The organism is Legionella parisiensis (assembly GCF_001467945.1).
Lineage (GTDB): Bacteria > Pseudomonadota > Gammaproteobacteria > Legionellales > Legionellaceae > Legionella > Legionella parisiensis.
Genome location: NZ_LNYQ01000013.1, coordinates 381,855 through 439,525 on the forward strand (window position 1 = coordinate 381,855; position 57,671 = coordinate 439,525).

Genomic DNA, 57,671 nt, shown 5'->3' on the forward strand with positions numbered 1-57,671 from the left:
TTCCTTATTGCCAGCTAAAGTGTAGCCTTGGATAATCGATTTAATGGATGCTCCATGCTTGATTCGATACTCTTCAACTTTTTCATGATTACCAGCTAAAGCATAACTCTCAACAATCGCATTAACGTCTGCATTGAGGTCTCTTCGGCATTCTTCAACTTTGTCATGATTTCCCGCTGAAGCATAGCCTTGGGCTATCACATGAACAGTTTCTGGATATTTGGTTAAATATTTTTTAACCTGTTCATGATTTTCAACCATAGCATAGCTTTGAGCAATTACATATACGTTGGCTTTATGGTCTTTCCGATACTCTTCAACCTTTTCATAATTCTCAGCTAAAGCATAACCTTGAACAATTGCGGTAATCATTGCATTACGGAATTTTTGATCAAAGCTTGTATCAGCGAGATTTTGATAGTATTCAATTTGGTTATAATTTCCCGCTAAAGCATAATACTTAGCAATTGCAAACAAGCTTATATTATGGTTTGTACGATATTCTTGAACTTTGGCATGATTTCCAGCTAGAGCATAGCCTTTGACAATCATTAGCGGCTTTGCACCATGCCGGGTCAGATATTCTTCGACTTTTGTATGATTTCCCGCCCTTGCATAACCTTCAGCAATCGCATGAACACTTGCTTTATATCGTGTCCGATATTCTTCGACTTTTGCGTGATTTCCAGTGATTGCATAGCCCTGGGCAATTGCATCGATACATTCTTTATGCTTCTTAACATATTGTTCAACCTGATGGTGATACCCTGATATTGCGTAGCCTTGGGCAATTGCACGAACACTTGCTGGGGTCTGATAGTTTTTTGTTTTTGAATGTTGTCCAGTTAAAGCATAACCTTTAGCAATGGTATTAATGTTTGCTTTATGGTGTTCCAAGTAATACAGCACTTGCTCATGATTCTCCGCACAAGCATAGCCTTCAGCAATTGCATGAACACTGGCTTTAAATTTTTTTCTATAGTGTTCAACCTGGTCATCATTTTTTGCAAAAGCATATCCTTGGGCGATTGCATGGACGCTTGCTTTATATTTCGCCTGATATTCTCCAACCATTAAGGTGTTTCCGGCTACAGCATAGCCTTGAGCAATAATGTCAATGCTTGCTTTATATAGTCTGCGGTACTCATCAACTTGATCATGTTTTCCGGCCATGGCATAAGCATAGGCAATGCAATCAACGTTTGCACCGAGCTCACGTAACCATTCTACTTGCTTAAATTGTCCTTTTATTGCTAACTCAGCCGCTGGGGTAAGTAGCGGATGATCGCTTCTTTTAGGGTCAACATGTGCTCCATTTAACCTTTTGCGTAGATCTTCTCTATCCGTTGCTTTTAATGCTGATAGGTATATATGGGAATACATAAAGTTAATCTTATAAAACATACTGAATCTAAATTGTACACTAAATGACTTTATGAGTCGATTTGTGAATGAATGAAATTAATTAATTAGGATTGAAAAGTTAGAAATCCCATGTAAAATTTTCGGGTGAAAATTTTGGACTCAAATTTATTAGGGATGATTAAATGCTTAAAAAAACTCTTATCTGTGCTTTATTTTTCTTATTTTCGCTTACAGCACACAGTATGCCTGATGAAGAGAAAGCCTATCTTGCAAATCAATGCCATGACCTGTCGCAAAAAATTGAAAAATTAAATGTTAATCAAACAAATCCTTGCTCATCTATAATACAGGAATCTGCAAAATTAGTAGAGCATAGCGGAAAATTTATCTTAAAAGAATACTGGTTTAACGCTAGAGCCAACTTGCATCGTTCCTACAGATTATTGAATGACGCGAATCAAATGACTTGTAAAACTGCCTCTGGAATTTCTGATGCCCAAAAAGGTATTGAGGATATCTTGGAACAAATATATGGGTTGGAATAGAACTAATGAGAAAAAATGGTATCAATATAAGACGATGAGATGATAAGGTACTCAATGGCATGATATAAAATCAAAATACTACATCCCACGCTATGCGCGAAATCCAGCGCTGCATGCACGATTCAATGGATGCCGTGCATAAAGCACATAAGTAGATACAAAAAGGCTATTTTATGTTCAAAAATTGGATGTGTTTACCCTGGATAGGATGACTAAGTCTCTAAAAAAGGAAAAACAAATGAAAATTATTGTAGTTGGCGGAACTGGGTTAATAGGTGAAGCGGTATGTAAAGAGCTGAAACAACGGCACACAGTGATTACAGTAGGGCATACTAATGGTGATTTTCAAGTTGACATTAGAGATGCTCGTTCAATCGAATTGTTATACAAATCAATAGGTTCGTTCGATGCGGTTGTAGCAGTAACGGGTGAAGTGTATTTTGAAACGTTAACTGCTTTTACTGAAGAACAGTATACTATTGGTCTGAATAGCAAATTGATGGGGCAAGTCAGGCTCGTGTTAACGGGACTTAAATACATCAATAAGGGAGGCTCCTTTACTTTAACAAGCGGTGTTTTAAGCCATGATCCAATCCTTATGGGAACGTCTGCATCTATGGTCAATGGGGCAATCGATTCTTTTGTAAAAAGCGCAGCGATTGAACTACCTCATCATCTTCGTATCAATGCAGTAAGTCCTACAGTTATCTCGGAAGCAATGAATCGCTATGCACCTTTTTTTCGTGGTTTTGAACCGGTACCTGTCAATCGAGTTGCCTTGGCATATAGTAAAAGTGTTGAAGGAGCTCAAACGGGTATCGTTTATTCTGTTGAGTAAAACTCCAGAGTTCACGATATGATTGATTCCAGGGCATGCTGGAGTGACGACTTAGGTTATTGAGGAATGATGTTAAAATGCAGATGAGAATGTCCCGTTTTTTTTTGTTTTCCTGTTTATTTGCAGCAAAAATTAATGCAGCTGTTCCAGTGGATTTAATGTTTCATAATAAACCCATAGATCCTTTATGTTTTTTTAACATCGACGGAAAGACCATTGATCTGAAACAATGCGGGCAGGAAAAAGAAAAATATGTTATCAAAGGGCATAATTCCCAGCTCATAGCACAAGGATATATTGGTTATAATTGGCAAGATCCTCAGTTTCCAGACTCAGCTGAAGGGTATAGCTATTATAGATTTTTTAACGCTGGGGAAAACCTATATTGGCTTTATACAATTAATAGCGGTGGGGGTACTGGTAATTTTACCTCCATCCATCGAGTTAAAAGGAAAAATACGGATACATTAGAGGTTGAAACTCTGGTAGATGGTGATCGGTGTAATGGCGGCCTGCAAGATGTAGCTGAAATCAATAATCACTTAAATTTTAGCCAGAATCTTACTGCCTATGATCTTATTGCATTATCCAAAAATTTAGACCCCAAAGTTAAAGCGTATGATGATTTAGCGGCATGCGCCATTTGTTGTGTTGCTAAAGCATATTATAAAGTGAACTCAAATATGCAACTGAAATTGAGTTATGTGGATTTAGGAGCTACTGAAGAAACCCAAGAAATGCCCGATCAGGGGGCGCTGCAGTCATGTTTTAATCACTTAATCGCTTCTTATGTTACCGCTGGTAAAACTCAGTTAAAGCAAGATATGCTTGATGGGCTGGCAGCAAAATTTAAGCAAACATGTAAGAAAAAATAAATGAATTGTGACGTTGCTACAATCCATCTATAAAAGGAGAACTGCGTGCTACGTACCCTTGTTGCTCATATCTATCCGCCATTCATTTTCTTATTTTGGATAACTTTTTTTTTGATTCTCACTAAGGTGCTTTTTTCTTATAAACGCAATACGATGCATATTAATGCCGAGATGCATGGTACACGATTGGTTGTCAGCATCATAGGAGGTCTTTTTAGTATTTTCCTGGGATTTGTAACCTTTATCTCATGGACCAATTACAAAGAAGCAACAGATCTTGTCGCACAAGAGACGACCCAGATATATACCACTTGGGAGAATAGCAGAGGGTTTCCCTCTCCTATTTTTCAAAATATTGATAAAATGCTTCATGCTTATGTTTTATCGATACTCAACGATGAATTATCTTCAATGAAAAAGGGGAACGCATCATCAATAACTCAAGATGCAAGTAATACTCTATACTCGGAATTCTTGAAATATCATCCAGAAGATTCATTTATCCAATCCTTTTATAATCGAGCAATTTCCTCGTTGAATGCAGCAACTGAGACAAGAAACCAGCGTATCAATATGCTTAATGTCATTATCCCAACAGCATGGTACTTTATGATCTTAATTGGCACATTTACGATTATTTGTGTTTCAATTTTTTTGCTGGAAGGGATTTTTGTGGAAATTTGTATTCACGTGATGCTCTGTATTTTTCTGTCCTTTTATCTCACTGCAATTATCATTTTAAGCCATCCTTTGTCGGGCTTGATTACGATTTCTAATGAACCCTATAAGGCTCTTATTTCTAAGATGAATGCTTGACTTTAGTGTGTTGCCACAATAATGCTCTGGTTGATAAGAGAATTTATTGGCTAGATATTCTATTTTTATCATTTTTTTCAGTCTCTCCTTAATTTCTAATTTGAGCTATGCTTATTTCAAATAAGCCAGCGCAATATTGTGTTCTAGAGCAGGGAGAATGCCAAAAATGAGTTATTTTAATGCAAAAGATCCAGTATGCGAGACTCAAGGATGCCCCAAGCAAGTGAGCATAGCACTTATTCCACGATCAGTTGATCTTGGCGGGTTTCAAGTAGAGCGCATTTTACCATCCAGAGAAAGAAGAACTGTAGGACCTTTTGTTTTTTGGGATCAAGCGGGGCCTAGTGAACTGCCTATGGGAGAAGGGATTGACGTGTTCCCGCACCCCCATATTGGTTTATCAACCATGACTTATTTATTTTCTGGAAAACTGGAACATCGTGATACGCTCGGCAGTCATCAAATTATTACCCCGGGTGAGGTGAATTTGATGACTGCTGGCCGAGGGATTGCTCATTCCGAACGTACGCCACATCAGGATCGCCTCTATCCTCAGCTTTTTTTTGGTATCCAATGTTGGCTAGCATTGCCCCTTAATAAAGAGGAAACCAATCCTTCATTTACCCATTATGATAAAAGTGCTATTCCTATACACAATGATGATAAAAATATGAGTTTGCGAATCATTGCTGGAGAATGGATGGGGTCCAAATCATCGGTTAATACTCAAAATGAGGCGCTTTTTGTTGAATGTAAACTGACGGCTCATGCCAAGTTGCTCATTCCAGCAACAGTAGAAGAACGGGCAATCCATATTGTGAATGGTAAGATTACAATTGATGCGGTTCAATATGATGCTACAACAATGCTCATTCTTAAAACAGGGGCTGAAATCATAGTAAGGGCTACTTCGGATGTACATATGATTATTTTGGGCGGACCGGCTCTTGAACAACGGCGGTATCTTTGGTGGAATTTTGTAGCCAGTTCGAAAGAAAGAATTGAGCAGGCCAAATTGGATTGGAAGGAAGGGAAGTTTGGAAAAATACCTGGTGATGAACACGAATTCATTCCTTTGCCAGAGTAAACCGTTTACGTTAGGCTTTAATAGGTATTCATTAAAAAGGATCTTGAAAATGAAAAAATCTGATCAGGAAACTCAATATCTCAAAGATGGCAGCATCAAAACCATATTGACAGGTTATAATCTGCTGAATAACTCTAGATTGAACAAGGGTACTGCGTTCACTAATAGTGAAAGGGATGCTTTCTCTCTTCACGGTTTGTTACCACCACAAGTGAGTGCTTTGCATGAGCAGCAAAAACGCCGCTACGATATCTTGGCCTCATTGCCAACCTCTTTAGAAAAGTATAGTTTCTTACGCGATCTCCAAGATAACAATGAAACCCTTTTTTACTCGTTGATCATTAATAATATCGAGGGAATGTTACCCATTGTTTACACTCCCATTGTTGGTGAGGGATGCCAAAAATTTAGTGAAGTATTCCGCAAGCCTCGAGGTCTATTTCTTAGCTATCCCAATAAGAACTTGATTGATCAAATCTTTGCTCACCCACGTTATGACTTAATTAAGTGCATCGTCGTGAGTGACGGTGAGCGTATCCTTGGTCTCGGTGATCAAGGAGCAGGTGGAATGGGAATTCCAATAGGTAAAATGGCACTCTATACCGCTTTGGCCGGTATTCCCCCCCAATATTGTTTGCCCATTCTTCTGGATGTGGGAACAGACAATGAAGAGCGATTAGCTGATCCTCTCTATATTGGTTGGCGGCACAATCGTATTCGTGGTGCCGAGTATGACGAATTTGTTGATACATTTGTATCTGCGGTTAAGCGACGTTGGCCAAACGTTCTTCTGCAATGGGAAGATTTTGCCGGGGTGAATGCTGCGCGGTTGTTGGCGCGCTATCGAGACCAACTATGCACTTTTAATGATGACATCCAGGGAACTGCAGCTATGGCGACAGGAACTCTACTTTCTGCCATTAATGTGACTGGAGTTCCACTAAAGGATCAGAAAATTGTGTTTCTAGGTTTCGGTGGTACGGGTTATGGAATTGCTCAATTGATGCGTAGTGCACTTAGAGATGCAGGATTAAGTGATCAGGAAGCTGGCGATCGTATTTATGCTGTGGACAGATATGGACTTCTTGTAGAGGGGAGTAAAGGATTGACCGCTGATCAGGCCGTCTTTGCCCGCAAACGTTCTGAAGTCGCGGGATGGCAGGTTACTCATTCCGAGGAAATAGGATTGCTTGATGTGGTTCGTAATGTCAAACCTACAGCACTAATTGGTGTTTCTACACAACAAGGGGCATTTACCGAAGAAGTAGTACGTACTATGGCGAAATATACGGAGCGCCCGGTTATTTTCCCCCTTTCCAATCCTACTTCTCACAGTGAAGCAATACCGAAAGATCTTCTCAATTGGACGGAAGGCAGGGCTTTAATCGGAACAGGAAGCCCGTTTGATCCCGTACAATTCAATGGAAAAGAGTATCATATTGATCAAACAAATAATTCATACATTTTTCCAGGTTTAGCTTTAGGCATTATCTCTTCTAAAGCAAAACGAGTTTCTGATGACATGATTAAGGCTGCTGCACTTGCTCTTGCAGCATGTTCTCCTGCTCGGGAAAATAAATCGGCTAACCTACTACCCCCGCTTGCACACCTTCGCTTAATTAGTCTTGCAGTTGCAAAAGCTGTAGCGAAACAGGCAATATCGGAAGGTCTTGCCGGGGTAAATGAATCAGAGTTTGAGGACGAGATTGCTAATAATGTATGGGAGCCAGTTTACAAGCCTTATTATTTGCTGATTAAGTGAGCCGTTATTCCTACGCCCAGCCCCAGGGCTTGTGCACGAACTGTCTGCAGGACGTAGGATAAGTAAGTGTGCAGTATTTATTGAATAATGACTCAATACATCAAAGTTTTTAATCAAAAAATAAAACCATGCTTTAGATTGTTTAGCAACGAGGATTTTAATTGTTTTTTTAAAGGCGTCAAAATAAAATTTATATAAAAATCATTGTGTTAACTTATAATTTAATAAAGTTAGCAAGTATAAAATACTGTGGTATGATGCTCAAAAGTGAAAGAACCTGTTTTTGTTTGACAGAAACTGTAGCGAATAGAGGACATGATGATAAACTCCAAGATATCATTGGATTTAAAAAAGAAATGCCCCAAAGATCTGTTTTCGAATAACCTCACCTATGAAATCTCTCATGATTACTTAATGGAATTGCTTGATGTTGGTAAATTAAATGTTTGGCAGTGGGATCTGGGTACAAATGAAATCATCGATTTTGGATATTCAGAATCGTTGTCTGTTTTAAACGAAAACAGTGAAGTAGGACATATCGATCATTTTATAACGCGACTTCATCCAGATGATCGAGAGGAAATTGCCAATACGTTGGTAAACTCTTTAACTCATTTTGAGGATCATTATGCCGATTTTCGTGTTTTATCTACCAAAGGACATTATGAATGGGTATCGGCTCGGGGTCGTTACATCCGTGATGCAAAGAATAATCCAATTAAAATGATTGGTACCTGGCATTTTATTACGGAACAGAAACATAATCAGGAATTAATTAAGTTACAACAAACGACGCTTGAGCGTATATCAAGATGTTATTTTTCAGGGGAGGCCGCATCTTCATTATCTCATGAAATCTCTCAACCATTATTGGCATTAAATTCTTACTTGCTAGGAAGTATTTTGCGCTTACAGCAAGAGGATGAAGGAGCCAATGAATTTATAAACGTGCTCCAGAAAGCATTAGAGCAAGTTGAATTGATAAGTACCATTATTAAGCGTATGAAGCGATTTGTTACTCATGGAGAATTACATTTTGAGCGCGTTAATTTAACTTCTCTAGCAAAGCAGTCGGTCATTCTGTCAAAATTTTATTCCAACTTTTCAGGAACAGTTCAGTATGAGTTTGATGAGGATTTAAATGAAGTTTATTTGGATCGGAATCAAATGCGACAAGTTTTTTTAAACCTTATTAATAATGCCTTTGAGGCGATGTTCGATGCAAAAACGATGGATCCTATCTTGGTTATCAGGATAAAGAACTATGAAACGGATGTATTGGTTACTATTGTTGATAATGGCTCTGGAGTGCCACAAAATGTACTCGATAATCTATTTACTTCATGTTATAGCACCAAAGAATACGGCTTGGGTATTGGCTTAAGTATTTGTAAAAAAATTATTGAGGCACATGGAGGAAACATCAAAATAGACAGAAACCCTTCTGGAGAAGGAACTGTAAGTTCTTTTAGATTACCTAATCAATTTATGGAGTCTCACGATGGATAAGACAATTTATATTGTGGACGATGATGAGAACGTATTGCGTGCATTGAAATGGCTTTTTGATTCAATGAGTTTTGAGGTTAAAACCTACTTGAATTCAACAGATTTTCTGGAGCAATATGATCCCAAGCATGTCGGATGTTTGATTGCTGATGTCCGAATGCCTGATATAGATGGTCTTGAGTTACTCGAAAAATTAAAAGGGCAAAATAGCCTGCTTAAGGTAATTATTATTACAGCCTATGGTGATATACCTATGGCTGTTCGAGCGATAAAAGCTGGAGCAATTGATTTTATTACCAAACCGATAAATGAGAAGGATTTATTAAAACTGATTAAAAAATGTCTTGAACATTATCCAAATCATACGACCCAGACGGTTAATAAATATGAACTTTTAACCGAAATTGAGCTGAAGGCCCTCGAAGCCATTTGGAATAAAAATTAAGTGGATTATATTATCAATATCCTACTAAACCTCTGATGCGACTAGTATAATTCCGCAGCGGGGTTTGCACGATAAAATCCTTCAATGGGGTATCAATCCCAAAATAGAGAATATTGGCTAAAAAACCATAACAACAGGCATCTAGAGAATGTACTTTATCTCCAAATAGATAGTCTTTATCTCCTAAAATAAAAAGAATTGCTTTTAAATCATCAATACCTGATTGATATATGTCTTTAGAAGGATATCTGCCAATGCCATGGTAATGATATTTCTCAATATTATATTTTCTTACCTGCTCAAGACTGGCTTCAGATAGCTCGGAAAATTGCTTTAAGAACTCAGCTTTGAACAAAGGCCAGAATTGTTCGTCTTGCCAACGCGAATAGGACATAACCCAATACATGTGGTTATCTAACATTCGTGTTGTTAAAAAATGAGTGTTTTTTTGTTCTTTTGTTAAATCATGATCTAAATCAACATATTTTTGCGAAAGATATTGAATGATAATATTACTATCAGTAATGATTTGTCCTTCATCACTTAGGTAAGGCAATTGTCCTCGCGGTGCATTCTGGGTATTAATGATATGTTCATGCTGGTACTCTATTTTGGTTAATCTAAGAAAAGTATCTACTTTCAGACCAAAAGGGTTATTATCTGGAAGACCAAAAAGTTCTGGATAAGAATATAAAACTACCATACAAAATCCCCTGATTTTTATATAAATTTTAATTAATAACATAACCTAACTTATCAAGATTGGCCAAATTTATTTACTCATTGGGGGCTGCGATACAAATGACCTCAACTCATAGTTCAGGCAGTGCAAACGCAGAACTAGAAAGGATGCGTAGTAAGAAATGGGCATGCGCTCTCAAATCAATTAAGAAAGAAAATTATCATTTATTTAGCGTTCAATGCGCCAAATAGGGGCACCTTTGCTCTTATTTAACAAAACAATGACATTTATTTACACTTTATCTCTTTAATTTAATATTTGTTTAATAAATAATCAGTATCATATAGGTATTCCCTTGTTTTGCTTATTAACAGCAAATAAGTCCAGTAATTTAGGGGGGCGGAGATTATGCCAATTGATCTGTGTGTAACAAGCCAAGAATTAATTAAACAATTAATTGCAATAGATCCAAGCCTCCAGCAGGCATTCACCAACCCAACGAAAATTGATAAAAAAGCTCTATTAGCCTGGCTGGAATCTACTTCAAAAATTGAAAGCAACAGCAAAGCATTTTTTTTAATTACCTCATTGCGGGCTTCTTTATTGAAAGATCTCCATAAATCATTAAATTCTGGACAGGTAGAAGAGGAAACTCAAAAAGGAGGGATGTCTGCAAAAACTAAATATGCGCTATTAGCTCTTGCTGGAACTGTTTATTTTGGATGTGAAGGGTTTGATGGTATTACCGCAATGCTAGGCGCTTTTTCCTCTATTCCAACCATTGCTTTATTTGTGGCAGGAACATTATTTTCAGTTCTTTCCATGGTCGTATTTTATAGTTTTGATTTGGTTGAAATTTCCAAAAACCTGGGGATCAAATCCACAGATACAAAAAAATTACTGGATGTTTTACTTGATGAAGTGAAACAAATAGAAGCCATCCGCATGCGTCTTGCTAAAACTACCAAGAAAACTAAAGAGGAATTTGAAGAGGACCGTCAGCTTGCAACAATGTTACTGCAAAGATATAAGGACTTAGACCAAATTCGCCAGGATCTAACATCAGCTTCGAATAATCCTTATTTAAAAGCGGCTAAATACATCACAGCCGGTGTTGCTGGTATTTTATTTTTTAGTGGTGGTTTTTTTGCTGGACAAACGGTAGCTTTGGCTATCGCCGGTTTATTTGTTACTGGCATGGCTGCAACGGCGTGGCCAATTGTTGTTGCGGGTGTTGCTGTTGGCTTAGCAGCACTAAGTGTTTATTGGTTTGTTGAACGCCCGGGGATCGAAAATCTGATTAGCCGATGGAAAGGATTGGATAAAAAGAAAATGGATAAACTATGTAAAGCGGATGTGGTAAAAAAAGAAACAGAAGAGCTGGAGGAATTAATTAAAAGCATTGATTTTAAGATTGACTCGCTAGTTCAACACGAATCTGATCAAAGACAACACGAGGCAGATCAATTAAGAATCAAGCAATTGGAAGAGGAAGCGTCGGAATTGAAAGCACAGAAAGAAATGGCTCTTGTGCGAGCAGAAACAGCAGAGCTTGAAGTATCTCACTTAAATACCGAGTTAGAAAGGATAAAAGAACAACAACAAATCAAGCCGACTATTGAGGCTGCAACACATGAAGAACACGTCGTTCCAGACACTATAAAAGTTGCCCGGGGCATCCATATTTCTAAAGATGATAATGCGCCGTCACCGCGTCAGCGATACTCTCTTTTTAAATCGGCATCTACAGGGCATCTCTTTGATTTAGGGAACAGTGCTATTCTTGATACAACCAACTCTATGTAGATTGCGATGTCACTGTCATCCCTGCCTACGCAGGGATGACAAATTTTAGAGATAAGTTAACGTTCATTATATGTTGTATTTTAGAGTGTATGCGTACTCAATGTATCTTCTGCTTGTAAAACGTTATCTTCCAATGAACGGATTTTCCCAGAACTCAGCATGCCATTCTTTACCAGAGCCTGCATCACAGTGTGATTTTTTGCAGGCTGTTGCCAAACAGGTATGGCAAGTGGTTTTTGCCCAAGAACAATAGGGGGCTGGGGTATTGGTCTTCTTCCTGGGTTAAGCTCAAGTTCTTCTGCTTCCAGTAATTGAAGCTGTTCGGCGGTAAGTGTTTTGAGTTGACTGGCATAAATAAAGGGAAGAGCCCGAAGTTTGAACACCAAGGAAAATGCTTCGAATTTATTACTTAATTCAGTATAACCATGGTGTAATGGATCATTATATGTTGCTTGTAATTGGGATGGAGATAAGGTCTCAATGTTATTGAGATCAGTACGATAATAAATTTTCTTGTCTAGACCTAATAGCAGCAAGGGCTGCGGTTGGCGGTATTGATAGTCAATATCAGGCATTTGTTCCAAGCCGCCATATTGTGACTGCTCAGGCAATTTGCTTCCATTAAATACATGATGTAAATCGTGCAACGAAGAGGTCATTCCTGCTAGACAGGCTTGCTTGTTAAAATAATTATTTGCAACATCAAAGTCACCATCACCGCTCGCTGTAACTGGAGGCTCGCTTTTATCTGGTGTTGGATCGTAAATGCGTTTGGTATAGACGGTTATCCTGTTTAATTCATCATGCAAATTATTGACTAAAATGCTGCCCCAAACTCCAAAGCGCTCTGGAAGTAATGCTCGTAAATCACCCATAAATGAAACATGGCCCGCAGCAAAATGATCGGTATAATAGTGAAAACAAAAAAACTCCATTCCCAAAGACAAAGCCTGATAGCGATAGGCTAAATCCTCTAGGGTTTCGCGATCCAAACCTTTAGGGGTTTGCTCGAGGATTTGAAGTAACGCATTGAAATCACTATTTTTTGATTGATAGTCTGCATGAGCCAGAAATTGTTTTAACTCATAATAAATACGTGCATATTTCAATGCGATACAATGGCCTATAGCATAAACACGGACTGACCATGGAGTGAAATGTGCTATATTTCTATTTAAAATATCACTGTAGTTTTTTACTCTAAGTGCAAACATGAGTTGTTGTGCGTAGAAATTTAATGTGCTTGAGAATGGAATATAATTGGAATTGTTGATGGTATAAATCGTATCAATATCACTTTGTTTTACATTATTATTTGCTAATCGTTGATAAGAGCTGATGAGTTTTTCTTGCTCGTTCTCGGTAATGGGCTTTTTAATCAAATATTTTCCCAAAGTAGTGCAGGTTCCTGTGCTATCATAAGCTTTTGGATTATCTTTAAATTCACAAATGCTCGGCAACTTAAATGATATTTCTTTGCCTCCAAAATAATCACCAGACATGGCGATAATGACACCAGCAGATACTTTTAAGCCGATGGGTTCGGGAAGACCATTCTCATTAATTCCTTGTAAGTGCAAATGCAAGGCGCCTTTTTCAATATCGATGTATGGGTTGCCTTTTAAGGCATCCCATTCTTGAAATCGCAATGCATCACCCAGCTCTGTGTGTTCATTTGTATCCATAAGCAAGCTCCATTTTTATTTTTATTTATTGCGCCTTAAAAACAATGAACTTCTAAATGCGATTCTTACATCAAAGAAAAAAAAGGGTAAAAAATAACTATAGATGTGAGATGTCAAGTTTTCAAATAAGCCATTAAAGCTCATTAAGAGTAGAGTGTATTTTTGCATCTATAATTATAATAAATAAGCAAGATGAGGCTATTATGACCGATAAAAAAATTGAGCAACCAATAGGAGTTCACCGTAATACTTTATTTTCAAATACAGCAGATTTGAATACAGCTTCCTCTAAAGACCGTCTAAAAGATTTTGATGCAAAAAAACAGGATGCATGGCTTGAATTCAGCAAAGGAGTGATTCAAGAACTAGGTGAACGAGCATCCTCTTTTCCAGAAGTACCACCGGAGGTTCGTAAGGACATTAATTGTCCTCCAGATATGTTGCGCACACAAGTCGGTTGTACCTATGCTTGGTTAGCTGATAAGCGGCGGGAGGTAGCCAAAGCGCTGAAACATGGGCCATTGAGGCACCAATTCGGATTAATTAATAAAGCAGGTTTTGTATCTACAGATGATTTTAATTTATCCAAGGATTTACCATCGCAAAAAAATCTGATCTATTTGCATTTATCCGATTTAATTCATCAAAGCTGGGGGCACGTTGAGGTGCAACAACGTCCGGATAAATCAGGCGAAGGAGCAATATACACAATTAAGATTAAAATGACTGACGAGGAACGCGAATTAGCGCACAAAAAAAACGCAGCTTCGGAGTTTCCATTTATTGAAGATGATGTGGTCCTTACGATTACTTTTAATGATTATGGCAAGGATGACAGTAGAACATCGATTGTGATTGATCACCGCTTTACCCCTTTTGCTGAGGATTATCGCGATAAGTCCAGTTATTTTCAGGTACAATTTGAATTAATCGACCCTTATTTTCAAGCATGCTTTAATTGGGAACCTACCCAGGATATCAACGATTTTTTAATCAATGCAGGAAAACTTGCGTACAATCTTGCTCGATTACAGCCAGTAGGCCGAGGAAATTCAGCAATTGTTGAATGGATGATAAGAGGTCTCGCCCAAGCAAAAAACATTGAATTAGGGCCTTTTAATCATAATGAGCTGGGTTGGGATTTTAAAGCGTTTTTAACTCCAGAAATTAATGTGTATGCACAATGGTTTGCTGAAAAAGCGTTTAGCAGTTGTGCATTAAAAGATAATGAAAATTTAGTGTTTAAAAACGGATAAGTTGGTTCGGAGGCATGGTTGGTAATAATAATGAATTTGCTTTATTAGGACCATTCGTTAGAGCATGTTACCCTATCCATTCTTTCCCTTACCTGCTGCGACGTATGGAGGCGAGAAGGAGTGCCCACATTCTATGTGCCACTTCTTATTTTTTATCTATTTATTGCTAGGGGAAAAGTAAGTATAGCAAAGATGCTCATGGAAGAATTAAAACAAATCCGTATATTACGTCACTACGATAAAATTGGAAGAGGTGAACCTTGGATTGTTGACTCAATGTTGGATGAAAGAGCGTCATTCAACCTTTCTCCGGAGAGAAAGGAAGCAATAATCACTGATTATTTAAAATCATAAGTATAATATTGAGGGTACGCTTCAGGAGGATCGCTAGGAAAAATTTGTCCTGATAGATATTGTTCTTCAAATGTAGGTAATGGTAATTTTGCAGCTGCTTGTTGAAAAAAATAATTTCTTAATAGAACCGCTTTTTGATTATGAATGTTCTTAAATTTATTAACGTCTGTTTGGTAACTTTCTTCAACATCAGCAAGAAATTTTTTTAGCATCTGACTTTGGTCTTCATTAAGCTTGAGCTGGAAAGGTGCAAATGTATTTGTTACTGTTGCATAAAATCCACGATAATGAATAGTTAACTCATCGATGATTTCTTGTGTTGCCCTCTTTGTTAAGATTCTCTGATTAAGTAAACGTTGTTTTAAATCGCGATAGACAGGAACGATTTCCGCATCCCATTTTTTTTCAAACGCATCGATTAAATCTTCAAATTTTTTTGGCATTTTAACTCTTCAATCAAAAAGGAAAAAAATTATACATAACATTTAAATAAATATCAAATGATTTGGTTTTGTACAAATCGTTATGCAAGAGAATAAGTTGGTCTGCTATTTTTCTTGAGTAATTTTTACTCTAACTACTTATTAAGTAATAAATGATTTATATTTCAATGAAGATATCAAATAAATAGAATAATGTCGGGATAAAAGCACAAGAAGTTGTTTCTAAGTAAAAAATGGAGGTTTTTATTATGCATGAATTAATTAAACCAGCACTTTTTAATGCGCAATTAATAAGAAGCTTAGGATGTGCTACATATCAAGGGGCTGAAGTTGGGGAATGCCTTGCTATAGCGAAGCAAATAGAACCTGGCAATAAAGAAAGTTGGTATGCACGGTGGACGGCTTTTGCTGATAGCAATTTCAGGATGGCAGAAACTTATCGAAGGCAAGGTTTTCATTATGATGCCAAATTGGCCTTTCTGCGTGCTTGTACTTATTACCGAACAGCCTTTTTCTTCCTGGAGGATGAACCTGCTGATCCAAGAATCGAACACGCATTACAATACAGTATTCGTGCTTTTCACCAAGCACTCGAATTTTTTGAAACTCCTGTGGAACAAGTAGAAATTCCCTTTGAGGAAACAACATTGCCTGGCTATCTTTATCTGAATAACTCTTTTTCAAATCATCCTAAACCTATTTTAATTGATACTGGCGGGGGCGATAGCACTAAGGAAGAATTATATTTTAGTTCGGCAGCGGAAGCGTTAAAGCGAGGCTTTCATTGTTTAAATTTTGAAGGTCCTGGTCAAGGCAGTATGCTGCGTTTAAATAAAATACCCTTCATTCCTGATTGGGAGCGGGTTATCAAAAAGGTTGTCGATTTTATCAGCAATCGTCCCGAAATTGATCAGAATAAGATCTTCTTGATGGGGCGCAGTTTTGGTGGTTATCTTGCTGCTCGAGCGGTAACGAAAGAAAGACGTATCGCTGCCTGCATTGTTGATCCTGGGATATTTGATGCTAGTGGTAATCTCGAAGCTAAATTTAATTCGTTTATGACGAAGTTCCCTGATTTACACGATGCTCCCATAGAACAAGCCTTAGTACACCTCATGAAAACAGATGAAAATTTACGGTTTATGCTAGAAAGTCGAAAATGGCGATTTGGCGCTAAAACAATTGAAGAAATGCTCGAAAAAACGCGTGCTTACACGTTGGCTGGCTTAGCCGAAAAGATTCAATGTCCTATGTTGATTTGTGATAATACTCTAGAATACATCACATTAGGCCAGGCAAAAAAACTGTATGATCAGCTCCAATGTAAAAAACAATATATTCTTTTCAATGATGAAGAGGGTACTGGCGGCCATTGCCAACCACTTGCACCACGATTATTTAGTGCAAAAATACATGCTTGGCTCAATACATTATAGGTTACCTCAAGAGCATAAAATGGCATTATATAATGCAAAATGAGGCAAAAAGCTTGAGTCATCATTAAAAGCCCCCTAGAGAGCCATTCAGTTTCAGGAAGATAAATGCAGTCTATAGGTACATGGTGGTTGTGGATAGTTTTTATTGTTTTGATACTGATTGTATTAAGTATCGATATTTTTCTTTTAACTAGAAATAAAAGAGAGCCCACCCTTAAGGCATCTTGCGTATGGGTTACTGTTTGGGTTGTCTTGGCCTTGCTTTTTAATGTCTTTTTGTGGGTCTATCTATCACAAGGCGATACAAGCAATATAGCGAATCAAAAAGCCCTTGAATTTCTTGCTGCTTATCTGATTGAAGAATCGTTATCAATGGATAATATTTTTGTATTTATCATGATATTTAAATATTTTTCTATTCCCTTAAAGTATCAGCGCCGTCTACTCTTATTTGGTGTGTTAGGCGCAATCTCTATGAGAATAATACTTATTGTATTTGGGATCTGGCTCATGAATAAATTCAAGTGGATTTTATATCTTTTTGGCATACTACTCATTTATTCCGCGACTAAATTCTTCACTTTGTTTAAAGACGAACAATTTGTTACTAATAATTTCGTTCTGAAAACACTGAGAAAAATTTTCCCAATAACAAAAAAAATTTCGGGCGGTCATTTTATTGTTAAGAAAAATAAATCGTATTTTGTAACTCCTCTATTTGTTGTTCTTATTTTTATTGAAGTGAGTGATTTGATTTTTGCCATTGACAGCATTCCTGCAGTATTGGGTATTACTCAAGATCCATTTATTGCGTGTTCATCAAATGCTTTTGCAATACTGGGATTACGGGCCATGTATTTCATTTTGGCACATATAGAAAATAAATTTCGTTATCTTAACTATGGGTTAGCCCTGATTTTAGGTTTCATTGGAATAAAAATGTTACTGCATGATCTTGTTGATATTCCTATAGTAGTTACGCTTTCAATGATTGTTTTGACACTTGGCGGCGCAATTATTGTCAGCAAATTATGGAAAAATAAAATCAGCAATTAATCTAACTTACCTTAATAATCATATACTAACGCCTTAAAAGAGCGATAACTAATTATTGAAGAAAAGGGATATCTATGGAGCAATTCTTAATTTTTGCACTGGTAGGCTTCTTGGCACAAATCATTGATGGTGCTTTAGGCATGGCCTATGGGGTGATTGTTACGGGTGTTTTAGTGACTTATGGTATTCCTCCTGCAGTGGCTAGTGCGGCAGTGCATACCTCTGAGATAGTCACAACCGGTATTTCTGGTTTATCGCATGCAATGTTTAAAAATATAGATTATGCGTTATTTAGACGATTAGCTATTCCAGGTATTATGGGAAGCATTATTGGTGCGTTCCTTTTAACAAAAGCATCAGAGAAAATAGCAAGGCCTTTTATTGCAATATATTTGCTTGTTATGGGTTGCGTTATTTTATACCGAGCATTCCAGGGTGGTAAAATCAGGGAGCTCCTAAAAAATTATAGGGTCAAGCGCTTAAAAACCAGGCGTGCACTACCCTCTAATCATGCACGTGGGTTAATCCCCCTTGGCTTTTTTGGGGGGGTCTTTGATGCAACAGGTGGAGGTGGTTGGGGAGCCATTGTTAATTCCACCTTACTTGTACAGGGAACTTCGCCTTCTTACACTATAGGTACAGTTAATTTGACTGAATTTTTAATCACTATTAGTGTTTCTGCAACTTTCTTTTTTGTAATTGGGATTTCCAATTGGTTCATTATTCTCGGATTGATTGTAGGTGGGGCCATTGCCTCTCCTTTTGCTGCATATATCGTGCGATATGTGCAACCAAGACTCATTATGCTGCTCGCAGGAACAGTAGTTGTAGTACTTGGAATACACTCAATTATTACCTTTTCTATGAAATGGATGTATTGATATATTGTCATATATAGATGGGAAGATAATTAATTCGAGAAAACTATTTCCCAATCCAAAAATAGAACCGTAAATACAAACGAAAGGATAGGAAATCAATAGGGAAAGAAGATGCTCCTGTTTTAATGAAATAAATATTTAATTATTCCTTCAATAAATACAAACATGAAACTGATATAAACAATACTACTAATATAACCTACAATAAGAAGTATCCCATCTTTTTCTATCAATCCCAGACTGAAAATAATAAGTAGAAATGCAAAGATAAAATTACTTAATGGGATAGGTAACATAAGAAGGATGGCTAAACAAAAAATCATGATGCCAGTGATTATTTCCATCAAGCGATAGGTCATAAAAAAACAGCGTGGTTTCAAAAAGTATTCAATTTTAGTCAAATAAGGTACTGTAGTATGAATTATCTTGGTAATAGTCTTTTGATGAATGGTCCGTGTTGCAAGGATTTTTGGTAACCACAATGTTTTTCTGGCAAATATCATTTGGCATGCAAAAAGTGCTATAGGCACACTAAACACAACAGAAACACCAGGAACTGTAGAAAAAGGTAGGGCACTAGGTAAAGCAAAAAACAACAATGCAATTCCAAATGCTCGCTCGCCCAGCACTTGTAAAATATGCTGATACGTTAATTCACCTTTTAAGTCCTTATGATTTGCGAGCTCTAAAAGGATATCAGAGGAGTGTATCACTGTTGTTTTCATAAATAACTCGTAGTTATAACCTGTTTACCAGGCAGGTTTTCCATCCTCAAAAAGAACAATGGAGTTTCACGCAAATTGCATAACCGCTTATAATTACGTTAAGGTGTAATTTTATTTATAAAGGATAGAGGAAAATCTTTTATATGACGAATAATATCCCCCGTCAATAAAAGATTTTCCTTAGAGTGTGTCGCAAAGATTATCCTAGAGGGTTTGGACGTTTTTGTAGATAAAGCATCGCCAATTGATACGATGCATAGTCAGTAATATGACCTACGTCACGATAAATTGGGACTCCATTGATGTCTGCTTTGCAATTATTTTGTTTGCATTGCACTTTTTTGGGGTCAATGAGAATTAATTGTGGGTATTTTCTTTTCATTTTACTAAATAATTGATTAAACCATTGATCTTCGTAATAAGTAAACTCGCATTCATGGGAATTATAAGATGTTCTTAATTTTATATGTTTAAAAAAACAATCATGAAAATTATTTTTCATTAATGCAGTTGACTGAATTAATACGGGTTTTGCTCCCGAGTTGATAATGATTGAAAGCGCGTTATCTAGAGCTTTTGTTAAGCGCTCTTGAGTTAAAAGTAAAGAACGCGGATCATTGAGGTTATTTATGATGTTTGCTGACAAGTAATTAGACCATACCTGACCAATAATTACATAATCATAATGATTATTTTGAATCATTTGATAATATTTTTCGGTAAGTTCATGGCACAGTGAATAGACTTGGTTTTTAAAGTGCCACCAGTCATAAAGATAAGTGCCAGGCAAGGTTAGGCAGGAGGATATGGTTTGCGATAAAATAGAGACATTTGCTCCTTGTCCTAACACATCAACAAAACCCCAGTAATGATTAGCAAATGAATCCCCGATCATTAATGCGTGTTTACTATCCGATTTTTTTGAACCAACAATGCATTGCATATCGATTTCATGCCGAGAATCGGTAACACACAACGCTCTTTGTGGCCTTTTGTATTGTTCTAATTGTTGATAAACGGTTAATAGCTCCTTATTAAAGCGCTGAGGAAATCCCTGATTTCTTTTTATTACATAGTCGGCGAGATGAAAAATGAGAATTGGAGCTAATAGTAGAAACGCAAAGGAATAACGGAACTGTATTTTTTTCCAGCGTTTTGAAGGTTTTTCAATAAAGTGCCACGAAAGATAAGCTAAAACAAAAGTGAGCGCAAAGACAGAAAATAAAACTAGAGGAGTTTCTTCAATACTCTGATATCTCAAAATGGTGAAAATAACCCAATGCCAAATGTAAAGGGAATAAGACAATACTCCTATGAAAACCAACGGTTTCCTGGAAAGTAATTGGCTCCAGAAGTTATTGGGAGAACAGGTTCCTATGGCAATGAGAAATCCTGTTGCCATACAAACAAAAAATGCATATTGATTAGGATAACCTGTTACAACTGGATTAAAACTGGCGAGACACAACAAGGTTATTAAGGCCAAGCCGCCAATTAGATTTGAGAGATATTTATTGGTTGAAAAAAAAGTCAAAGGAATGAGTGTGATACAGGAGCCAATTAAAAATTCAAAAAACCTACTGGAAAATAAGTAATAAGTGTGTGCGGGTAGTTTTTTTGCATTGAATAGTGACCATAGAAAAGCGATACAGGCCAACCCGGCAACAAGTGGAATTAAATATTTGTTAGGTGAGAAACGATGCAGGCAATAAATAAGACAGGGTAAAAGTATATAGCACTGCCATTCTATTGAAAGGGACCAGGTGTGGAGTAACGGTATTTGATTTGTGTCCGGCGAAAAATAGCCTGTTGTTGCTTTATCAAAAAACAAGTTAGATAAAAACAAAGTGGTTTTGCGCGCACTTCTGCTGTATTGAATTAACTCGTCAGGTAAGAAAAACAACAAAGTTAGGGCTGTTGTTAAAAAGAGCATGCAAATAAAGACGGGTTGCAAGCGCCATAATCTTCGATTATAAAAATCAAAAAAGGAAAAGGAGCCAATCTTGATTGATTCGTGGATGATACCAGTAATGAGAAAGCCAGAAATCACAAAAAATACATCAACTCCAATAAATCCTGAGGGAAAAAAGGAGGGGCCTCCGTGATAAATTAAAATTAATATAATCGCTATGGCTCTAAGTCCATCAATATCAGGACGATATTTCATTGCTTTCGAACAAAAATTGCAATCCTAACATCTTGGTTAGCGTTTATCTATGCGGAATCAAAATTTACGGATGCTTTCATCTTTCAGATTATTGAGCATATCTACAGCTTGACCCCATATTTCAATCGTTGATGAGCTTTCATCTTGAGCGGATCTATTTAAGGTATCAATATAACGAATGGAATCCTCGAGTTTTTTTGCGCTTAACTGTTTTCGTATCGCATTCATAATGATAGCGGCTTCTACAGTTGATTTTGCTTTAATGATATAACCTAATCCTTTGCCAATAGGTTCGATTTTAGAAATAAGATTGACATCAAATTGACAGTTTTCTGCCAGTTCATAGCAGAAATTGAAATTATCCTCCGAATCAGATGCTTTGGTGAAAAATTCATATTTATTGAGAAACTCTGATGAGGGTGATGTCCAAATAAAACTTAAAATATATTCCAGAATACCTTTTCTTAAAAAATGATTCCTATGCTTTTTCATTAAAATATCAGCACTTGGAAGACCATATTTCAATAATGTGAAATGCAGTTTCTGTTTTACTCTATTAAACTCTACTCCCAGATCAATAGTGTTTTTATTTTTAATTCGTAACGCAATATGATTGTACAGCGAAGTAAGTACTATTAATTTGCCTGCATCAAAATTTTTATCCGGTAAAGCTCCTTTGATTATTATGGAGTCTGGGAGCTTTGTATCAACTGAAATATGTTTTCCTTGGTTATCGCTTTTGCTTTTTTTCTGGAGGGTTATCTTTGGTGAATTTTTGTTAATAACACGGTTGAAAATATGATCAATATGAAAAAGACATTCCTCCAAGAACTCAGTTTTTTCCCGCAGGCTTTTTAGGATCATCATAATCCTCCACCGTCCATGTAGCTTTTCTAAGTATTTTCAGATGCCAATTTTATTTGGATAATTTTGATACTATTATAGTATATAATCCAAGTTCTTTTGATAAATAGGGTTTAAAAAGGTTTCATAGATGAGAGTCCTTATATCCCTAATTTTATGAGGAAATAATGCATACGCTACGCTTTTTTTTCGCAATTATCTTTCCCAAGGCAACTCAGGTTTGTCTGTCCCGAAGTTTAAAAACGCTGCAAAACACGGTACTAACTGATTACATGCACTGGGTTCATGTAGAAAAAATGCATATTACCTTACAATTTTTTGGAAATGTACCGCAAGAGCGGGTAATTTTTTTGACTGAAAATGTACAGGATGCCATAAAAAATATACCGCCATTTCATCTTAAATTCAGTCATTTGGAATGGTTTCCAACGTTGCGCCACCCTAAAATTCTTTCGTTATCTGTTCTACCCCAAGCTGATTTAGCTAGGGTGTCCAAAGTAATTGGGGACACTGCGGTTGCTTTAAATATTCCTGTTGAAACGCGTCCCTTTAGAGGACATTTGACCATGGGACGGTTAATTCGCCATCGGATACCCTATGAACTGTTGGAAACAATAAAGGTGCAAGTTATTCCTCCAATCGTGGTTAACAAGATCCATCTCATAGAAAGTAGAGCTGAAAAAGGTAGGCAAAATTACTATCCATTAGCAGAATTCAAACTAGCTGAGATATAGCGTGATGATGCGAAGATTCTGCCACCTAGCCATAAATGCGTAATAAATAGTCGATGACAGCGCGTAAACCCATGGCTTCACCGCCTTCAGGTTTTCCAGGTTTGCTTTGTTCACTCCATGCCATAATGTCAAAATGTGCCCATGGAGTTGACTTGCTAATGTATCGCTGGAGAAATAATGCCGCAATAATCGCTCCACCATAGGGAGAATCACTATAGTTTGTCATATCAGCAATAGTTGATCGCAGAAATTTTTCATAAGGCGCAAATAATGGTAAACGCCATACTGGATCAATGGCTTTATACGATGCGTCGATTATTTCTGCTGCTAGAGATTCATCATTTGTAAAAAATGCTGACATTTCAGTCCCTACAGAAACGCGGGCTGCGGAGGACAAGGTGGCAAAATCAATCAGTAGATCAGGCTCTTCCTCACATGCTTTTACGAAAGCATCAGCCAAAATCAAACGTCCTTCTGCATCAGTATTATCAATTTCTACAGTAAGGCCATTCCGCATAATTAATATATCGCCTGGCTTAAAGGCGTTCGGGCCAATCGCATTTTCTACAGCAGGAATAAGTAAATGTAGGCGAATAGGTAAGTTTCGCTTCATAATCCATTGAGCAAGACCTATCACATGTGCTGCACCCCCCATGTCTTTTTTCATTATTCGCATGCCAAAAGGTGTTTTAATATTCAGGCCTCCTGTATCAAAACAAACCCCTTTTCCTACCAGGGTGACACGAGGATGTGTTTCATCACCCCAGGTTAAAGAGAGTAAACGTGGCTCTGATTTGGCTGCACGACCAACGGCATGGATGGCAGGAAAATTTGCATGTAACAATTCATCACCAATCCATTGTTCAAATTGTGCATGATGTTCTTCAGCTAATTTTGCAACTATATCTCCCATTTCTTTAGGCCCCATATCACTGGCCGGTTGATTGATGAGGTCACGTACTAAAAAATGAGCTTGGGCTAAATCAATTAAATCAGCGAACATTTGTTGCTCGATTACTAAGACCCGGGGAGACACACAATCCTTTTTGTATTTTTCAAAACGGTATTGTGCCAATGCCCAAAATAAGGCTGTCTCCTGGGAACAGGAATCTTGAAGCTGGTAACTGTTTGCTGGTAATAATAAAGCTGCATGAGCCATTGCTAATGCTTGATTTTCATCTCCAGTACCTACGTACGCTTTCTCTAACAAACCATCCGTATTATAAAATAAGCAATACTCGCCAATATTTCCATTAAATTGAGTTTGCATGAAATAATTACGTTCAATAGTAGTTAGCATAGAACTTTGCTTCTCCCATTGTTTTTGGGAGATTAGATAAAGTGGCACTGGATGTAGGCTATCTACCGTATAAAAAAGTTCAGCTTGCATGTTGTTTCCGGATTAAAAGTGTCTTTTTTTTTTATCATTGATAATTAATTATCAATTCTGGTTTATTTTTTGTCAAAATAATTGATTGAGATTGTTAGGAAATTTTTTGTATAAAGAATCTATTTTTTGCTTCCATAAGTCATGATTATGAGCCGTAGGCCTGAATCTCCTGCACTCAAATCTGACTTTCCCTAAGATTTTTAACCTGTGACAAAGAGAGACAGATAGGGGGAGCTGTTGTGCTTGACTGGACGGCGAGCATAAAGAAAGGGATGTAGGCAAAAAATGCGCGACAGGATAAATACTTTGAATCGCATGATAAAAATGAAAAAGCCCACTTTCCGAGCGGAATCCAGAATCCTGATGTTGCGTGGATGAGGTACTGCGGCGAACCGGGTTCCTTTTGAGGGAATCCCGTATCGCTGCTCGGCACGAGATTATAATATCATTGAGCAGGAGCGCTGCTTTTTAAATTTTGATAAAGCCCAACCAGCTCTGCTTCACCGATAACATATCCTGTCATTGCATTCAAAACGATATCTCGAGTCGTGCCATCCCCAAGACTTAATACGGTACTTAGGGCATATAGTTTAAAATGATAACTATGAGCAATTCCAACGGGGGGGCAAGGACCTCGATATCCAAGACCTCCCCAACTATTTTTTGCATTTGCAGCTCCCGGTGGAACTGGACTTCCTGCCCCTAATGAGGTCATTTTGGGCGGTATATTAAACACTATCCAATGTGTCCAGACCCCGTTAGCTGAATCCGGATCATCGACAACCAGCGCAAGTGACTGAGTATTGGGTGGGATATTATGCCAAGATAAGGGAGGAGATTGATCTACTCCGTTACATGTAAATTCGTCTGGAATCATGGAGTTCATTTTAAAAGCTGAACTTTCTAAAGTGAATTTATTCGCAAAAGCATTGTAGTGAAACAAAGAAATCATTAAGAACAAAAATAGAGAATATTTTTTCATTATTTTTACCTCAGCTCATCGTATTTTAAAAATTGGATAATTAAAGTATGGTATTGAAAATCATCCAGATAAGAAAATAAATGATATTTTAGTATTTTTTTATCTGCAAATAGGCATTTCCATATTCTTTAATAAATAAAAATTCAGATGAAAATTTTTAATGTTGATATATAATCCCCGCCCGCTAAGTTGTACCTCTAATTTTTGCATCAAAACTAATTATTTGGCATAACGGTTTTAATTCGTCGATCCCATGTTTTTCAGTGGCTGTTCTTTAAGGGAAATTATAAATGCAACAAAAAAATGATCAATTTGAATACAAGCACAGAGATGATGTAAGTATTAACTCCACACATCAAGATCTACACGATGATAAAGCAATAAGTAAGATTCCAGCTTCTCTTGAAAAGCAGAGCGACGTAGAGGGTGTTTTAATAGAAAATGGCAAGGAAACCCCTTTTGTAGATGATGAAGAAGTTGAAGGTGGCGATTACTACGGGTTGTGGAGGGTTTTTAAAGAGTTAAGTTCACTATCTCTTCCCATGGCTCTTTCATTTACGTTTAGTTTTGAAATTTTTTTAATGGTTGTATTACTGAATTCACTCAGTGAAAATGAAGACGAAGTTGCTTCAGCAACATTAATTTCTACAATGATAAATACATTTCTAGTCATTGGAATGGCTCCTTTGTTTTCTATGAGTGTGATTGCAAGCAATAAAATTGGTGAATTAACAGAGGATGAAACAAACGGTGAAACAAATGAAATAGTCTTACAAGAGAAACGCGAATACATTGCCGGCATAAATCGCAATGGTCTTTTTTTGTCTGCATTAGTTACGCCGCCCGTCATGATGGGATTGATCTTTTCCAAGCCTTTATTAACTACTCTTTTTGGTCAAAGTGAGCATGTTGCAGAAATTACTCAGAATTTTTTGCGTATTTATTCGCCTGCAGTAGGAGCCGTGATGACACGAATCTCTTCAGAGCAAATGATGTTTAGCTTTGGACATGCTAAACCGGCAATGTTTCTGGGATTGGCAAATCTTGCAATAGGAACAGGAGTTGGCGCGTGGCTGGGATTTGGTGGGTTAGGAGTACCCAGGTTAGGAGGCACGGGAATTGCCATAGGTTATGTAATTGAAGCTTATCTAACCTCTATATCCTATGCACTGTACTTAGCAAAACATAAAAATTTTAGCCAGTACGAATTCTTCAATATTTTTAAGAGGTTTTCTGGGCAGTTCAAGCAATTTATTGAGCTTTTGCAAATAGGCAGTTCAATTACACTTTCAGTGGCAAGCGAAATGGCAATGTCTCTATCAGTAAGTATTTTATCGGGTATGCTTGGCACAAAGGACCAAGCAGCAATCACTTATTTAAATCAATACATATTCTTCAATTTTTTAATGTTAGCCGGATTTGGTCAAAGTAATTCACAAGAGATTAATCGCCTGATTGGAGCTAAAAAATATGAAAATGCAAGTCGAATGGGGAAATATGGATTATTAACTACACTCATTTACACTACTCCTGTCCCTTTATTTTTTGCAGTTATGCCGGGTGTGTTGATTATTGGAAAGGCACCAAACCAGGTAAGCGAGATTCTTAAATATTTGGCTCCCATTGTGTCAACTGGAGTCATACTGGATTCGGCACGTTATAATCTATTACAGCAATTGAGAGTTTTGAAGGATCTCAAGGGTTCGACTATTATTTCAGTTTCAGCGTTGTCTTTGGGAATAACAGGCTCAGCGCTTCTTGGGCTTAAAACCAAGTTAGGAATTTATGGTGTGGCAGCAGGTTATACGGGAGGTGTGATTATTGCTATTCCAGGATTAGTCTACCGGTGGCACAATCGCATTAACGCGGAAAAAATTAAGGAAATATCGGAAGAGCCTCAGATGCTTACCTCTTCTGCACATTCTCCTGATGGATTTTTTAGCAGTTTTCTCAAAATAAAAAACAAAGGAGAAAAAGAAAGTTTGTTGGAACATAAAGGTCAAACCTATAGTACAACAGAAAACGGATTTATCGTTTAAATCTGAAAATAGATGAATAGGGATATAAAATGACAAGTGAATGTATTATCGACTTAATTGCGGCAAAAAAAGAAAAATCGTTTATTGTTTTTGAAGACGAGAATTTTATTTCTTTTTTGGATTCTCGTCCTCTTTTCCCAGGACATACCTTATTGGCTCCTAAAATGCATATCAAAACACTTTATGATGTGCCTGATTCTATGATATCTCCTCTTTTTTTACTTACGCAAAGGATAGGGAAGGCTGTTGAAAAAGCAATGGAAGCTGCAGGAAGTTTTATTGCAATGAATAATACAATTAGTCAAAGCATTCCTCATCTTCATATCCATATTGTTCCCAGGAATAAACAAGACGGGCTCAAAGGTTTTTTTTGGCCGCGTACTCATTATAAGGATGAAGAACACATGCGTGAAGTGCAAGAAAAAATCAGGCATCAGTTGGATAAATAAATCCATTCCTGCTTTACAAGATCAATGGTATATTATTGATATCAATCCCAACACTGTTTTCAGTTCTGTGCTTTTATAAGATTAGGGATAACCATGCATTTTCTCTCATTAATAATACTAGGATGGCTTATCATGACTTCTAATTTATCAGCAGCGGATACCCAGCATCATGACAATGCATATGATTATTCGTTCCACACATTGCGTGGACATGAGCCATTGCCCCTCTCTTCCTTTCAGGGAAATGTTTTAATGGTAGTCAATACGGCCTCAAAATGTGGTTTTACTCCGCAATATGCTCGTTTGGAAAAACTTTATGAAAAATATAAAGATCGCGGTTTAGTCATACTTGGAGTGCCTTCAAATGATTTCGGTAGCCAGGAGCCAGGAACTGAACAAGAAATTGCAAATTTTTGCCAGGTCAATTACGGAGTTACTTTTCCAATGGCCGCTAAAGAAGTAGTTTCAGGAAAAAATGCTCATCCATTTTATCAGTGGGCTAGGAAGGAATTAGGATTTGGCACCGCACCAAAATGGAATTTTCATAAGTACCTTATCAATCGCAAAGGTGAGCTTATTGACTATTTCTATTCAACTACCTCTCCTGACGCAGGAAGGTTAGTTAAAGTGGTTGAACAAGCACTTGACGAAAAAGTGTAGCTAAAAAAAGATAAGTAGCTTTTGGGTTAAGCGCAGTAAAACCCATGCCGCTAAGCTAAGAGTATTTAGTGTTTTATTTTACTCAATTGGCAAATACTCTGTCATCCCCGCGCGGGCGGAGATCCATTTTTATGTTGGCAAGGTGATCCATCATGGATCGCTCCTTGCAGAAATGAACACCATCTGCTTGCGGCCTCGCTTGACGGTTATGGCAGGAACCCGGATATCTGTAAATGTCCAGTTACCGTATATGCCCTTACCAAGGATAAGCTAGGTAGCATCATATCCACCAGCAACAGCATTATATACTTGTACAATACTATCAAGTAATTGAGCTTTTTCTTGAATTAAACTTAATTTACTTCGATCACGATTTATTTTGGCATTGATTACATTGCGATAATCTTTCGCTCCAGCTTTATATTGAGCTAATGCAATATCATATGCTTTTTGTGCTGCCAAATATGCTTTTTGAGTTTGCAAATACGCTAAGTTATTTTTCTGCTCATTTGTAAGCGAATCATCTACATCTGCGAATACAGAATGAAGGGTTTCCAGATAGTCATAGTAGATTGCCTTGAATCCAGCCTTAGCGGATTTGATATTTTGATAGGATCTGGCATTGAAAATTTTTGTCGAACCTGCGGCTTGCGCAATCCAAATATTAGTACTTAATTTTAAAATATTAGTTAAATCGACTGACGCTCCGCCAACCAAACCAGTCAAATCAATCGAGGGGAAAAAAGCTGAGTAAGCCACGCCAATTTGTGCTTGAGCCATTTTCAGGTTATTTAAGGCAATCATGATATCAGGACGATTTTTTAAAACTGATGAAGGTAAGGATTTAGGAATTAGATGATTTAAGTTTAATGAAAGTAACGAACGATGCGCAGCAATGGGCCCGGGATTTTGATTCAATAAGAGGTGAATGGTATTTTCACTTTGTGCAATAACACGTTCAATTTGAGGAATTGTGGCTTCTTCTTGGGCAATCTGTTGATCTACATTGGTTATTATTGCGATATCATTGGCGCCTTTTTGGAATCGAGTATGTTCGAGTTGACGTAGTTTCTGCAAGTCACTAGTTAGGGATTTTTCTACTGCTAATTGTTCTCGTTGGCTTAAGAGCATGAAGTAGGCTCCACTCATTTGGCTAATAATCCCTAATTTTATTGACTGTGTCTGCGCTTGTTCTATGGCTAAAGAAGCTTTGGCTGCTTTAACATTGTTAATATTATTTAAGATGTTCAATGTGTATCCCGGGACAAATCCCGCATAATATCCTCTAAACTTCGGATGGGAAAAGTTTGAAAAGAAAGGATTATTTGCCAATTGGCCTCTTGGGGTAAGATGTGTATTCCACGTGCTGCCTGTAAAGCCGCTAGCAGTTGCATCAAGAGTTGGGATCCAGGCATATTGAGCTGCTTTAAGTTGTGCCTGTGCTTGCTCAATTGTTGCATAGGAACTTCTAATCGAATGATTGCAGGCCAGAGCCTGAGAAATAAGCTCATTAAGCTCCGGATCCTTTAGTTTTTTCCACCATGCGAGGCGACTTAAATTGGCCTTATCATTGATGTATTTAACTCCACTGCGTGTACTTTTAGGATAATTCACTTTTTCATGAACAATGCAGTTTTTGCAACATCCTCCAAGCAATATGGCAAATAGATTAAGCAAGATAATTTTTAGTTTCATAAGTTAGCCATTTTTTGTTGAATTTTACTATCTTGGCCAAAATGAGCGATTTTAAGTGTACATACTTGCAGGTATGCTGCGTTTCGCTGCTCTAAAATCACACCATTTTTGGCTCAACTTAGTGAATTCAGTAGATCCTAGTCGAGCTTTGTTCGAAATATTTTCCCCGTCAAAATAATCAAAATAAAGGCAATCAATAAAATAGGTAAAATATTAGGAACAATTTGGCTCAATGTATTGCCCTTCAGTAATATTCCACGCGCAATCCGGGTAAAATAGGTCATTGGCAGGCAATATCCCAGGAACTGTGCCCATGTAGGCATACCATAGAAAGAAAAAATATAACCTGATAAAAACATTGAAGGTAATTGAAAAAAGACACTAAGTTGCATTGCTTGCATAGGCAAACGCGCGATTGTAGAAAAAATCATGCCTACCATTAAATTAGCGATAAGAAACGGTGCTACGGCGATATAAAGCAATAAAATACTTCCTTCAGTAGGAATATGAATCAGAACCTTACCGAAAATTAAAATACTTGTAAGTTGTAAATAACCTAAAACAATGTAAGGGATCACTTTACCAAGAATGATTTCTAATGGCTTTAACGGAGTACTTAACAGCATTTCCATGGTGCCGGTTTCTTTTTCGGAAGTGATGGCAGTCGAGGTCAGCATCACTAAAGTTAGAGTAAGCAATACTCCAATTAAACCAGGAACGATATTATAAGAACTGATATTCGATTCATTATAAAGTCTATGGGTGATGAGATCGACGCTTCTATTTGAATGTGTTGTGGATGAGAAACCTAAACCTTGTTTATTAAACCTATCCAGAGTTTGATTCAATATGGGCAGAGCATTGCTGAGCGCACTTGCGCTGCTTCCTGGATCAGACCCATCGATTTCAACCAGTAATTGGGGGTTTTCATTACGAACATACTTCCGGGTAAAATTTGGGGGGATGGTAAACGCAAAGCTGATTTTTCCATTTGCAAAATCTTCATTTCTCTTATTTTCATCAAATCCCTCATAAATGACTTTAAAATATCCTGAAGCTTCAAGTGAGCTGACATAGCTTCGAGTCAATGGAGAATTATCATAACTAATAATAGTGGTGGGCAGATGTTTCGGATCGAATTCAATGGCAAAGCCAAAAAGGATAAGTAACATGATTGGTAAGATAACGAGCATCGCGATTGTACCGCGATCACGACTGACAAGAATAAATTCTTTACGTATTAAACCACCAAGTCGAGTTAAAGATATTCCTTGTGCAAGATTTTTATAGTTCATCGCATTAATCCGATAAAAACCTCTTCAAATGAAGGAGTGACTTCTTTACTTGGACGATCATTGTTTTCTTGAATCACTTGCTTTAGTGATTGAGCATCTCGTGATGAAATTCGCAATTCATTATTTACAATTGAAGCCAATAACTTTGGATGTGCATCATGTATTTTTTCCATTAATGGAGTTTGCTCTTTTCGATCGACTTCCAATACATAGGCTTTGACTTTAGATTGAGGAACTAAATCTTTTGTGCTGCCTGTATACAAGAGTTTTCCTAAATTAATGTAGGCTAAATCAGTGCACTTTTCCGCTTCATCCATATAATGAGTTGTTACTAAAATTGTGGTGCCATCACGAGAGGAAATTTTATGTAAATAATCCCAAAATTCTTTACGTGCCTTGGGATCAACACCTGCGGTTGGTTCATCTAAGAATAATAATTGCGGCTTATGAAGTAAACTACATGCCAAGGCCAGGCGTTGTTTCCATCCTCCTGATAAATTACCTGCTTGTATCTTTCGATAGTCCTCTAATCCAAGATCTTTGATGATGTCTTCGATCGCTTGTGCCGAATTTTTTACCTGAAAAATATCCGCAGTAAAGCGCAGATTTTCATGGACAGTTAATCCCGTATAAAAACTGAATTTCTGAGGCATGTAGCCTATATGTTTTTTGATTTCAGCGCTTTGAGTTTTAATGTCATATCCAAGGCAATTTCCTTCTCCGTCGGTGGGAGTTAAAAGGCCACAAATCATTCGAATAGTGGTTGTTTTACCGCTACCGTTTGAACCAAGAAAGCCAAATATAGAGCCTTTCTCTACTTGTAGGCTAATGTGATCCACCGCGACTTTTTCATCAAATTTTTTTGTTAGTTTTTTTACATCAATTGCAAAATCACTCATCAGCTAATTCCAATGTGACAGGTAGTCCCAAATGAGTTTTTTCTAAATCAGGAGAATCAATTTTTGCTTCGACACGGAATACAAGACGTTGACGTTCCTCACGGGAATAAATGATAGGAGGAGTAAATTCAGCAATATTTGAAATATAGAAAATATGTCCCGTAGCAAAATTTTCATTTTTATCCGTCTTAATCTTAACTTGTTCGTTAAGACGCAATTTAGAAAGTTCTGCCTCTGGAACAAAAAATACAGCTTTAATATTATTTCTGGTAATCAAGGATAGAACAGGAGCGCCCGCTTGAACAAACTCACCTTGCTTATGGTAAGTGTCAAATATAATTCCTCGTTCTGTAGCGAAGTTTTCTTTGCGTGTCACTTGCCATTTTTTATCGTTTGTTTCAATCTGATTGTTTTGGATTTTAACATCGATGTCAGTAAGTTGATCTTTTGAAATTTTTAAATCTCTTTGTGCTGCATCCAGATCACTTTGGCTTGCTGCATTTTGTTTTCGCATTCCCTGAATACGACGATAATTGATTTCATTGTAGTTGAGTTGGGTCAAAATTTGTTGGCGCTGAGCAAGCAGATTTTGTTTGCTCAGTTTACTCATTTGTACATTATAAAGTTCACTGGTTTGTTCGAGTTTGAATAGGAATTGTTCTCTTTTGACTAATTGTCCCTTTAATACGGCTAAGTCAGTCAGGCGCCCACCAAAATCAGAAGACAAATAGACAAGATCGGTATCAACATATCCACTAAACGATCTATTTTCTTTTTCGCAGGCAGCGAGCAGTAAAATAGTCAACCAAACGAGCATCAGCTTATGCATTTCAAACCCATCCTGAGCTTTATTATTTAAATGTGGAACAACAACGGATATGCAATTGAAGTAATTAAGCTATGTATATTAAGCTCAAGAACCTCGTGTGTCAAAAGAGTTATTAGACCTCTACTCTTCAATGATGCATTCTTAATGTAACGAATATTTTGTCTATACCATTTTTAAGATACTATGTGACCACTTTTGAGTAAGATGCTAAACAACAATCTAGCATCAATCCCTGTTTAAAAACAAAAAAGTATCTAATGAATTTATAGTCGTTCTTTTGTGTCACAATTGCAGCAACCTCCTCTTGGGCTCAATCTGTTTTTGCTGAGCAAAAAACAGTTATTTATAAAAATAAAAGAGGAGCAATTTTAGAAATCAACATTTTTCCGGAAAATAAGGGTGAAGGCTATTTCACGACTGCTGTTGCCTCCAAAACGTGTCCACAAGCAATCAATCAAAAAGACCGATTACCGGTTATATGGAAAAAATATCTAGGCTTTGTAGTGAATATCACGATTGTTAGTGTAACTTCCTAATTATTGTATCTCTTGAAATTATTTACTCTTGTTACGTAGTGGTAAATAAAAACAAAAACTACGCCAGCCTGACACCGCGAAATATGCTTTGTAACTCGAGAAAGACCTTTTCTTTTGTTTGAGTGATACCTACTACTAATAGAGCTTGGGCAATGTAATAGAGCAACATAATTAAAACAGCGATGGGTTTATTATGCGATAGAATAAATAAGTCTAATGATAAAACAAAGTCAGAAAGCAAAAAAAGACAGGCTCCAGTTCGTAGCAATAATGAGTGCTGTTTGAGTTGAAAGGAACAAAATACCATTAAGGTCAGCAAGCATAAGTAGACTGCTACAGGTAGTTTCATTTCTCCCAGATAGGGGGATAAAAAGTAAAAGCTTATAAGCACAAATAATAAGATGGGTAAAAAAGCGAACAAATTCTTTCTTTGAAATTGCAGGTTCTTTAAAAATAAACTGATATAGCTGCAATGTGTCGCCATAAATGCCAAAATCCCTACTTGCACAGCCATTTTTATGGGAAGAGTCAAAAAGACATCACCAAGAAGTGAAAATCCTAAGGCAAGTAGTAGAAGACGTTTTATCTGTTTTTCTGGATTGACCTGAAAGACAAAGAACATCAGTAAAGCGATGGGAATAGGTTTGAGCAAAGTGGTCAAAGGATACTGAATAAAGGAAAGTAACAAAAGATAAAGTATCATGCTCAGCAAAACGAATGGCATAGTTATTTTAAATGGCTGTCCTGGCATGGGAATTCCCTGATTATTCAATGATCATGATGACTTCGAGTATACACTTTCTTTACCCTTTTCCTTTAATTTTTTTGTCTGTTGAGTAAATTTATGCTTTAATAAAGACCTTTTTGTGTCTTTAGGTTTCTAATTATGAAAAAAATAATCTTGCTTCTGCTCATTACTTCCCTCTTCTCTGTAGGGCATGCCAGTAAACTCAGTAAATTTTTGAAGCAAATGGACGAAGAAGATAGAGCCCGTCAGGAACGAGAGTGGCAGCAGGATATGAATTTTGGTGATTTTTCATTCCGTTTAGACAGACGATATACCGATGATCATGGACAACGTTGTCGAGATTATAAGTTTAGATCGCGCAGTAATCCCTTCCGTCATGGATATTATACAGTCTGTGATGAACGCTAGGTTCTAGCTGAGTTTGTGGGATGAGGTGCTGCAGAAACCTGAAGATTTCCCTCTATACCGCGGCTTGATGCATAGTATGGAGGAGATGCAAAGCGGTTTATAGACTCTTTAATGTTTCTTGGATTGAAATGGAGAAATCCACTCCATATTCTACAATAACATCATATAGACCAAAATCTTGCTACAGCAATGCGACTCAATTTTAAGGATGCATTATGAGTAAGTCTACGATGATGCTTTTTCTGTTGGTATTTTCCTCCTGTAATTATGCCAATATTGCCAATGATATTTTATTGAGTAGAACATCAGCGCAAAAAACACAAATACTAAGCGGTATTATCAATGCAGCAGGCGGAGCCTGTTCTCCTCTTGAATCTTTTTATCAAGGAGTTGATCGCAATGATGCAGCATATTGGAATATCTTATGTGCAAATGGTCAGTCCTATGTGATTCAAATAGCCAATGATGCGGCAGCCACAACAACAATAATTCAATGCAGCGCCATGAAATCTTTAGGAACCCAATGCTTTAAACGATTTGGCTACTAAAGTGGGCACAAAATTCTCGACCTCAGTATCAAATTGATGAATGGATAAATATTAATGGAGTTGCATGAGCGCTGACTGTATACTCAATTAAAAGACAAATTAATTATCTTGTTTGAATCGAAAGAGGGATTTTTTATGGAGCAAACAATAGAACATCGTGTTATTCATTTAATTGCAAGAACCCAGGAAATTTCGCCTGAAGAGATTGACTTGGATCAATCGATTGATCAAGTTGTTCCTAGTTCTTTGGATTTAGTTAATTTTTTCTTCGACTTGGAGGATGAATTTGATCTTGATATTCGTAATGATATAGGCAAAGAAAAAACAATCCGTGATATAGCAATTGATATTAAAGAATTAATCGCGAAAAAAAATTAAGTATAAACGCTCCTGCACAAGTTAGTCCATGCCAGGCGACTTCTGTTCCTTATGCTTTTAAAACAGAGTACCCATTATCTCATAAAGGGTATAATAAGTTATTCAACTAAGTATCATTTTGCACATTTCTTTATTGTTATTATGTAAAATAAAATTTAGAATGCCCTCTTCATTTTTATTATGAGTGACCAAAATGGCATCAGTATTAGAGACTGTATTAGAGACTGTCGGAATAAAAAAACAATCTGCTTATACGCCTATTCCTCAATTAGGTATCAATAGTGAATTAAATAAACTGCAATTGGAATCACAAAAATATTTCGCTATTGGTGAAGCTGCTCGGGCGGATGATAATGCGCTTGCCATTACAGCGGAACAGCACTTTCTAACAACCAATGCAAATCATACTGAATTTTTAAAACAATGCACTGAACTAGTTAAAAAAAAATCAATACAACTAAAAAGTATTGATCAAAAAATTACTGGAAGTGTTGTTTTTGGAGTCACAGCAACTGCGTTATCTTTTCTTCCGGTAATTGGTTTTATAGGTTGGATAGGTTGGGCAGCCGCAGCATACTTTATCAATCAACGCGCTACTGCATATGCTGAATATCATGAAGCATTAACACTTTTAGTCGGTGCATGTAATTGGAGCCTTGGTGAAGGCCCTGATGAACGTAAGGACAGGATTATTCGTAATTTAACAGAGAACAAAGCAATACGTGAGATGATGGTGGTACTTTATCCCGTTCTTACAGAAACTCAAGTAAGACACTTGATTGCAAATGATATCGAAGAAGTGTTTACTCAAGAGTTACACGAATATGAAAAAAGATTTGAATTGGGGTTCAAGCCAGAGAGCTTTTTCAAAAAAGATGATACGATTGCGCTAAGTAAAAAGGGTGCCGAATTCAGTCGCTGCATTTATGGTTTCAATAAGGGTGGAGTTATGGATTTTCTTGATGCCATTGTATCCATCCTTCCTGATTTATATCGCGCAGCAGTGCATGGTTGTCATCAATTGAAACATTGGTGGCAGGAGAAGATCCATGCGCAAGACTCGGGAGTGGAATCCCATGAGCATGAAAACAAAGCTACTATCAATTAATAATACATGACTACATCACACTGAGGCTCTCAACTTCTTGCTGAGCATTAGTGTGAAAATCTAGGCTGCATAACATTGTTCATTTTTTCTTTAAAGAATCTTTCATCAGTCTTAATAGGATACTTTCTAAGCTTTAAATTTTTTGTATAAATTTTTTATTTATTAATCAGACAGTTATATTATTTGTTCGTTTGTCTGTACTATTTAATCTGTTCTAAAAATAACACTTCACCAATCATGAGGAGAAAAAATGCAAATTAAGATGGAGGAAAGTCACGACGCGGATATTTTTATCTACGATCAGATGGGACCGGATGAAGCCAATCAAATTCTTTTCGCAAAGGCTAAATGGCTAAGCAAGAACTCTGATTTCTCTTTGAAAATCGCCGGGCTGCAAATAAATGGCGAGCGGTTATGGCTAATACGTGATAGCCGAGTAGAAGGTTTGCTTACAGTTCAATCCATTAGTTACGATAAAGAATCAGAAGAGTGGAAAGTGAATGAACCCCAACGCTATATGTTATCAAATGATTGTGGATGGATAGTAAATAATTCAGCCCCAGAAAGTGATTCATTTTTTGCTGTTGTTGATTCGTCAGGTGGGCTAATTCAAATGACTGATGGAAATGTGCAACCTCATCTTCCTGGATTATTAAATGTTCTAGACACGAATGGTTATAAAATGGAAAATCGCGTTAACCCCAAAGTAGGGCAACAGACAAAATTAATTGGCTATACCCACTATCTTACTGATGTAGCGATTCCAACGCAATCCAAGCTTGAAGCCACCACAGTTACTTTACCCGAAGGGATGCTTATTGCACTTTCATGCCCAATGACAACCCGCAAAACCGGACAAATAAAAGTGATGAAAGATCCTGTGACACTTCTTAGTGATGGTATTAGCTATGAACGTCTCAGTTTATTGGACGAATTTCCTGGTTTAGAGGAAGGTAAACATTATTATCCCAATATCAGGCTTAAAATAATTATTAACTACGTATCGGCAACTTCGTTGAACCCCGAAGAATACTGGGCTAAGTTGCAAAAAATAGAAGAGGATATTCAAGACCCAATCCTTTCGACTACCTTGAAAGAGCCGGTTTTAAGTCCCAGTGGTCATTCATTTGAAAAAAGCTCTATAAGCCAATGGATAAGCAGCAAACAAGTGAATCTACCTTCGGTAAGTAACACGATACCAATTCCTGATCCCATTACCGATCAAGATATTAGAGGTAAATATCTTGTTCCTAATAAAAATTTAAGTCAGTTTATTAAATTTTGGCCTGATTTTTACCAGAATCAAGAGTACCAATTGGCATTAATGCTTTCCGAAAAAACACTATCACCTTAATAAGGTGATACCCCCCTTTTTTAGAAGAGGAGGCTGAAAACGAATTTCATAAACAATACTTTTCATTTGAAGGGTACGGATTTTCTCATAAAGAATTTTCCCAAATATACTGCATTTATATTAGGATTGTTTTTTATGCAATAGTTTTTTAGCGAGTAGCTGAGTGGTTCGACCTGAGCGTTCATCAGTTTTTTGATTAGGAACCTCCATATATTTTTTCGCATATATACCGAGCCTTATATGCGCTATATAAGAGAATTTAAATGAAAAGGTGACTATGTGTCAGGTCAATATTACCCAATCTACTTATTGGCATTAGTAGATGATCAGTCAAACAATTACTCATTGTTTGCTTCGTCCTAAAGCGAGAACAGCACGTGCGAGCTTTGCGCCCAGACGTGCATTATTTTTAATTAAAGCGATATTGGCGAGCAAACTTTTGCCTTGAGTCAGTTGGGCTACTTCGGCCAAGAGAAAAGGGGTTAATGCTTTTCCTGAAATATTATTTTGCTCTGCTTTTTGTATGGCATTCGCGATTACTGGTTCAATCACTTCAAGCGGAATATTAAATTCTGCAGGAATCGGATTGGTAATTAATACTCCCGAAGACATGCCGATATCCCAATGAGCAGTTACTATTTCAGCAAGGGTGGGTACGTCCTCTACCCAAGTTGATAATGAATACTGAGTCGAGTCAGTGTAAAATGCGGGTAACACTTGTGTGCGATAACCAATAACAGGCACGCTCATTGTTTCTAAAAGCTCTAAGGTACGGGGTAGGTCAAGGATGGCTTTTGCACCAGCACAAATAACCGCTATCGGTGTTCTTGATATTTCAATTAAATCAGCAGAAATATCCTGGACATCACCTCTATGGACGCCGCCAATTCCCCCCGTAGCGAATAATTTAATACCTGCTTTAGCGGCACAAAATAAGGTTGCTGCAACCGTGGTTCCAGCAGAATACCTGTTGGTTGCTATGAAAGGCAAATCGCGTCGACTTGCTTTTAAAACCTCTTTATTGCATGCAAATTGGTGTAATTCATTTTCTGTTAAACCGATCTTTATTTTCCCATCAATCACTGCAATAGTAGCCGGAGTGACATCGTATTCACGGACAATATGTTCCACTGCCTGAGCTGTTTCATAATTATCAGGATAAGGCATACCATGCGAAATAATCGTGGACTCCAAAGCCAACACAGGCTTTTTATTTTCGAGAGCTGATTGTACTTCTGGAGAGTAATCAAAAAATTGCTTCATAATCCGTTTCTCTTATTTTATATTTAAGCTGAATATTTTTTAGTGCTTCATAATGAATCTGTTTATTTACCGTATGACACGATTGCAGGGTTAAAGCAGCCATTGCTGCTCCGGTCTGACATGCATCAATAATTGGTTTTTCTTGTTTTAATTCATACAGAATTCCAGCAATAAAAGCATCTCCTGCCCCGTTAACATCAATAATTGGCTCGATAAGGAATGCTGGGAAATGTTTTTGAATGGTTTCATTAACAATCACATAGCCTGATTTACCCAAACTGATAATGCAATTTTTAACTCCTTTATCCAATAAAACTTGGCCTGCCTTGATGCAATCGGATACTGAATGAATCTGAATATGAGTCAATGCTTCTGCCTCAAAACGATCGGGTTTCAGTAGAAAAATATTTTCCAAACCCGCTGGAAGTTTTTTTGCTTTGACTACAGAGACAGGATCAATGCATAGCTTGATACTTTGACTGCGTGCTATTTGAATCGCATATTCGATTATTTCTTGGGGTAAATTTGTATCCAGAAAAACAATTTCTTCATTACCCCACTCACTCCAGGATTGAGTGAACTGCGCAAAAGGAATATGATCAAAAATTTCCATGTCTGCCAAAGCAAGAAATAATTCACCTTCATTATCAAGAATAACATCATAATGAGCAGTAGGTTTGTCATGAAGTGTAAGGATATTTTGGATATGGACATCCATTCTTTTCAAATTTTCTATTGCCTGCAATCCATAATTGTCCTGCCCAACCACGCTGTAGATGTGCACGTTATTCGTCAGCAAAGCAAGATTATGCGCTACATTATGGGCAACACCGCCAAACGTAAATGAGGAAGAAACGGGATTGGAGGTTTCCAATTGCAATTTATGAATCGAAGTTAATTTTCGATCAACGGTTATACCACCGATGCAAACTATTTTTCTATTCATTAATTAATTAATAAATGATTTAAGTAATGCATCATAGCATGGATCTAAAAATTAAAATAAATCAAAAATAATTTGTATTAAAGGTCATTGTTGTATCCCATAATTACCAAATTCCAGGCATCCACGAACCATGCAAACCGTGGGGAATTCGGCGAGGCATCTGAATGCGGGCGATGGGATCATTCTGGACATTTAGAGCATCCAATAGAACGAGCTCACTTTGCTTTGAACGTTTATCGTATACATATAACAGCAAATAACCGTCATCTTCCGATTGATGGGTTGCAGCTGGCGCAAAAACTGCCTCTCCTATTTCTGCATGAGGGCCAAAATCATGGATCCATGAACGTTGATTTGTTACATCAAATTTTATTAGCGCATTAAAGGCTTGCTTTGGATTAGGTTCTGTTGTTTTTGTTGGGGTATAAATAAATTGATGGGATAGGCTGTTTTGGTCATCCCTAATACGAGGAAACTCTACGAGCCGCTCATCCAGTACGGTATGCTTCATTATTCCTGTTTGCAGATTAAGAACAGTACGATTTAATCTGGGAGGAACCGGTTGGCGCTGTTCTTCCTGCAAAAGAACGATTTTTTCGTGCCTAACGTAATCAATAACAATGTCATGGTTTTGCTCATAAGCATTAGCAAAATGAAATACAAAAAATGATTCGGTGTGAAACCATTTTATTTGCCCGCCTGAACGTGGCATAACACCGATACGTACTCCGAGCTCAGGACGCCAATTCAAAACAGCTCCGCCAGACATTATCTGCTGTATATCAAAAATCACAGGACAGTCAAAAACAAGAACATAATTTTTTGTTAAAATGAAATCATGAACCATAGAACAAGAGGTTTTTTCAATATCCCATTTTTGAATATTGCCTCCATGCTTATCCAATCGATAAAACGTAAGATAAGGTGGAATTAAGCCGTAATTGACAAACCACAACTCGCCGGTTAGTGGATCTAACCGAGTATGAGCACAAACTTCTATCGCATGCTGGTCTTGAGAAGGTTTCCATTCACCGAGGGTATCCAACTGTGCTGTCATTCTATATGCTGGAGCAGATTCACTGAGCGCCAGATAAATATCGTGGTGACGAATAATATGAATAAATGCGCCATTTTTTATAGCAACGGGATCATCTTCAGGTCCAGCCCACTTAGGATCCATTGGTGCAGGGTGTAAAACGCCGCCATAAAGTGCTTTTCCCGCTTTTCGTTCTTTAAGTAGCCCTTTGGTTTCAACAAATCGATTCCGGTACGCTGCTTTACCATCTGCTATATAAACAGCATGAATCATGCCGTCGCCATCGTATGGATAAGTATAGGAAAGGGGTGGGAAATCTGGATTTGGGCCATTGCGCATATAGGCGCCAAGTAAATCCTTGGGGATTTCACCAATTACTTCCAATTGATTAACCTCCAATTCATCGTGAACCGGAGCATAGTTTCCTGATAGATATGGATTATTTGAATTACTCATGTGCTATTCTTTTCTGAAGTAGTTTTAAATATATAGCATAATCTATTGTTTGTAAAAAAAGCAGTTTATCAAATAGAACTAAGGATAAATCATGGGACAATTAGTTGATGGTCAATGGCATGATGTTTGGTATGATACTTCTAAAACAGGAGGAACATTCAAACGGGAACCTACACAATTTCACTCGGCAATTAGTAATGAACCCGGCGCTCGTTTTCCTGCTGAAAAGGGACGTTACCACCTGTATGTATCACTTGCTTGCCCCTGGGCACATCGCACTTTGATTTTTAGAAAGCTCAAAAAATTAGATGATTATATCGATGTTTCTATTGTGCACCCTCATATGCTTGAACATGGTTGGGAGTTTAAAAAAGGGATGGAAGCTACCGGAGATTCCCTTTATGGACTTAACTATTTATATGAGCTTTATATCAAAGCAGCCAATCAATACAGCGGTAGGGTCACAGTACCTATTTTGTGGGATAAAAAAGAAAAAACGATTATTAGTAATGAATCAGCAGAAATTATTCGACAGTTTAATCAGGAATTTAATCATTTAACAGGAGATACCCAAGATTTTTATCCGGAACCACTGCGTGCGGAAATTGATGCATTAAATGAGCGAATTTATAATGCGATTAATAATGGAGTGTATCGCTGTGGTTTTGCGACAACGCAGCAAGCTTACGAAGAGGCGTATGTACAATTATTTCTTTTACTTGATGAACTGGATGTGCGCTTACGCAACCAAAAATATTTATTCGGGGAACAGTTAACTGAGGCTGACTGGCGCTTGTTTACGACGCTAATTCGTTTTGATGCCGTATATTACGGTCATTTCAAAACAAATCAGCAGCGTATAAGTGATTATGAGGCCCTACAACCTTATTTAAAACAGTTGTATCACCATCCCGGAGTGAGTGAGACTGTAAACTTTGTACATATCAAACAACATTATTATTTTAGTCATAAGAACATAAACCCAACACAAATTGTGCCTTTAGGACCAGAGTTGAACTTTGATTCATGATTACAGCCCGCAATGATATCCGCAGGGTGGGTCATATTCATCTGAGGGAGCATCACTTTAATTTAAATTTCGCTACGTACCGCGCTTTATGAGCAGTACGTAGTGAAAAAATTTTGCGTGGGTTTTTTTATCAAAAAATGAGGATACCTACCTCTGGTCATTTTTATCCAATAAATTGAAAAATAAAATCAGTTTTGTGCTCTATTTCTTCTTTTTAAGATCTTTTTTCACCCAATTAATTAATCCACCTTCAATTAGCAACTCAATTTGGCGTTTGGATAAGGTTTGTTGTACCTCCACTTCTTTGTCATTGATTTTTATTTTAAATGTCTCATTATCCAGAATGTCAGGCAATTGATTGATTTCTACAACATCATTTAAACCGATAGCATCGTAATCTTTAGGATTTTTAAAGACTAAAGGTAAAATACCGAAATTGATTAGATTTTGCCAATGAATGCGGGCAAAACTTTTGGCAATGACTATTTGTAAACCTAAATAGCGGGGAGCTAAAGCTGCATGTTCTCGGCTAGAGCCTTGCCCATAATTTTCTCCGCCTATGATCACATGACCTTTTTTATTTTTTTTTGCACGATCAGCGTAGTCCGAATCGATATGAGTAAAGGTAAATTCACTAATTTTAGGAATATTACTGCGATAAGGCAGAACTTTTGCCCCTGCCGGGGAAATTTCATCGGTTGAAACATTATCCTCTACTTTAAGTAACACCGGTATTTTCAATGAAGAAGGCAATGGTTGAAGTTCAGGCAAAGTTACGATATTTGGCCCCTTCACTAAGTTTATTTTTTTTGCTTCATCTAAAGGTAGGGGTCCTTCAAAGCAGGCATGATTTAATATCCTTTTTTTTGGTATTTTTATTTTAGGATACGGCATATCTAAAGTTGTAGGATCGGTAATTAATCCTGTCAATGCCGATGCGGCTGCAGTTTCTGGGCTGCAAAGAAAAACCTTGTCTTCCTCAGTGCCTGAGCGCCCTGGGAAATTTCTTGGTACCGTGCGTAAACTGTTCTTTTCTGTTGCAGGGGCCTGGCCCATCCCAATGCATCCATTGCATCCTGCCTGGTGAATGCGTGCACCTGCGTGAATTAAACTTCCTAAATGACCATCTCGTACTAATTCTTCTAGAATAGTCCGTGAAGTTGGATTAATATCAAAAGACACATTAGAGTGAACCGTTCGTCCTTTTACTATTTCGGCTGCAATCGCAAAGTCTCTATAACCAGGATTGGCTGAGGAGCCTATGTAGGTTTGATAAACCTCTTGGCCTGCTATTTCGGCAACTGGGACGACATTTCCTGGGCTTGTAGGCTTCGCAATCAGTGGTATCAGTTTAGATAAATTGATTTCTGCGTGTTCATCATACGCTGTTTTTTTGTCTGCTTTTAATTCAATCCAGTCATTTTCGCGATCTTGGCTTTGTAAGAATTCCCTGGTGATTTCATCTGAAGGAAATACCGTAGTAGTTGCTCCTAGTTCAGCGCCCATATTGGCAATTACGTGGCGATCCATGGCGCTTAGGTGTTTTAAACCCTCCCCGTAATATTCAAAAATGTAGCCCACACCACCTTTTACATCATAACGACGTAACATTTCTAAAATAACATCTTTTGCACTAACCCATTCGGGTAGAGAACCGGTTAGATGAATGCCCATAACTTTGGGCATTTTTATATACAATGGATAACCAGCTATTGCCATTGCGACTTCCAACCCCCCTGAGCCAATAGCAATCATTCCCAAGGATCCTGCGGCACAGGTATGACTGTCTGATCCGGTTAATGTTTTACCTGGTTTTCCAAAATTTTGCATATGCACCGCATGACTGATGCCATTACCAGGTCGGCTAAAATAAAGGCCAAAGCGTCTTGCTGCACTTGCCAGAAAGAGATGATCATCAGAATTTTTATTGTCTTCTTGGATTAAGTTGTGATCTACATATTGAACAGAAATTTCAGCTTGGGTTCGCTCAAGACCTATCGCTTCTAATTCAAGCATGACCAGGGTGCCTGTCGCGTCTTGACAAAGAGTTTGGTCTATTTTTAAGGCAATCTCTTTTCCTGGTTCCATTTTTCCTTCAAGAAGATGCGCTTTGATAATCTTTTCAGTAACATTCATCGCTATTTCCTCCATGAGAACAGCTGATTATTAAATTAAGCATAGTAGATAAATACATGTACATATGTATCTATGGTGAGGAGAGGACACAGAATACGACCAAGGATAGGCACCAGATACTTTGTTACATGACGAAGTATGGACTAGACTTCAATTTGAAGGATCGTTTTGGAGGAATATGGCAATGAACTATGATGATCGGTATCAAGCAGGCCGTGTTCTAGTAGATTCGCTAAAGAATTATGCAAAGCGCACAGATGTAATTGTATTGGCATTACCTCGAGGAGGTGTCCCTGTAGCATATGAAATTGCGCATAAGCTATCGCTCCCGCTTGATATTTTTATTGTACGTAAGCTAGGTGTTCCTGGACATGAAGAGTTAGCTATGGGAGCTATTGCCTCTGGAGGGATAACTGTTTTAAATGAAGAAATAGTCAATTTATTACACATATCCACAGAGGCGATTAATAATATTCAAAAATCCGAACAAGAAGAATTATTGCGACGTGAACGGGTTTATCGGGGCACGAAACCCTCTCCCGAGTTATTGGGGAAAACCATAATTCTTGTGGATGATGGAATTGCAACCGGCTATACCATGCGCGCAGCAATTGCTGCTTTGAAACAAAAAAAACCAGCAAAACTTATTGTTGCAATTCCAGTTGCTGCACGCTCGACCTGCGAGGAAATCGCTCCATTAGTTGACGAGATCATTTGTCCAATGCGCCCGGTAAATTTTTATGCTGTAGGATTGTGGTACAATGATTTTTCACAAACGACAGATGAAGAAGTGGTGCATTTATTACAGCAACATGAATAAAATCTTTCCCAACAACTTATCCTATTCTATGTCTTCAAGGTGCTTGGAGATAAATATTTTTTATTAATTTCATTGTATTTCTCTTTAATTTAAGTAATAAACAATTGTGAGAAATTGAGAGGCTAAGAGATGAATGATTTAACCAATAAAATTATTTTAATTACAGGAGCTTCCAGTGGTATTGGTCAGGCTTGTGCACGATTGAGTGCAAAGCATGGAGCTCGATTGATACTCAGCGCTCGACGTGGTGAACGTCTCCAGGTTTTGGCAGAAGAGTTGAATCAACAATACGGAGAAGAGCATTACGTTTTGCCTTTAGACGTATGTGATCATGAACAAGTCAAGAAACAATTAGGCTCTTTACCGAATGAATGGCGATCTGTAGACGTCTTAATTAATAATGCAGGATTGGCATTGGATAGTTTGCCTTTGCAACAAGGAATTGAAGAACATTGGGACGTCATGATTGATACCAATATCAAAGGGCTGCTTTATGTAAGTCGTACTTTGATTCCAGGTATGCTGGAACGAGGTCGTGGTCATGTAGTGAATATCAGTTCTGTGGCGGGGCATGAATGTTATCCGAACGGTAATGTTTATTGTGCAACGAAACATGCGGTACATGCTATTTCAAAATCAATGAGACTTGATATGCTGGGTAGCCCCGTTCGTGTTACTGAAATCGCTCCAGGGGCAGTAGAAACGGAGTTTAGTGAAGTACGTTGGAATGATAAGCAAAAAGCAAAACAGTTTTATCAGGATTTTCAACCCTTATTGGCAGAGGATATAGCAGATGCCATTGTATATTGTATTACTCGTCCCCAACATATGGATATCGAAGAAATGACGATTATGCCTACGGTGCAAGCTTCTGCAAATCATTTATTTAGAAATAAGAAATAAGTAAAGTTTGCGCAAAAAACACACATCAATGGCCTCAATGGTCTATTATTTACATATATAGGTAATGACTCTTCCTGGCTGAACCATTCAATAACTTCAGGTTGGGAGGTTGTGTTGCTAAGTGGTGTGCAAGCCTACGCAGTTGGTGGGAAGCCTTAAGCTTTGCATAAACCTCCACAGTGAATAATGTAAGAGGCTCAGGAGACGGGAAGTCGTTGCCTGTATTTTCATTAAGTAAATAAAACAAAAAAAACAACCGCTTTGATCAAAACACAATCGTATTGTATAATTATTCTACGAATATTAGATTTGTAATAAGAGCCAGGAGGCTATTATGAAAAAGCTAATTATTTACGTAGCCTTAAGTATCCCGTTTTTCTTAACAGCTTTGCTCGCTTTTACGGCGTTCCCTTCAGCTCTTGAGAGTCCAGACTTACGGACAGATGTCTCGTCCGTTAACAATAATTTATCAAAATTATCCAATTGTGCTTATTGGCATCATGGACAGATGGCATCACTGGCATTATTACCAATTATTAAGATTCAGTCTATTAATTATCAATGAAATAGGAAGAGATCATGAACAGATTAATGCTTGCTGTAAGCGTGTTAGGCACCATATCATTAGTAACAGGATGTGCTAGGGATCGAGTTTACTATACTCCAAACTATACTACCCCAGTCTCTACTACTACAACTAAAACCTATACCAAGACTTACTATACTGCTCCTGCAAAGACCTATACCAAGACTTACTCACCTGCGGTAAAGACCTATTATACCCCGGGTTATGCTAAGACTTATTATACCCCAGCCTATAGTACCCCTGCTTCCGTTTATAGGGTTAATCGTTATCAAACAAGTCCTTATTGGGATATAGATTATTACAATGATAGCGATGCGTACTATTATGGCTATGATGATTTAGGCAACGTGGGTTATTGGGGTATGTATAATACGTATCAGGTTTATTAATTAATGAACATGCTTTCACCAGGTTCATTGAGAGATCCCCGCGGCGAGGATCGAATAAACTGCATAGGGTTGGGTCTCAGACTCTATCTAGGAAAATGTTCCTAATCAATGCTGCAATACTGATGTATGCAGCGCTTGGTTAGAAATATTTTTCACCACATGCGAAATTATAACCCCATCGCTCGAGTGAGTTTTACCTGTGTAGGAAGTAGTTTTTTAATTTTGAAAATTCCTAAAACCGGAGGAATTACTCATCGAATTATTCTTTCGCGCGAGAAACGTATTCCCCTTTACGAGTATCTACTTTAATTAACTCGCCAGTTTGTACGAATAAAGGCACACGCACTACAGCTCCGGTTTCTAAAGTAGCCGGTTTTCCACCGCCTCCAGAGGTATCGCCTTTTAATCCAGGATCGGTTTCGGTAATTTCCAAAATCACAAAATTCGGTGGTACTACTTGTATTGGCTCATTATTCCAAAGGGTTACGATACAAATATCCTGCTCTTTTAACCACTGCGCTGCATCGGCAAGTACTTCTTTAGTCAAAGCATATTGTTCAAAATTATCGGGAACCATAAAATGCCAGTGTTCGCCATCGTTATAAAGATATTGCATTTCCATATCAGCTACATCAGCAGAAGAGATGGTTTCATTTGATTTGAGCGTACGCTCTACAACTCGACCTGTTTTTAAGTTGCGAATTTTAATGCGAGTAAAGGCTTGTCCTTTTCCGGGTTTTACAAATTCGCAATCAAGAATAGTACATGGGGCGTCATCAACCATTACTTTCAAGCCATTCTTTAGTTCATTGCTGCCATAAGTTGCCATTAGTGCTCCACAGTTGAGATTTTGTTCGGTTTTAGTTAAAGTTCGCACAGTTTATCAAGTCTGTGTAATTAATGCGAGATTCCTCTTTAAGTTGGCAAAAAAATTTGGCGCAAGGTTTTGCTTCAGTTACTGAACTGTTAACTTTTCTGGAGCTGCCTCCCTCTATTGGAAATTTTGAGGCTGAAAAGCAATTTCCGAGTCGTATTCCTCTAGGATTTGCAAAGCGCATGCAAAAAGGAAACTCTCGTGATCCTTTATTGCTTCAAGTTTTAGCTACTGAATCTGAACTACAGGTCAAGGAAGGATTCAGTGTTGACCCGTTAGATGAGCGCAGTACTAATCCAGTTAGAGGATTAATTCATAAGTATTACGGTCGTGTTTTGTTAACCCTGACCGGTGTTTGTGCGGTGAACTGTCGTTTTTGTTTTCGTAGGCATTTTCCCTATCAAGATAACAATCCTGGCCGTAATGGCTTTAAAGCAATTTGTGATTATCTGGCGCAAGATACCAGTATTACTGAGGTGATTTTAAGCGGTGGAGATCCCTTGCTGGCATCTGATATGGTACTCTCTGAGCTAATACGACAATTGGAAGATATTCCTCATCTGCATACTTTGCGTATTCATACACGAATTCCCGTGGTTTTTCCCGAACGGATTGAGCAGGGCTTAATTTCATTATTGAAAACAACTCGATTCAAAAAGGTAATTGTGTTGCATTGCAATCATGCACAGGAGTTGGATGAGTCGGTGCGCCAGGCACTTAATGATTTACAGCAAATAGGGTGTCATTTGTTAAATCAAACTGTTTTATTAGCAGGAATAAATGATGATGCTCATATTCTGGCTGATTTAAGCCACGCTTTATTCGCATACGGGGTTCTACCTTATTATTTACATCGATTAGATAAAGTAGAGGGAGCCGCTCATTTTGATTTGCCTTTCACCAGGGTACAAAGTATTTATCGGCAATTACAAAATCTTTTACCAGGATACTTATTGCCACGCTTAGTTTGTGAAGAGCCCGGAAAGTTAAGTAAAACCCTACTAATTTAAACATACTTTTAATAATGTATTTACATTCTTTTGCGTAAAAAAATTACTGTACAATAGCGTTTATCCAAAATAGAAAAAATTTAAGAGATAAAGAATGAAAAAATTACCTGTCTTAAGCATTGGCGATTCAGTTGAAATTATTGCACCTGCATCCCGCAGTTCGGACAGCCAATTGTCTGGATTAAAAGAATTATTAGAGTCTTGGGAATTAAACTGCATTGTTCAGAAGGATATTTTTGCTCCTGATTTATTATGTGCGAATACAGATGAAATGCGTTTCGTCCATCTTAAAAATGCCCTGCAGAATCGAAAAACAAAAGCGATAATTTGTGTGCGTGGTGGTTATGGATCCACGCGCTTAATCCCCAAACTAGCAGAAATTCATCCCCCGGATGAGGTCAAAATATTTATTGGTATAAGTGATGTAACTTGCCTTCATCTTTACTTACAGCAACATTGGGGTTGGCCAACAATTCATGGTGCTGCTGCGCCTGATAAGTTTTCTAAAGAGACGATTGCAGCGATGAAGTCAATTTTATTTGGGGATGTGCCCGCTCAATTTAACGGATTAATCCCCTTGAACAAGCCTGCACAAAAAGAAGGCTTTATTAAATCGCATGTAACCGGCGGCAACTTAGCAATAATTCAGTCAGGTGTAGGAACATGTTGGCAAATGGATGGCCGAGATCACATTATTTTACTCGAGGAAATTGGCGAGCGTGGGTACCGTGTTGATCGCATGTTGGAACATTTAAAGCAGGCAAGTCTTTTTACCCAGGCAGTTGCAATTATACTGGGAGATTTTCTCGAGGGTGATGAACCCAACGGTTCCTCTTTGATTGAGCCAGTCTTACAGCGTTTTGCTGAAAGTTGTCCTATTCCCGTATTAAGAATTGCAGGAATAGGGCATGGCCCGATTAATTTTCCCATTCCTTTTGGTACCGAGGCGCATTTACAATTAGGGCAAAAGGCTCAATTAACGTGTTTTCGTTGAAGAGTGTTCTGAGTAGAGGATGCAAAATGCCTGCATCTCCACATGATACACTCCAGCTCTGTGCTACACTCACGATTGAGGTGCATAAAACACGGCAAATCGTTGGGTTAAATCGCTTGCTCCTCATCTTGATAGAGCTTAATAAGCTTCTCCTGGGCACAATTATTTCCTTGAGTTACAGGCTTATAGCTGCCATCACTTTGCATCTCCCACGTGTTACTGTTGTCTTTGAGGTAGTTTTTAATGATTTCTTGTTTGATTCGTTTTTTGCAGTTTTCATCAAGAATTGGAAACATAATTTCAATACGATGGTACAAATTTCTTTCCATGAGATCGGCACTTGAACAAAAATAATATTCTTCTTCATGTATGCGGAAGTAAAATACCCGATGATGTTCGAGGAATCGTCCAATGTAGGAAAGCACACGTATATTTTCTGAAATACCAGAAATTCCTGGTTTGAGGCAACATACACCACGCACAAGCAAATTTATTTTAACTCCTGCTTGTGACGCTTTATATAAAGCCTGAATTATGGTTTTATCAGCTAACCCATTTACTTTGAGGAGAATTTCTGTGTCTCCTTCTTTTAATGCAACTGCGGTGCATTGTTCAATGTATTGCAACAGTGTTTTTTGTAACGTAAAAGGTGAGTGGCTTAATGCTTTGAGTTTAACTACTTTGCCAAGGCCGGTTAGCTGTTGGAAAATGATTTGAATATCGGAGGTGATAGTGGGTTCACAAGTTAATAAACCGAAATCAGTGTAACGTTTTGCGGTGTATTCATGGTAGTTTCCCGTACTTAAGTGTACATAACGCTTGAGTTTCCCATGAGCGCGCCTGACAACCAGGGTCATTTTGGCATGAGTTTTATACCCTACAACACCATAAAGCACTAAAATTCCTGCGGCATGTAAACGATTTGCCAATTTCAGATTCGATTCTTCATCAAAACGAGCTCGTAATTCAATAACGGCAGTAACCTCTTTGCCTGAATGAGCAGCATCCACCAAAGCGTCAACCATCACTGATTGTGAGCGTGTACGATATAAAGTTTGACTAATCGCCATAACATTAGGATCGCTCGCAGCCTGTCTTACAAAATCAATAACCACTTCAAAGCTTTGGTAAGGGTGATGGAGTAGAATGTCTTGTTCGTCAATGACATTAAATAAATTACGTTCTGACTTGGGGAAGTGGGGATATTGTGCTACAAAAGTTGGGTAATTCAAATCCGGTCTATCAATGCTGTTAATCGCAATTAAATGGCGCTGGATGTTAACCGGTCCATCACAATAATAAGTGTCTTCATGACGTAAATGGTATTTTTGCAATAAAAAATCAACAATTTTTTCTGGACAATTCTTTTCAATTTCAAGTCGAACTACATGACCATAATGACGGGAAAAAATCTCCCGTTGTACGGCTTTGGCCAAATCATCAATTTCTTCTTCCCGCAAAAACAGATCACTATTTCGAGTAAGACGAAAAGAATAACAGCCGCTAATCTCCATCCCCGGAAATAAACTATTGACATGGGTAGTAATAATTGAGGAGAGATGAACAAAAAAATGAGCATCTCCGCATAATTCTGAAGGTAAATGAATAATCCTGGGAATCGATCTTGGGGCGTGTACTACTGCATAATTAATATTTCGATCAAAAGCATCTTTACCACTTAAGGAAATAATAAAGTTCAGGCTTTTATTAATCAGTTGCGGTAAAGGATGCGCCAAATCAAGAGCGATTGGGCTAATTACGGGTTGAATCTCATGTTTAAAATAGTGTTTTGCCCACAAGTGGATGTCGTCGGTCCATTTTTCGGTATCAAGAAAGTGAATATTTTCCTTACTCAATGCCGGGAGAAGTTGTTTATTATATATGGAGTACAGTTGATCTATGAGTTTATGTGTTTTTTGGCTGATCTGACTAAATGCTTCATCAGGACGTAAACCATCAATCGTTAATTTTCCTGAGGAAAGGGCAATTTTTTCTTTAAGGCCGGCAACGCGTATTTCAAAAAACTCATCCAGGTTACTGCTGCAGATGCTAAGAAAACGCATTCTCTCCAGTAAAGGTACACGTTCATCATTAGCCAACATAAGAACTCTCTGATTAAATGCAATAATAGAAAATTCTCGATTGATATAATATTCTGGATTATCCGACACAGTTTCCAAGGGAGTAACTCCATTTTTTATAAATAATAATATACTCTGCATGTTACTATTTTAGATCTTAACGAACCAGAAAAAAGCACACTGTTATAAAACCTATAAAACCATAAAAGGGTGATACATTCCAAAAGGTTAAAGCGAGAAAAAATATAAAACAACACAGTGCTATTGGAATAGAAAAATACATGCCAACAACACCTTGAGCAACTGAGTAACTGGCTGCAGCAAGTAACGCCAACGCACCATATTGTACCCCAATCATTATTTTTCGCATTCCAGGTCCATTATGACTGGTAAGCCAATGATAACCTGCTATGGCCATTAATAATCCTGGCAAATTAAGGCTAAGCACAGCAAGAACCAAACCTGTAATTCCGGCAGCTTTATATCCAATAAGGGCAGATAATTTTACTCCGGTTAACCCTGGAAAAATAAAAGTTGAACCAACCATGGCAATGAATTCTTCTTGTCCAATCCACTGTCGATATTCAACCGCCTCATATTCCATTAGTTTTAACATGGAATTACCTCCTCCCAGGGAAATAAGACCAATTTTTCCAAAGCTTAAAATAATCGCGACCAGGGTATTTATCATAATTGCAGTAAATTTTTCAGGAAAGTTACATATTCGCAGGAAACGGGTTGATCCAGCAAGTGTTTGGAAATCATCTCTACGAGACGAAGAGATCTTCCTTCAATACATACGCTAAAATAAATTTTTTGGTGTACTTCAAGACGAGCAAGCTCGATTTTCACTTTAGGTTTCGTTGGACATTTATAGACAAGCGCATCTTTTGTAACAGAGACTTCGATGCCTTCCTTTTCAACTTGGTGCATCATCTCCTGTAACTCTGGAGGAATGGGGTGGTGTTGAGTTCGCTCAAGAATAATTTTTGTCCCATAACCAACAGCGTGGTTTGTTTGTTTAAGTAAAGGTTTATAAAGCAACCGATCTCGGCGTTTCTTGATGTTGTAGTTTTGACTAGGCAGCAAATAATAATCATCTTGTCGATGCTTCTGTTTATAATTCGCTAATTCGAGTAATGAATTATCAATTGTGTTTAAAATAATCGGTTGATTATCCGGCCAAAAATAACGAATCTCCCATTTCAATTGTTCGTCTTTTTTATCCACCAAATCAGCCAATGGTATGCTTGTTTTTGGGGTAAATTCGAAATTCCAGGCTAGGCGTTGGTTCGTACTCAATTGCTACTCGCAAAATAAAGAGTATATACTACAGCTTTATTATGCAAAGCAAGGGAAGGTATTGATATTATGGCCATTCTGTTCTTTTTAGTGTATTTGATATTTACCCTGATTGTTCTTTATAGGGCGATGAACCCGTTAGTTTGGGAATTAGGAAGTGTCTTTTACTTAATTGTAGCTACATTTGCTATTGGCTTACCTTGGGTTATTGGTTTTTTACTCTGGTTGGTAATTGTTGTGGCCTTACTCGTTGTCTACCTCGAACCTTTACGTGCAGTGATCGCGGATTTCCTATATAAGAAAGCCGGCAAATCGATTCCTAAATTGTCAAAAACCGAGGAAGAGGCGCTTAATGCCGGTGATACCTGGTTAGAACAAGATATTTTTACTGGCAAACCAGATTGGGAGCGATTAGCGAACGTCTCTACGGAGCTTACTGGAGAAGAACAATTATTTCTCAAGAATGAAACCCATACCTTATGCAGCATGATTGATGAGTGGCAAATTAGCCAAACACGTGATTTACCCGAACAGGTTTGGGCATACATGAAGGAAAACGGATTTTTTGGTTTGGTGATCCCCAAAGAATATGGCGGTAAGGGATTTTCAGCGCGCGCGCACTCTGATGTAGTTATGAAAATATCCAGTCGTTCAGGTGTTGCTGCGGTAACTGTGATGGTACCTAATTCATTGGGCCCTGGTGAACTAATCAATTATTACGGTACAGAGGAACAAAAGAATCATTACCTACCCCGCCTTGCAAAAGGTATTGATATCCCCTGTTTTGCCTTAACTGAACCTGGTGCAGGCAGTGATGCAACCTCCATTCAGTCAACCGGCATCGTTATGAAGAAGAAAGTTGATGGTAAAATGGTACTCGGATTAAACATTACTTTAGACAAACGTTGGATTACATTAGCACCAGTAGCAACGTTGATTGGTCTTGCAGTCAATGTGAAAGACCCAGATGGCTTGTTGCAGGGGGAAGGAGAAGAAGGAATTACTTGTGTGCTGATTCCACGCGATACCAAAAATCTGGAAATCGGCAACCGCCATTTACCTTCTGATCAACCGTTTATGAATGGAACTATTCGTGGGAAAGATATTTTTGTGCCCATAACAACAGTGATTGGCGGTCAGAAACGAATAGGTAGTGGATGGCAAATGTTGGTTGAATGCCTCTCCATTGGTCGTTCGATTTCTTTACCTGCACTTGGTGCCGGTTCTTCCTCTTCTTGTTATCTCGCAACCAGTGCTTTTGCACGTGCACGCTGTCAATTTAATGTGGAAATTGGTCAATTTGAAGGAATTGAAGAAAAACTTGCAGAGATCGCGGGTTTAAATTATTTGATTAATGCAAACCGATTATTGACGGTTGCTGCTGTAAATGAACATAAAAAACCTTCCGTAGCTTCTGCGATTGCTAAATATTTTAATACTGAACTGGCACGAGCAGTGGTCAATTCATCTATGGATGTACATGCGGGGCGTGCTGTAGTGGTGGGACCACGTAATTATTTAACTAACTTTTATAACGGGGTTCCTATTTCCATTACAGTGGAAGGGGCAAATATAATGTCACGAAACTTATTAATTTTTGGACAAGGATCTATGGCATGTCACCCATACATACGTCATGAGTTTTATGCTATTTCCAACCAGGATAAAACAGCATTTAGAGAAGTTATCTGGAAGCATATTCAGTATTTCATGCAAAATTTTGCCAAAGCAATTTGTTCTGGATGGACTGGTGGAATATTTATTAGTGCGCCCAAGCAAAAAATGAAACGTGAGTACCAACGACTAGCACGTCTGAGCCATGCTTATGCCTGGCTTGCAGATTTATCTTTGATAGTGCTGGGAGGAGATTTAAAACGTAAAGAACGTCTGTCTGCACGTCTTGCTGATGGAATGTCCTATCTTTACATGGCAATGGCTGCTTTACGTAATGTGCAATTGAGTAATGAAAATCCAGATGATCTGTTACATGCGCGCTGGGCAGTGTCCTATTGCTTTTATCACGCGCAAAAAGCAATGATCGCTTTGTGTTATAACTTTCCCTCCCGATTTTTGGGTGGATTCGCTCGTATATTGGCATTTCCTTTGGGCCAGACTATGCGCTATCCCAACGATAAGTTGGAGCAAAAATTAGCGCGTCTGATGACCACAAATAATCAATATCGTGATCGGCTGAAGGACATCGTTTACCTAAGCGGTGATCCGAAACAACCCATAGATAGAGTGGAGCATGCATTACAGCAAATCATTCAAACAGACGATCTTATCAAAAAGACAGGTGATTTAAGACGAGTTAAATTTGGTAAATTAAATGATAAATTAAGGGAGAAGGTTGAAAAAAATGAATTAACACAACAGGAAATGGAGGCATTACTTGCAACGGAAGCCGCACGATGGGATGCAATTTTAGTTGATGAGTTCACTTTTGAGTCAATGAAAAAGCAATCGTTTAACTCAGTGATTGATGAGATTAAATCACCCTTTATGCATGGGGATGCTTCTTCTTAGAAGCATTTCTAAGTGATGGAGATTTTTAGCCCTGAGAGTTCATGAATTTTTCATCTAAGTAGGAATAGAATACAAAAAGATTCATTTTTTCCTCTATTTTTACAAATTTTTAACGGGTGAGCTAAAAATCAATTTTCCTGTATGTAACACCAGTTTGCTATAATTAAAGTCAATATATTAAGTAGAATTCGTGAGAGAGATAATTTATGTCTGCACAAGCACCTGTTGAACTATACGATGCGCCTGGGGGAGTATCCCCCGAAAAATATAAGAAAAAAATGTTGCCATCTCGAGACGATCTCTTAAAGGCAATGCAATGTGCGGAGAAGTCGCCGGAATTGGCACGATATTTAAGGCAACAAGTTCATCAAATTGTCGAAAACTCTATAGCTTTAAATAAAAATCCGGAGTCAAAAGCGCTTGCGCATCAAGTACTAAAAGCAGTGAATGAGTTTACACAATTTGTAGAATATAAATTTTCTCAGGAATCCCAAGTGTGGTCTGGAAAACCGCCTAAATCTTCTTTCGATCAAATGCAGAGTAAAATTGCAGAAAAAGCAGGTGCTACGATATCTGAAAAGAATTTTCCAAGTATTCGATTCGATTTTGGGATCAGCAACGAAGGGCATTTTGTTCGCGGATATGGTTCAACGGAGAAAGGAGCTCCTCC

Annotated in this window: 54 protein-coding genes (2 of these 54 cut by a window edge); 32 read left to right on the forward strand and 22 right to left on the reverse strand. The window is 37.8% G+C overall.

Annotation, left to right across the window (positions count from 1 at the left end; translation table 11 throughout):
- Positions 1-1,383: the 5' portion of a hypothetical protein gene (locus Lpar_RS07770; RefSeq protein WP_058517410.1), read on the reverse strand. It extends 363 nt beyond the left edge of the window; only the first 1,383 of its 1,746 coding nucleotides appear in the window; its start codon is at positions 1,381-1,383; its stop codon lies off the left edge, out of view.
- A 164-nt stretch (positions 1,384-1,547) separates the two neighbouring features.
- Here Lpar_RS07770 and Lpar_RS07775 point away from each other — a divergent pair, with 164 nt between their 5' ends.
- The 8 genes from Lpar_RS07775 to Lpar_RS07810 all read left to right on the forward strand — a co-directional run bounded on the left by Lpar_RS07775 (position 1,548) and on the right by Lpar_RS07810 (position 9,242).
- Positions 1,548-1,910 carry a hypothetical protein gene (locus tag Lpar_RS07775; RefSeq protein ID WP_058517411.1) on the forward strand — a complete coding sequence of 121 codons (363 nt, stop codon included), beginning with the start codon at positions 1,548-1,550 and terminating at the stop codon, positions 1,908-1,910.
- A 238-nt stretch (positions 1,911-2,148) separates the two neighbouring features.
- Positions 2,149-2,748: a short chain dehydrogenase gene (locus tag Lpar_RS07780; protein WP_058517412.1), complete on the forward strand. Its 600-nt coding sequence runs from the start codon at positions 2,149-2,151 to the stop codon at positions 2,746-2,748.
- A gap of 89 nt (positions 2,749-2,837) precedes the next feature.
- Positions 2,838-3,623 carry a hypothetical protein gene (locus Lpar_RS07785; protein ID WP_237759366.1) on the forward strand — a complete coding sequence of 262 codons (786 nt, stop codon included), beginning with the start codon at positions 2,838-2,840 and terminating at the stop codon, positions 3,621-3,623.
- Positions 3,624-3,668: 45 nt separating this feature from the next.
- Complete coding sequence (locus tag Lpar_RS07790) at positions 3,669-4,439, forward strand: bestrophin-like domain (protein ID WP_058517413.1); 771 nt, start codon at positions 3,669-3,671, stop codon at positions 4,437-4,439.
- 166 nt (positions 4,440-4,605) lie between these two features.
- Complete coding sequence (locus tag Lpar_RS07795) at positions 4,606-5,526, forward strand: pirin family protein (protein ID WP_058519206.1); 921 nt, start codon at positions 4,606-4,608, stop codon at positions 5,524-5,526.
- A gap of 49 nt (positions 5,527-5,575) precedes the next feature.
- On the forward strand, positions 5,576-7,288 hold the full coding sequence (locus Lpar_RS07800; protein WP_058517414.1) for an NAD-dependent malic enzyme: 1,713 nt from the start codon (positions 5,576-5,578) through the stop codon (positions 7,286-7,288).
- A gap of 315 nt (positions 7,289-7,603) precedes the next feature.
- A complete protein-coding gene (locus Lpar_RS07805; protein WP_237759367.1) occupies positions 7,604-8,797 on the forward strand; it encodes a sensor histidine kinase in 1,194 nt (397 codons plus the stop codon).
- Entirely contained in the window at positions 8,790-9,242 is a 453-nt protein-coding gene (locus tag Lpar_RS07810) for a response regulator transcription factor (RefSeq protein ID WP_058517416.1), read from the forward strand. The genes Lpar_RS07805 and Lpar_RS07810 overlap by 8 nt, the downstream gene beginning before the upstream one ends.
- A gap of 13 nt (positions 9,243-9,255) precedes the next feature.
- On the opposite strand, the gene Lpar_RS07815 is transcribed toward Lpar_RS07810, so the two are convergent.
- On the reverse strand, positions 9,256-9,945 hold the full coding sequence (locus Lpar_RS07815; protein WP_058517417.1) for a glutathione S-transferase family protein: 690 nt from the start codon (positions 9,943-9,945) through the stop codon (positions 9,256-9,258).
- A 387-nt stretch (positions 9,946-10,332) separates the two neighbouring features.
- On the opposite strand from Lpar_RS07815, the gene Lpar_RS07820 reads away from it, so the two are divergent.
- Positions 10,333-11,730 carry an AAA family ATPase gene (locus Lpar_RS07820; RefSeq protein ID WP_058517418.1) on the forward strand — a complete coding sequence of 466 codons (1,398 nt, stop codon included), beginning with the start codon at positions 10,333-10,335 and terminating at the stop codon, positions 11,728-11,730.
- Between the two features lie 80 nt (positions 11,731-11,810).
- Here the strand turns inward: Lpar_RS07820 and Lpar_RS07825 are convergent, their stop codons facing one another.
- A complete protein-coding gene (locus Lpar_RS07825) occupies positions 11,811-13,415 on the reverse strand; it encodes a hypothetical protein (RefSeq protein WP_058517419.1) in 1,605 nt (534 codons plus the stop codon).
- A 203-nt stretch (positions 13,416-13,618) separates the two neighbouring features.
- Here Lpar_RS07825 and Lpar_RS07830 point away from each other — a divergent pair, with 203 nt between their 5' ends.
- Both Lpar_RS07830 and Lpar_RS07835 read left to right on the forward strand, forming a co-directional pair.
- Entirely contained in the window at positions 13,619-14,671 is a 1,053-nt protein-coding gene (locus Lpar_RS07830; RefSeq protein ID WP_058517420.1) for a hypothetical protein, read from the forward strand.
- Positions 14,672-14,869: 198 nt separating this feature from the next.
- Positions 14,870-15,025: a hypothetical protein gene (locus Lpar_RS07835; protein WP_162264343.1), complete on the forward strand. Its 156-nt coding sequence runs from the start codon at positions 14,870-14,872 to the stop codon at positions 15,023-15,025.
- On the opposite strand, the gene Lpar_RS07840 is transcribed toward Lpar_RS07835, so the two are convergent.
- Positions 15,010-15,468 (reverse strand): hypothetical protein, encoded by a 459-nt coding sequence (locus Lpar_RS07840; RefSeq protein ID WP_058517422.1) that lies wholly within the window; start codon positions 15,466-15,468, stop codon positions 15,010-15,012. The two genes, Lpar_RS07835 and Lpar_RS07840, sit on opposite strands and share 16 nt — an antisense overlap.
- A 248-nt stretch (positions 15,469-15,716) precedes the next feature.
- On the opposite strand from Lpar_RS07840, the gene Lpar_RS07845 reads away from it, so the two are divergent.
- From Lpar_RS07845 to Lpar_RS07855, 3 genes are all read left to right on the forward strand, one after another.
- Positions 15,717-16,904: an alpha/beta hydrolase family protein gene (locus Lpar_RS07845; RefSeq protein WP_058517423.1), complete on the forward strand. Its 1,188-nt coding sequence runs from the start codon at positions 15,717-15,719 to the stop codon at positions 16,902-16,904.
- Between the two features lie 105 nt (positions 16,905-17,009).
- Positions 17,010-17,960 (forward strand): TerC/Alx family metal homeostasis membrane protein, encoded by a 951-nt coding sequence (locus Lpar_RS07850; RefSeq protein WP_058517424.1) that lies wholly within the window; start codon positions 17,010-17,012, stop codon positions 17,958-17,960.
- A gap of 74 nt (positions 17,961-18,034) precedes the next feature.
- A complete protein-coding gene (locus Lpar_RS07855; RefSeq protein WP_058517425.1) occupies positions 18,035-18,841 on the forward strand; it encodes a sulfite exporter TauE/SafE family protein in 807 nt (268 codons plus the stop codon).
- 122 nt (positions 18,842-18,963) lie between these two features.
- On the opposite strand, the gene Lpar_RS07860 is transcribed toward Lpar_RS07855, so the two are convergent.
- From Lpar_RS07860 to Lpar_RS07870, 3 genes are all read right to left on the reverse strand, one after another.
- The gene (locus Lpar_RS07860; RefSeq protein WP_058517426.1) at positions 18,964-19,566 is read right to left on the reverse strand and encodes an exopolysaccharide biosynthesis protein; all 603 of its coding nucleotides are present in this window, start codon (positions 19,564-19,566) and stop codon (positions 18,964-18,966) included.
- A gap of 199 nt (positions 19,567-19,765) precedes the next feature.
- The gene (locus Lpar_RS07865; protein WP_058517427.1) at positions 19,766-21,733 is read right to left on the reverse strand and encodes an acyltransferase family protein; all 1,968 of its coding nucleotides are present in this window, start codon (positions 21,731-21,733) and stop codon (positions 19,766-19,768) included.
- A gap of 57 nt (positions 21,734-21,790) precedes the next feature.
- Positions 21,791-22,600 carry a hypothetical protein gene (locus Lpar_RS07870; protein WP_237759368.1) on the reverse strand — a complete coding sequence of 270 codons (810 nt, stop codon included), beginning with the start codon at positions 22,598-22,600 and terminating at the stop codon, positions 21,791-21,793.
- A 164-nt stretch (positions 22,601-22,764) separates the two neighbouring features.
- Here Lpar_RS07870 and thpR point away from each other — a divergent pair, with 164 nt between their 5' ends.
- Complete coding sequence (gene thpR, locus Lpar_RS07875; RefSeq protein WP_058517429.1) at positions 22,765-23,331, forward strand: RNA 2',3'-cyclic phosphodiesterase; 567 nt, start codon at positions 22,765-22,767, stop codon at positions 23,329-23,331.
- Between the two features lie 25 nt (positions 23,332-23,356).
- On the opposite strand, the gene Lpar_RS07880 is transcribed toward thpR, so the two are convergent.
- Positions 23,357-24,721, reverse strand: a complete 1,365-nt coding sequence (locus Lpar_RS07880) for a leucyl aminopeptidase family protein (protein WP_058517430.1) — start codon at positions 24,719-24,721, stop codon at positions 23,357-23,359.
- Positions 24,722-25,166: 445 nt separating this feature from the next.
- Positions 25,167-25,703 carry a YbhB/YbcL family Raf kinase inhibitor-like protein gene (locus Lpar_RS07885; protein WP_058517431.1) on the reverse strand — a complete coding sequence of 179 codons (537 nt, stop codon included), beginning with the start codon at positions 25,701-25,703 and terminating at the stop codon, positions 25,167-25,169.
- A 290-nt stretch (positions 25,704-25,993) separates the two neighbouring features.
- Between Lpar_RS07885 and Lpar_RS07890 the strand changes: the two genes are divergently transcribed.
- The 3 genes from Lpar_RS07890 (at position 25,994) to Lpar_RS07900 (ending at position 28,851) form a co-directional block, all read left to right on the forward strand.
- Complete coding sequence (locus Lpar_RS07890; RefSeq protein WP_058517432.1) at positions 25,994-27,742, forward strand: MATE family efflux transporter; 1,749 nt, start codon at positions 25,994-25,996, stop codon at positions 27,740-27,742.
- Positions 27,743-27,771: 29 nt separating this feature from the next.
- Positions 27,772-28,191 carry an HIT family protein gene (locus Lpar_RS07895; protein WP_058517433.1) on the forward strand — a complete coding sequence of 140 codons (420 nt, stop codon included), beginning with the start codon at positions 27,772-27,774 and terminating at the stop codon, positions 28,189-28,191.
- A 132-nt stretch (positions 28,192-28,323) separates the two neighbouring features.
- Positions 28,324-28,851, forward strand: a complete 528-nt coding sequence (locus Lpar_RS07900; RefSeq protein ID WP_058517434.1) for a glutathione peroxidase — start codon at positions 28,324-28,326, stop codon at positions 28,849-28,851.
- A gap of 270 nt (positions 28,852-29,121) precedes the next feature.
- On the opposite strand, the gene Lpar_RS07905 is transcribed toward Lpar_RS07900, so the two are convergent.
- The 5 genes from Lpar_RS07905 to Lpar_RS07925 form a co-directional block, all read right to left on the reverse strand.
- Entirely contained in the window at positions 29,122-30,546 is a 1,425-nt protein-coding gene (locus tag Lpar_RS07905) for a TolC family protein (protein ID WP_058517435.1), read from the reverse strand.
- Between the two features lie 137 nt (positions 30,547-30,683).
- Positions 30,684-31,841: an ABC transporter permease gene (locus Lpar_RS07910; protein WP_058517436.1), complete on the reverse strand. Its 1,158-nt coding sequence runs from the start codon at positions 31,839-31,841 to the stop codon at positions 30,684-30,686.
- Entirely contained in the window at positions 31,838-32,740 is a 903-nt protein-coding gene (locus Lpar_RS07915; RefSeq protein WP_058517437.1) for an ABC transporter ATP-binding protein, read from the reverse strand. Before Lpar_RS07915 ends, Lpar_RS07910 begins: the two co-directional genes overlap by 4 nt.
- Positions 32,733-33,569, reverse strand: coding sequence for an HlyD family secretion protein (locus Lpar_RS07920; RefSeq protein WP_058517438.1), 837 nt, complete (start codon positions 33,567-33,569; stop codon positions 32,733-32,735). The genes Lpar_RS07915 and Lpar_RS07920 overlap by 8 nt, the downstream gene beginning before the upstream one ends.
- A gap of 594 nt (positions 33,570-34,163) precedes the next feature.
- Positions 34,164-34,856, reverse strand: coding sequence for a lysoplasmalogenase (locus tag Lpar_RS07925; RefSeq protein ID WP_058517439.1), 693 nt, complete (start codon positions 34,854-34,856; stop codon positions 34,164-34,166).
- Between the two features lie 135 nt (positions 34,857-34,991).
- On the opposite strand from Lpar_RS07925, the gene Lpar_RS07930 reads away from it, so the two are divergent.
- The 5 genes from Lpar_RS07930 to Lpar_RS07950 all read left to right on the forward strand — a co-directional run bounded on the left by Lpar_RS07930 (position 34,992) and on the right by Lpar_RS07950 (position 38,649).
- On the forward strand, positions 34,992-35,261 hold the full coding sequence (locus Lpar_RS07930; RefSeq protein WP_058458486.1) for a hypothetical protein: 270 nt from the start codon (positions 34,992-34,994) through the stop codon (positions 35,259-35,261).
- A gap of 215 nt (positions 35,262-35,476) precedes the next feature.
- Positions 35,477-35,809 carry a hypothetical protein gene (locus tag Lpar_RS07935; protein WP_058517440.1) on the forward strand — a complete coding sequence of 111 codons (333 nt, stop codon included), beginning with the start codon at positions 35,477-35,479 and terminating at the stop codon, positions 35,807-35,809.
- A 135-nt stretch (positions 35,810-35,944) separates the two neighbouring features.
- The gene (locus Lpar_RS07940) at positions 35,945-36,187 is read left to right on the forward strand and encodes an acyl carrier protein (protein ID WP_058517441.1); all 243 of its coding nucleotides are present in this window, start codon (positions 35,945-35,947) and stop codon (positions 36,185-36,187) included.
- Positions 36,188-36,380: 193 nt separating this feature from the next.
- Entirely contained in the window at positions 36,381-37,295 is a 915-nt protein-coding gene (locus Lpar_RS07945; RefSeq protein WP_058517442.1) for a hypothetical protein, read from the forward strand.
- Between the two features lie 250 nt (positions 37,296-37,545).
- Positions 37,546-38,649, forward strand: a complete 1,104-nt coding sequence (locus Lpar_RS07950; protein WP_058517443.1) for a U-box domain-containing protein — start codon at positions 37,546-37,548, stop codon at positions 38,647-38,649.
- A gap of 342 nt (positions 38,650-38,991) precedes the next feature.
- On the opposite strand, the gene Lpar_RS07955 is transcribed toward Lpar_RS07950, so the two are convergent.
- From Lpar_RS07955 to Lpar_RS07965, 3 genes are all read right to left on the reverse strand, one after another.
- Positions 38,992-39,912: a pseudouridine-5'-phosphate glycosidase gene (locus Lpar_RS07955; RefSeq protein ID WP_058517444.1), complete on the reverse strand. Its 921-nt coding sequence runs from the start codon at positions 39,910-39,912 to the stop codon at positions 38,992-38,994.
- Positions 39,896-40,858 (reverse strand): carbohydrate kinase family protein, encoded by a 963-nt coding sequence (locus Lpar_RS07960; RefSeq protein WP_058517445.1) that lies wholly within the window; start codon positions 40,856-40,858, stop codon positions 39,896-39,898. Before Lpar_RS07960 ends, Lpar_RS07955 begins: the two co-directional genes overlap by 17 nt.
- A gap of 103 nt (positions 40,859-40,961) precedes the next feature.
- Entirely contained in the window at positions 40,962-42,350 is a 1,389-nt protein-coding gene (locus Lpar_RS07965) for a carotenoid oxygenase family protein (protein ID WP_058517446.1), read from the reverse strand.
- A gap of 91 nt (positions 42,351-42,441) precedes the next feature.
- Here Lpar_RS07965 and Lpar_RS07970 point away from each other — a divergent pair, with 91 nt between their 5' ends.
- On the forward strand, positions 42,442-43,380 hold the full coding sequence (locus Lpar_RS07970; protein WP_058517447.1) for a glutathione S-transferase family protein: 939 nt from the start codon (positions 42,442-42,444) through the stop codon (positions 43,378-43,380).
- Positions 43,381-43,581: 201 nt separating this feature from the next.
- Here the strand turns inward: Lpar_RS07970 and Lpar_RS07975 are convergent, their stop codons facing one another.
- The gene (locus Lpar_RS07975; protein WP_058517448.1) at positions 43,582-45,516 is read right to left on the reverse strand and encodes an aconitate hydratase; all 1,935 of its coding nucleotides are present in this window, start codon (positions 45,514-45,516) and stop codon (positions 43,582-43,584) included.
- 184 nt (positions 45,517-45,700) lie between these two features.
- Between Lpar_RS07975 and Lpar_RS07980 the strand changes: the two genes are divergently transcribed.
- From Lpar_RS07980 to Lpar_RS07995, 4 genes are all read left to right on the forward strand, one after another.
- The gene (locus tag Lpar_RS07980) at positions 45,701-46,336 is read left to right on the forward strand and encodes a phosphoribosyltransferase (protein ID WP_058519207.1); all 636 of its coding nucleotides are present in this window, start codon (positions 45,701-45,703) and stop codon (positions 46,334-46,336) included.
- A 129-nt stretch (positions 46,337-46,465) separates the two neighbouring features.
- Complete coding sequence (locus Lpar_RS07985) at positions 46,466-47,239, forward strand: SDR family NAD(P)-dependent oxidoreductase (RefSeq protein ID WP_058517449.1); 774 nt, start codon at positions 46,466-46,468, stop codon at positions 47,237-47,239.
- A gap of 334 nt (positions 47,240-47,573) precedes the next feature.
- Positions 47,574-47,804, forward strand: coding sequence for a hypothetical protein (locus tag Lpar_RS07990; protein ID WP_058517450.1), 231 nt, complete (start codon positions 47,574-47,576; stop codon positions 47,802-47,804).
- Positions 47,805-47,818: 14 nt separating this feature from the next.
- Positions 47,819-48,214: a hypothetical protein gene (locus tag Lpar_RS07995; RefSeq protein WP_058517451.1), complete on the forward strand. Its 396-nt coding sequence runs from the start codon at positions 47,819-47,821 to the stop codon at positions 48,212-48,214.
- A 259-nt stretch (positions 48,215-48,473) separates the two neighbouring features.
- On the opposite strand, the gene efp is transcribed toward Lpar_RS07995, so the two are convergent.
- Complete coding sequence (gene efp, locus Lpar_RS08000) at positions 48,474-49,043, reverse strand: elongation factor P (protein WP_058517452.1); 570 nt, start codon at positions 49,041-49,043, stop codon at positions 48,474-48,476.
- A 71-nt stretch (positions 49,044-49,114) separates the two neighbouring features.
- On the opposite strand from efp, the gene epmB reads away from it, so the two are divergent.
- Positions 49,115-50,098: an EF-P beta-lysylation protein EpmB gene (gene epmB, locus Lpar_RS08005; protein ID WP_058517453.1), complete on the forward strand. Its 984-nt coding sequence runs from the start codon at positions 49,115-49,117 to the stop codon at positions 50,096-50,098.
- Positions 50,099-50,192: 94 nt separating this feature from the next.
- A complete protein-coding gene (locus Lpar_RS08010; protein ID WP_058517454.1) occupies positions 50,193-51,092 on the forward strand; it encodes a S66 peptidase family protein in 900 nt (299 codons plus the stop codon).
- 107 nt (positions 51,093-51,199) lie between these two features.
- Here the strand turns inward: Lpar_RS08010 and ppk1 are convergent, their stop codons facing one another.
- From ppk1 to Lpar_RS08025, 3 genes are read right to left on the reverse strand one after another with little or no spacing between them, the layout of a single operon-like run.
- Positions 51,200-53,272 (reverse strand): polyphosphate kinase 1, encoded by a 2,073-nt coding sequence (gene ppk1 / locus Lpar_RS08015; RefSeq protein WP_172465779.1) that lies wholly within the window; start codon positions 53,270-53,272, stop codon positions 51,200-51,202.
- A gap of 58 nt (positions 53,273-53,330) precedes the next feature.
- Positions 53,331-53,864: a chromate transporter gene (locus Lpar_RS08020; protein ID WP_058517456.1), complete on the reverse strand. Its 534-nt coding sequence runs from the start codon at positions 53,862-53,864 to the stop codon at positions 53,331-53,333.
- Complete coding sequence (locus tag Lpar_RS08025) at positions 53,861-54,475, reverse strand: hypothetical protein (protein ID WP_058517457.1); 615 nt, start codon at positions 54,473-54,475, stop codon at positions 53,861-53,863. Before Lpar_RS08025 ends, Lpar_RS08020 begins: the two co-directional genes overlap by 4 nt.
- 69 nt (positions 54,476-54,544) lie before the next feature.
- Between Lpar_RS08025 and Lpar_RS08030 the strand changes: the two genes are divergently transcribed.
- A complete protein-coding gene (locus Lpar_RS08030) occupies positions 54,545-57,001 on the forward strand; it encodes an acyl-CoA dehydrogenase (RefSeq protein ID WP_058517458.1) in 2,457 nt (818 codons plus the stop codon).
- 206 nt (positions 57,002-57,207) lie between these two features.
- A protein-coding gene (locus Lpar_RS08035; RefSeq protein ID WP_058517459.1) for a hypothetical protein crosses the window boundary here: on the forward strand, positions 57,208-57,671 show its 5' portion. Its footprint extends 364 nt past the window's final position; only the first 464 of its 828 coding nucleotides appear in the window; its start codon is at positions 57,208-57,210; its stop codon lies off the right edge, out of view.

Coding starts and splice junctions, on each gene's coding strand:
- Lpar_RS07815 (WP_058517417.1), bottom strand. CDS start 9,945: ATGGTAGTTTTATATTCTTATCCAGAACTTTTTGGTCTTCCAGATAAT.
- Lpar_RS07820 (WP_058517418.1), top strand. CDS start 10,333: ATGCCAATTGATCTGTGTGTAACAAGCCAAGAATTAATTAAACAATTA.
- Lpar_RS07870 (WP_237759368.1), bottom strand. CDS start 22,600: ATGATGATCCTAAAAAGCCTGCGGGAAAAAACTGAGTTCTTGGAGGAA.
- Lpar_RS07895 (WP_058517433.1), top strand. CDS start 27,772: ATGACAAGTGAATGTATTATCGACTTAATTGCGGCAAAAAAAGAAAAA.
- Lpar_RS07785 (WP_237759366.1), top strand. CDS start 2,838: ATGTCCCGTTTTTTTTTGTTTTCCTGTTTATTTGCAGCAAAAATTAAT.
- Lpar_RS07855 (WP_058517425.1), top strand. CDS start 18,035: ATGGAGCAATTCTTAATTTTTGCACTGGTAGGCTTCTTGGCACAAATC.
- efp (WP_058517452.1), bottom strand. CDS start 49,043: ATGGCAACTTATGGCAGCAATGAACTAAAGAATGGCTTGAAAGTAATG.
- Lpar_RS07980 (WP_058519207.1), top strand. CDS start 45,701: ATGAACTATGATGATCGGTATCAAGCAGGCCGTGTTCTAGTAGATTCG.
- Lpar_RS07965 (WP_058517446.1), bottom strand. CDS start 42,350: ATGAGTAATTCAAATAATCCATATCTATCAGGAAACTATGCTCCGGTT.
- Lpar_RS07885 (WP_058517431.1), bottom strand. CDS start 25,703: ATGAAAAAATATTCTCTATTTTTGTTCTTAATGATTTCTTTGTTTCAC.
- Lpar_RS07825 (WP_058517419.1), bottom strand. CDS start 13,415: ATGGATACAAATGAACACACAGAGCTGGGTGATGCATTGCGATTTCAA.
- Lpar_RS07915 (WP_058517437.1), bottom strand. CDS start 32,740: ATGAGTGATTTTGCAATTGATGTAAAAAAACTAACAAAAAAATTTGAT.
- Lpar_RS08010 (WP_058517454.1), top strand. CDS start 50,193: ATGAAAAAATTACCTGTCTTAAGCATTGGCGATTCAGTTGAAATTATT.
- Lpar_RS07830 (WP_058517420.1), top strand. CDS start 13,619: ATGACCGATAAAAAAATTGAGCAACCAATAGGAGTTCACCGTAATACT.
- thpR (WP_058517429.1), top strand. CDS start 22,765: ATGCATACGCTACGCTTTTTTTTCGCAATTATCTTTCCCAAGGCAACT.
- Lpar_RS07995 (WP_058517451.1), top strand. CDS start 47,819: ATGAACAGATTAATGCTTGCTGTAAGCGTGTTAGGCACCATATCATTA.
- Lpar_RS07775 (WP_058517411.1), top strand. CDS start 1,548: ATGCTTAAAAAAACTCTTATCTGTGCTTTATTTTTCTTATTTTCGCTT.
- Lpar_RS07850 (WP_058517424.1), top strand. CDS start 17,010: ATGCAGTCTATAGGTACATGGTGGTTGTGGATAGTTTTTATTGTTTTG.
- Lpar_RS07900 (WP_058517434.1), top strand. CDS start 28,324: ATGACTTCTAATTTATCAGCAGCGGATACCCAGCATCATGACAATGCA.
- Lpar_RS07880 (WP_058517430.1), bottom strand. CDS start 24,721: ATGCAAGCTGAACTTTTTTATACGGTAGATAGCCTACATCCAGTGCCA.
- Lpar_RS07920 (WP_058517438.1), bottom strand. CDS start 33,569: ATGCATAAGCTGATGCTCGTTTGGTTGACTATTTTACTGCTCGCTGCC.
- Lpar_RS07840 (WP_058517422.1), bottom strand. CDS start 15,468: ATGCCAAAAAAATTTGAAGATTTAATCGATGCGTTTGAAAAAAAATGG.
- Lpar_RS07970 (WP_058517447.1), top strand. CDS start 42,442: ATGGGACAATTAGTTGATGGTCAATGGCATGATGTTTGGTATGATACT.
- Lpar_RS07975 (WP_058517448.1), bottom strand. CDS start 45,516: ATGAATGTTACTGAAAAGATTATCAAAGCGCATCTTCTTGAAGGAAAA.
- Lpar_RS07835 (WP_162264343.1), top strand. CDS start 14,870: ATGGAAGAATTAAAACAAATCCGTATATTACGTCACTACGATAAAATT.
- Lpar_RS07805 (WP_237759367.1), top strand. CDS start 7,604: ATGATGATAAACTCCAAGATATCATTGGATTTAAAAAAGAAATGCCCC.
- Lpar_RS07860 (WP_058517426.1), bottom strand. CDS start 19,566: ATGAAAACAACAGTGATACACTCCTCTGATATCCTTTTAGAGCTCGCA.
- Lpar_RS07955 (WP_058517444.1), bottom strand. CDS start 39,912: ATGAAGCAATTTTTTGATTACTCTCCAGAAGTACAATCAGCTCTCGAA.
- Lpar_RS07930 (WP_058458486.1), top strand. CDS start 34,992: ATGAAAAAAATAATCTTGCTTCTGCTCATTACTTCCCTCTTCTCTGTA.
- Lpar_RS07905 (WP_058517435.1), bottom strand. CDS start 30,546: ATGAAACTAAAAATTATCTTGCTTAATCTATTTGCCATATTGCTTGGA.
- Lpar_RS07865 (WP_058517427.1), bottom strand. CDS start 21,733: ATGAAATATCGTCCTGATATTGATGGACTTAGAGCCATAGCGATTATA.
- Lpar_RS07925 (WP_058517439.1), bottom strand. CDS start 34,856: ATGCCAGGACAGCCATTTAAAATAACTATGCCATTCGTTTTGCTGAGC.
- Lpar_RS07890 (WP_058517432.1), top strand. CDS start 25,994: ATGCAACAAAAAAATGATCAATTTGAATACAAGCACAGAGATGATGTA.
- Lpar_RS07935 (WP_058517440.1), top strand. CDS start 35,477: ATGAGTAAGTCTACGATGATGCTTTTTCTGTTGGTATTTTCCTCCTGT.
- Lpar_RS07910 (WP_058517436.1), bottom strand. CDS start 31,841: ATGAACTATAAAAATCTTGCACAAGGAATATCTTTAACTCGACTTGGT.
- epmB (WP_058517453.1), top strand. CDS start 49,115: ATGCGAGATTCCTCTTTAAGTTGGCAAAAAAATTTGGCGCAAGGTTTT.
- Lpar_RS07950 (WP_058517443.1), top strand. CDS start 37,546: ATGCAAATTAAGATGGAGGAAAGTCACGACGCGGATATTTTTATCTAC.
- Lpar_RS07990 (WP_058517450.1), top strand. CDS start 47,574: ATGAAAAAGCTAATTATTTACGTAGCCTTAAGTATCCCGTTTTTCTTA.
- Lpar_RS07985 (WP_058517449.1), top strand. CDS start 46,466: ATGAATGATTTAACCAATAAAATTATTTTAATTACAGGAGCTTCCAGT.
- Lpar_RS07810 (WP_058517416.1), top strand. CDS start 8,790: ATGGATAAGACAATTTATATTGTGGACGATGATGAGAACGTATTGCGT.
- Lpar_RS07960 (WP_058517445.1), bottom strand. CDS start 40,858: ATGAATAGAAAAATAGTTTGCATCGGTGGTATAACCGTTGATCGAAAA.
- Lpar_RS07940 (WP_058517441.1), top strand. CDS start 35,945: ATGGAGCAAACAATAGAACATCGTGTTATTCATTTAATTGCAAGAACC.
- Lpar_RS07945 (WP_058517442.1), top strand. CDS start 36,381: ATGGCATCAGTATTAGAGACTGTATTAGAGACTGTCGGAATAAAAAAA.
- Lpar_RS07780 (WP_058517412.1), top strand. CDS start 2,149: ATGAAAATTATTGTAGTTGGCGGAACTGGGTTAATAGGTGAAGCGGTA.
- Lpar_RS07795 (WP_058519206.1), top strand. CDS start 4,606: ATGAGTTATTTTAATGCAAAAGATCCAGTATGCGAGACTCAAGGATGC.
- Lpar_RS07845 (WP_058517423.1), top strand. CDS start 15,717: ATGCATGAATTAATTAAACCAGCACTTTTTAATGCGCAATTAATAAGA.
- Lpar_RS07800 (WP_058517414.1), top strand. CDS start 5,576: ATGAAAAAATCTGATCAGGAAACTCAATATCTCAAAGATGGCAGCATC.
- Lpar_RS08020 (WP_058517456.1), bottom strand. CDS start 53,864: ATGATAAATACCCTGGTCGCGATTATTTTAAGCTTTGGAAAAATTGGT.
- Lpar_RS08030 (WP_058517458.1), top strand. CDS start 54,545: ATGGCCATTCTGTTCTTTTTAGTGTATTTGATATTTACCCTGATTGTT.